We start from the raw sequence: 57,671 nt of genomic DNA on the forward strand, positions 1-57,671 counted from the left end.
AGCCGTGGGACCAGCAGCAGCTGACCCCGGCCGGTCCGCGGAAGTCGAAGAAGGGCCTGTTCATCGCCCTCGGCGCCGCGGTGGTCGTGATCGTCGTGGCGGTCGTGCTCGCCGTGGTCCTGCTCGGCAGCGACAAGCTCGACAACAAGGCCGTGCAGGACGGCGTCCAGAAGGTCCTCAAGGATTCCTACGGCATCGACGACGTCCAGGACGTCAGCTGCCCCTCCGGCCAGAAGGTCGAGGTCGGTAAGACCTTCGACTGCTCGCTGAAGGTCGGCGGCGAGGCCAAGAAGGTCACCGTCAAAATCACCAAGGACGACGGCACCTACGAGGTGGGCCGCCCGAACTGAGCTCGCACCGCCGAACGCCGCGCCCCGCTCGTGCGCCGGCCGTTCGGCGGACGCGCCGCGCCTGCCGCGAATCGCCCCGCGCCTCGGACCATCTCGCCCGGGCGGGGGTGAAGCAGGCGGTACCTCATTCGAGAAACGAACCCCGCACTCGCCGAGACGATTCAGCGCGCTGAACGAATCGCCCTCAGCGCTCGTCCATTTCGCTCAGCACGTCCCGAGCATCGCGATTTCCCGCCGCGGCGAGCCGCCGCAGCTCGGCGAGGTCCTCGCGTTCGGTCGCGAGCTCGACGAGCAGATCGCTCGCGTCGGAGTTGCCTTGGTCGGCGAGTCGTCGGAGCTCGTCGACGTCACCGCGTTCGATGGCGAGCTCGACGAGATGGTCGCTCGCGTCGGGGTTGCCTTGGTCGGCGAGTCGTCGGAGCTCGTCGACGTCACCGCGTTCGATGGCGAGCTCGACGAGATGGTCGCTCGCGTCGGGGTTGCCCTGGTCGGCGAGTCGTTGGAGTTCGTCGGTGTTGCCGCGTTCGGCGGCGAGTTGGACGAGGTGGTCGGTCGCGTCGGCGTTGCCTGTGGCTGCCAGTCGGCGGAGCTCGTCGGCATCTCCGCGCTCAGTAGCGAGCTCGGCGAGTAGATCTGTCGCGTCGGAATTTCCCTCGGCGGCGAGTTGGCGAAGCTCGTCGGCGTCCTCGCGTTCGGCGGCGAGTTCGGCGAGGTGGTCCGGCGCGTGGGGATCGGCCATCGGGCAGACCTTTCCGTGCGGGTCAGGGGGTGCGGGCGGACATGGCGGTGACGAGGCGCTTGACGGGGCTTTCGGCGTTGTAGGTGGTGGCGAGGGTGTGCAGGCGGTCGGGGTGGGCGGGGGTGGTGGGGAGCGGATCGGGGCCGGAGAAAACGATGGGGGCGTCGCGGACAACCTGGACGACGGGGGCGGCGGCCTTCAGGTAGTCGTCGGCGGCGGCGAGTTTGGCGCGGACGCCGCGGGCCAGATCGGAATCGGGATCGTGCACGGCGGCGATCAGGGCGTCGAGACTGCCGAAGCGGGAGATGAGGGTGGCGGCGGATTTGTCGCCGATGCCGGGCACACCGGGCAGGCCGTCGGAGGCGTCACCGCGCAGGGTGGCCATATCGGCATAGGCGGGGCCGGCATTGCGTTGCGGGACACCGTATTTCGCGGCCACCTCGGCGGGGCCGTAGAGTTCGGCCTTGGCCAAGCCGCGGCCGACATAGAACACCCGGACCGGCGGGGCGGGTTCGTCGCGCACCAGTTGCAGCAGATCGCGGTCGCCGCTGACCACGATCACCTCGTCGGTGCGCTCGCGGGTGGCCAGCGTGCCGATGACATCGTCGGCCTCCAAACCCTCGGAACCGGCCGTGGCGATCCCGGCCGCCTCGAGCACCTCCAGAATCATGTCCACCTGCGGGGTGAGGGTATCGGGCACGACCTCCGCGCCGGGCTCGGCGCCGGCGGCCTCGTCGAGCCGGTGCGCCTTGTACGACGGCACCAGCTCCACCCGGAACCGCGGCCGCCAGTCCAGATCCAGGCACACCACCAATCGGCTCGGCGCATGCCGCGTGATCAGCGCCGCCACCATGTCGGTGAAGCCGCGCAGCGCGTTCACGGGCCGCCCGTCCGGCGCGGTGATCTTCTCCGGGATCGCGTGGAAGGCCCGGAACCACAGGCTGGCCCCGTCGAGCAGCAGCAGCGGTCCGGCGGCAGGTGTGCTCATGGGTCCAGACGCTACAGGGTAGGGGTGACAGGGCCGCCCCGCCCGCCGCGCAGGAATCGGGACGAGCGGTCTCCGGCGGGCTAGTAACGTCGGGGCCATGAGTGCGCATACGGAGTCACGGTTCCCGGCGGAGGTCTACGGCAAGCGGTTGGAACGGGCGGCGGAGTTGACCCGCGCCGCCCACCTCGACGCGTTGCTGGTGACGCCGGGACCGGATCTGCGGTACCTGATCGGTTCGCGCGCCCAGTCTTTCGAGCGGCTGACCTGCCTGGTGATCCCGGCGAGCGGGCAGACGCCGTCGGTGGTGATCCCGAAGCTGGAGCTGGCCTCGCTGGCCGGCTCGGCGGCCGGGGAACTGGGCCTGCAGATTCTGGACTGGACCGACGGCGTCGATCCGTACCGAGTGGTGAAATCGGCCCTGAACGCGGGCGCGCGCGTGGCGGTCGACGACGCCATGCCCGCGCTGCATCTGCTGCCGGTCGCCGAGGCGCTCACGACGCTGCCGGTCTCGGCCACCACGGTGCTGCGGCAGCTGCGAATGAGTAAGGACGCCACCGAGATCGACGCGCTGCGCCGGGCGGGTGCGGCCATCGACAGGGTGCACGCCCGGGTGGGCGAATGGCTGCGCCCCGGCCGCACCGAGGCCGAGGTAGCCGCCGATATCGCCGCCGCGATCGTCGAGGAGGGCCATACCGAGGCGTCCTTCGTCATCGTCGGCAGCGGTCCCAACGGCGCCGATCCGCACCACGAGGTGTCCGAACGCCGCATCGAGGCCGGGGATGTGGTGGTGGTCGATATCGGCGGCCCGGTCGAACCCGGCTACTACTCCGACTCCACCCGGACCTACGCGGTCGGCGAGCCGGACGCCGAGATCGCCGCGCGCTTCGCCGAACTCGAGCGCGCCCAGGCCGCCGCGGTCGCCGCGGTGCGCCCCGGCGTCACCGCGGAAGCGGTCGACGCGGCGGCCCGAAACATGCTGCGCGAGGCGGGTTTGGGCGAGTACTTCATCCACCGCACCGGCCACGGCATCGGCCTGTCGGTGCACGAGGAGCCCTATATCGTCGAGGGCAACGACATCGTCCTGGAACCGGGTATGGCCTTCAGCATCGAGCCCGGCATCTACTTCCGCGGTGAATGGGGCGCCCGCATCGAGGACATCGTGGTGGTGACCGAAGACGGCTGCGAGTCGATGAACCGCCGCCCACACGGGTTGACGGTGGTCTGAGGGTCGGTGCCGCCCGCTATCCGGTTCGATCGACGGTGATGCGGTCGATACGCAGCACCGTCTCACCGTCTCGCTCACCTGTCCACAGCTGCCGCGCGGCCGACATCCGCAAGTGGTCCACCTGCTGCGCCCCGGGGGCCGCCACGATCCGCTGAATGCGCAGTTCGCCCTCCGGCGCGCCGTGCACCGAGCGAATCGCCGCCTCGATCGCGGCGGGCGCGATCCCGTGTTGCGGTGGGTAGGGGGTGGTCCACAGATCCGCACCCGACAGGGCTGGCAACGGCGTCTCGTACCAGCCCTGTCGGTGGACCCAGCGGGGTCGCTCGAAGAGCAGACCCGTCCACGGGGAGCGGCCACCGCTGTCGAGATCGGTTGTGGCCGAGACATTCTCGGTTTCGGTGTGCCGCACGGGCGCCAGCTCGGGCGGATCGGTCAGATATCGCAGCCGCGCGGAGCCGACGCGCGCGCCGCGGTCGGTTTCCACGCGCACCGTGACCACCCAGGCGTCGTCGGTCCGGGCGCCGGTCGCGTGGGTGGTGAACCGGGTCTGGCGGCCCGGTTCGAGGATCAGCTCGGACAAGTCGACGACGATGTCGCGTATATCGGCCAGATGCTGCGGTGGCCATCCCTCCGGCACGACCCAGTCGGCGACCGAGCACATCTGTTCCAACAGCACCGAGACCGGCAGCGCCGGGCGCTCCGCCACGCGGAACTCGGCGAGGCAGGGATGGTGTCCGGCCCGATATCCGACCACGCTGCGAATCTGGCGGAACGGCTCGAAGTCGACGACGCGACCGAGAAAGAACGCCAGCGCATGCAGCCTCGGCAGATCCGGATGCCCGGTGAACAACCAGAATCCACGCAGCTGGCTGGGAACCAGCGCGGTGCCGACCTGGCCGATGAACATCACTTCCCGTGTCGTGCCCGCGCGAATCTCGGCTATCCACCGGCGCACGCCGTCCGCCGGGTCGACCGTCGACACATATCGGACCGCGGCGTCGTAGTTGGCGATGACGCCGAGCCGCTCCCATGTCGGCCAGCAGATCGTCTGCACCGGCAGACCGTGAGTGTTGCGCGCCCACGACCCGAGCCGCGCGAGCGCCTCGTTACCCGCGGCGTAGTCGAGCTGTCCGATCATTCCGCTCATCCGGCCGGCGAGCGAGCCGACGTTGCAGAACACGCGCAGCGTCGCACGGCGATCGGGATGGGCCAAGACCGCACGAACGAGGTTCGCGAATCCGGCCGCCTTGACGTGGACGGTGTGCACGACCTCGCCCGGGTCCTTGTGATCCAGCCGTTTCGGCTTGTCGACGCCCGCATTGTGCACGATCACCGTCGGCGCGGGCAGCCGAGCGAAGAGTGCGGCCACCTGGTCGGGGTCGGCGACATCGCACGGTATGTAGTCGATGCGAAGTCCCGCCGCGGCCGCGGTTTCCAGATTCGCGTGCACCATGCGTAGCTCGACCTCGCGGCGCTCGGCGGCACGCGCGTCGCGCAGCTCGGTCGGCGTTCGGCAGGCGGCGATGCGTCGGCGGCATCGGCGCCGATGGTCGTCCTCGTCCGTCGACAGCCACGGCTCGTCCACGGGCAGTCTGCTGCGTCCGGTCACCACGACCCGGCAGCCGGTGGTCTCGGCCAGGCCGCGAGCGAGCGCGAAGCCGACCCCGCGCGCACCTCCCGAGATCAGGACGAGATCGTCGCCGGTCAGATCGAACCGCGGTGGCCCGACCTCCCGCCGACGAGCCGTCAGCGCATATCGGACGCCGTCGCGATAGCCGATCTCGTATAGATCCCACGACGTCGTCTCCTCGATCACCCAGGCGCCGAGCACATCCGGATCGGACCGGTCCACGTCGAGCACCTTGACCGCGACGTTCGGCAGCTCCCGAGGCAGCGACTTGGCAAGCCCCGCCCAGATGCCGCCGAGTGGTTGCGGCGGTGCGGAATCGTCGTATGCCATCCGGCCGCCGAGTTCGGTGACGACCAGATACCAGCAGTGGTCGGCCCTGGTGTCGATGCTCCAGTCGGGATAGCGGTGCTGCAGCATCCGGGTCGTGCGCGCCAGGGCGGCCTGCCAGGGGACACCCTCCAACCGGTAGGGCACGCCCGTCACGTTCAGGTCGACGATGCCGTCCCAGTTCGTGCGAGCGGGTCGAGTATCCGGTGAGCACTCGTCGACGTCGGCTCCGGTCGCCCGCAGCACCCGCGCCAGGCCCGCCACCAGTTCGCTGTTCTCGCCGAGGACCAGCAGATTTCGCCGCGGCCAGGTGGTGCGGTCACCCGGTGCACGCGGGGCCGGGACCGGTTCCCATTCGAACCGCAGGAGAGGGCGGACGAACGAATCGGTATCGAAGGCGGTGCGATGCGGGCGGACCGCACCGCACTCGCCGCCGCGGTTTCGCTCGCCCGGACCACCGCTGCCGCTCACACCCGTTCCTCCAGAACGACCCGCAGGCCGTCCCGCGGGAAAAGCGTGATGTAGGTGCCGAAACGGAATTGCCCGCCGCCGACCAACCGGAGCCGGAAGCGCTGAGCGACCATGGCGATCGTCGTGATCGCGGTCGCCATCGCCAACGATTTGCCGATGCACAGCCGCCGGCCACCACCGAACGGGAAGTACGCGAACCGGTGCCGCCCGGCGTCGCACCCGTCGCGAAAACGACTGGGGTCGAACGCCTCCGGGTCGCGCCAGTGCTCGGGTGAGCGGTGCGTGCCGTACATGCTGAGCAGCACGGTCGTATTCGGCGGCAACCGGTAGCCCGCCAGTTCGTCCTCGTCCACGCTGTCGCGCGGGATCTGCCACACCGGCGGGTACAGGCGCAGCGCCTCCTCGACCACCGACCGGGTGAGGACGAGGTCGTCGAGCTGGTCGGGCCTCGGCGGGCGGCCGGTGAGAACACGGTCGACCTCCTCCTCCACCTCCCGCCGCACCTGCGGGTGGCGGGCCAATTCGTAGAGGGTCCAGCACAGCGCCTGTCCGGTCGTATCGGTACCTGCCAGCAGCAGCGTCCGCAGATTCGCGATGATGGATTCGTCGGACAGGTCGGACCGCAGCAGCAGCGTGGCGACGTCGTTACCGAGTTCCCCGGTGCGGCGCCGGTCCAGCACCCGCTCGACGATGCCGCGCAAAACCCGCTCCGACCGGTTCTTCTCCTGGTTGTACCTGGTCGGAATCCGGGTCGGGATCATCTCGTTCACACCGTGGATGGTCGCCGTGTACATCACCTTCGATGCGATCGCCGCCGCTTCCGAGTAGCCGAGACCCGGTTCGGACAGGTCCCGGCTCACCAGCGCCTCACCGACCACCCGTGCCGTAATGTTCATCAGGTCGGGTGCCACGTCCACCGGGCGGCCGTCGTGGGCCAACCGCTCCCACCGGCGCAACATGTCCTGATTCGCTGGCACCGCCTCGGCGGCGTGTTCGTGCACGCGCGCCGGTGCGAAACCGGGCTGCACCACCTTGCGGTGCGGGCGCCACTGCTGATCGTCGAGGGTGAGCAGGCCGGTACCCATGGGACCGAAGAACCCTTTGTAGAGCACTCCGCGGCGGTAGTTGTCGGGATTGGTCCGCAGCACGTGCTCGATGGCCGACGGCTCGGTGACCTGAACGAACGGAACCGGCATCGGCACCGGGACGAGGGGGCCGTAGGTCTGCTGGGTGTCGAGGGTGAATCCGAGCTGGTTTTTCAGGTAGCGGGGGGCGACACCGATCAGCGGTAATCCCTTCGGGCCCTTCGGCAGTGGACAGGCCGCGGTCTCGGCCCCGGTCACCGGGCAGGAACCGGCGTTCTTCCTGAGGTGGGTGGCCATTGGACTCTCCTATGTTCTGTTCTCCGAGGCGTATTCGCGATCGAAGCGCCGACGATCGATGTACCCGCCGGTCGCCCGGTCGACATAGCCGACGATGGTGCCCAGGATGTCTTTGACCTGCAGCAGCACGGCGCCGTCGGCGGCGACGGCAAGCGCGCGATTGTCCGGCGGATCGTCCTCCAGATTCAGGTCGACCGGCGTTACGTACAGCTGCACCGGGCGCGCGGATTCGGCGAGCGAGAGGTCTGTATGCCGTCCGTAGATATCGATGCGCCGGATGTACCGGGGCACCGCCACCGGTATCCACCGCCCGGACACCTTCTCCAGCACCCCGACCCGGACCAGCCCGTCCAGGAGCACCGACGGCACGAGCAGGTCGGGAAACCAGCGGCGCACCGCCTCGGCGTCGAGGTTCAGCCGTCCTCGCCGGCCGACCGGATGCAGCCTGGTGTCGGTGGTCGATTCGAATACCTCGCGCAACAGGACCGGCGAATCCGGCACATGATAGGGATCGAGTATGGGCTCACTCCCGTTCTCGTCCCAGTGGTCCCAGCGCGGTGACGGGGTCGGGGTGTCGCGCAGCCGTACCCGCACCGAGAAATGCAGTTTGTCCTCGACCAGAACGGTGCCCCCGGGCGATACGACGTCGCCGAAGACCCGGACCGCCACGACCGACTCGACCTCGTCGTGGCGGCACAGTTCGGCGTGCATCCGCTTGGATTGCGGGCGTTGCGGGCCGTACACGCGCAGGAACGATTCGAGCCGCAGATCTTCGAACACGACTGGTATGCGGTCGGGCACCAGCGTGACGGCGGCCTCGGCGGCGAGTTCGGGAACGAACGTCCCCGGCAGGGTCGGATAGCCGTCGACCAGATGCATCGCCAGATAGCCGTCGCGCGCGAGATCGAAGCTGCGGGTGACGATGAGCTCGGTCGGGGACAGCCGCCGCACGGCATCGACATACGGCAGTGACGGCGCCGGCGGTCCGTCGTCACCGTTCTCGCAGAACGGCAGGTATCCGGGTATCGCGGCGGTGATGGCGGCGCGTTCCCTGTCACCGAACAACACCGTCGCCGGGGCGGGCTCCGCCGCCTCGAGTTCCGCCAGGAAATGGGCGATGCCCTCGGCGGTGGGCATGGCGGTGAACTGACCGCGCTTCTCCAGGAAGTCACGCATGATCGGCGTCGAGCCGAGCCCGATGTCACGCCACAGGGTCCAACCGATGGTGAACTCGTCACCGTCCGCGCTTTCGGCGGCGGTGTAGAGAAAGTCGTTCGCCGACGCGTAGTCGGTTTCGCCGATCTGGCCGGTGAATCCGACGAACGAGCCGAAGTTGCACCAGCGCCGCGGCGGCTCGGCCCCGAAGGCGTCGCGGAGATTGAGGTAGGTGTGCACCTTCAGGTCGCGCACGGTGCGGAAGTCCGCCCTCGTCTTGGTCGCGATGGCGGCGGCGCGGTTGGTGCCGGCGATGTTGAGCAGCAGGTCGACCCGTCCGTGGTCGGCGAGTACGGACGCGACGACGGTGCGCACGTCGTCGGGGTCGCGCAGGTCGCACCGCCGGTATTCGACCCGGCCCGGGCCGCACCGGCTCTCCAATGCCGACAGGGTGCCCTGAATCGCGCGCGCGTCCTGCAGCCGGTCGAATCGCGCGCTGGCCTCCGCGACCGACACCCGATCCGGACCGCCGGTCACCCTCCGGATGAACTGCGCACGATCCTCCTCGGGTGCGTTGTCCCCCAATGCGGTTCGGCCGAGAACGACGATCCGGCACCGATACCGCTGCGCCAGCGCGTCGAGTAGCGGCGCTCCGATCCCTCGCGCGCCACCGGCCGCCAGCACGACCGAGTTCGAGGTCAGCCTCGGCCCACCGGGCGTGGCGGCGCGACGTCGCGCCCGCGGTGTCGTGCGACGGCCGCGTTCGTAGTAGACGACTGGCAGCAACTGCTCGGCGGCCAGTTCACGCGCGCCGAGGTCGAGGGCGGCGGCGACCGCCGCGTCGTCGTGCACGGTGGCGATGATCGGAACCGAAGCCATCTCCAGCGCAAGGCTTTTCACGAATCCGGTGAACAGTCCGGTGAAGGGGCGGCCGATTCCGTCCAGCACGGTGACCAGCAGCGAGCAATCGCCGGGCCCGGCGTCGAACCATTCGCTGGCGGCGCGAGCCGCGAGAAAGGTGAACTCGTGCAGCCGCAACAATGCCCGGACGGGCTCGGACCAGTGCGCGGTGTGCAGCCGACCGTCGGTGCACTCGACGATCACCCGGATATGCCGCGGGCGCCGCGCGCGGATCTCCGCCAACGCGGAGTCGAAGTCCGCATCGTCGGCGCCCGTCACGACCGCGAGCGCGGACGGCGGCATGGGGAGGGCGGCCAGTGCCGCCGTGGAGTTCGTCAACACGAGCGCGTCGGCCGGGATCGGTTGTGCGGCAGGCCCGGTCGGGTGCAGCGGGCGTTCGGCACGCACGAGAACATGGCGGTCCAGCAGCCGCTGCTCCGGTACCGTCGTTTCGGCATGCTCCTGGTCGGAATCCGCCCGGGTCGGGCGGCGCAGACGAAGCGTGCGGGCGGCGATGGCGGCGTCGGCCCGCAATTCGATGGCGAGTTCCTTCGCCGGGCCGGTCAGCCAGGCGATGAGTTCGCGTCCGCCGTCCGCGCCGAGAAATGTGGTCATCGGATCTGCTCCAGTTCCGCGAGGATCGGCAGGTTCTCCCGCTCGGCGGTGTGGCGATCGGTGACCGCGAACAGGAAAGCGCCCTCGCCGATGTCCGCGTCGGCGTGGGGGAGCCGGTCGGAGAGCAGCCGTCGCAAGCATTCGAGGCTGTTGCCGTTGACCCCGGCGACCAGTGCCAGTTCGATGTCGCCGAACTCGAGATATCGCGCGGCGACGTCGAAAGCGTCCGCGAGAGAGGCATTTCCGCCGTCGACCGTAATGCTCAGGCCGCACAGGTCGAAGTAGTTGCACAGGCGGGCGGCGATGACGTTGGGCATCTCTCCGGGGAAGGAGTCCTCGGTGGGCGCCGCGATCCGCTCGTTCACATCCTCCCGCACCTGTTTCACCAACGCGACCAGCGCCTCGGGGTCCGTGCTCGAGGCCGCCGCGCGCATCAGTTCGTCGCCGTAGGCACGCAGCGCGTACAGGACCGCGTTACGGGTCGGACCGGTATGCCCCACCACGACTCCGACCGATTCGCGGTGGCGACGACAGTAGTCGTGGATGCGCGGGTCCAGGCGCCGCATGCATTCGACGATCATCAACTGGGTGCGGTCGGTGGCGCGGACGGTCGCGGGCGGTATCCGCAGGTGTGGGAACGGCGGGCTCGGATAGTGCGGCCCGAAGGTGTGGCGACCGCCGCGGGGCCGGGCGGCCCACTCTGCGATGCCGTCGGGCTCGACGCCGCCGACCTGTGCCGACCGGCCGACCACCACCAGCGGCGCGCGGTGGGGCGCACCGCCGTATCCGCAGCGCGGGGACAGGTCCGGGCGGTGCTCCTGTACGAGCAGGTGGGCGTTGGTGCCGCCGAATCCGAATCCGGACACCGCGACGGTGCGCGGGCGGTCGTCGCGCCGCGGAAACGGCATCGGTGCGGTCGGGATCGTCAGGTTCGTCGAGGCGAGTCGGAAGCGGTCCGGGGCCGCGGTGAACCGGTACTGGGCCGGGATGAGGTCGTGCCGCAGCGCCAGCAGGGCATGGATCACCGACACCACCCCGGCCGCCCACCCGGTGTGGCCGATCAGCGATTTGTTGGAGGTCACCGGCACCGTATCCGAACCGCCGTACATGGTGCGCAGACCGTCGAACTCCACCTCGTCACCGGCCGGGGTTCCGGTCGCGTGGGCGATCACCCAATCCACTTCGGCGGCGCCCACCCCGGATTTGCGCAGCGCCCGGGAGGTGGCGAGTTCCTGTCCGGCCCGGGCCGGTGCGTAGATCGCCCGGCCCTTCCCATCGGCGGACAGGCCGACCCCGGCGATGAGCCCGAGCACCCGATCACCATCCGCCCGCGCACGCGAGAGTCGTTTCAGCACAACGGCTCCGGCGCCATCGGAGAACAGGACGCCGTCGGCGTCGCGATCCAGCGCGCGCAGCTCCCCGGTGCGCGAGAGTCCGCCCAGTTTGGAGAACAGCACCGAACCGCTCGGCGCGAGCGCGAAGGCGCCGCCGCAGACGGCGATGTCGGCACGGTCGGCCAACAGATCGCGCAGGCCCAGATCGATCGAGTAGAGCGACGACGAGCACGCCGTATCGACCATGAACAGCCGGGTGTCCTCGGGTAGCACGCCGGCGATGGCGCGCCTGCCGATCGCGTACGGCAAGGGGCTTTCGCCGTCGACGCGGCCGTGCGGCAGGGCGCCGTCGAGCAGATTCGCTACCTCGTCGCTCAGATGGCTCATCCGGCCGGTCGAGGCGAGCATCGCTGCGAGTTCGGCGCGGACGAGGGTCTCCTCCAGGTGCTGGCTGCCGTCCGGCGTGTACCCGAAGCAGGCGGTGACCCTGTCTCCGGGCGTTCGCACGACACCGTCGAGTGCCTGAAATATGCTGTGCCGCAACCATAGTTCGGTGAAATCGGATCGCTCGTCGACACCCTCGGCGGCGAGTGCCGGATGTGGCCGCAATGCGGTGAGGAATCCCGAGCGCCGCTGGTAGTTCTTGTCCGCGGCGGTCGGGTCGGGATCATGGAAGCTGTCGACGGGCCAGCGGTCGGCGGGGACCTCGACGAACAGTTCCGCACCGTCGGTCAGCAACGACCAGAACTCGGCGGGATCGGAGGCCCCCGGCACCGCGAGGCCCATACCGACCACCGCGATCGGATCGGAATCATCTGCCCCGCGTGGTATTTCGACCGGATCGGAGACCGTCGCCGCGGGCCGCGCGGTGGTCGGCGCCATCACGCTGCGCTGCAGTGACAGTCCGCCGTCGGCCAGCAGCGTCTGTCCGGTGATCCAGCCGGCGGCGGGTGAGGCGAGCAGCATCACCACATTGGCGAGGTCGTCGGGGACGGCGAGGCGGCCGAGCGGAGTCGCCGCCCGGGTATTCGCACCCATCGATTCGAAGTCGGGGAACATCCGGCCGACGGGGTTGTCGATCAGTCCGGCCGACGCGGTATTGACGCGGATGCCGTCGGCGGCGAACTCGGCCGCCAGATATCTGGTCAGCGCCTCGAGCCCGGCCTTGGAGACACCCACCCCCACGTAGTTCGCGGGTGCGGTGCCGGCCCCGATCGAGGACACGTTGACGATGCAGCCGACCTCGGATCGGGCCAGCAGTGGACGAGCGGCTCGCGCACACCAGAGTGCGCCCTTGACGTTGGTCGCGAACGCCTGGTCGAGATGCTGTTCGGTCAGTTCGTCCCAGCCCGCGAACACGCCGGTCGCGGCGTTGTTCACCAGCACGTCGAGCCGGCCGTAGTCGTCCTCGAGCTGGTGGAACATGCGCTCGACCTGGTTCTGTTTGGCGACCGAGGCACGCAGCACCCCACAGCGGTGACCGTCTCGAACCAGTTCCGCGGCAAGGGCTTTCGCCGCGTCGTAAGAGTGGAAGCAGTTGATGATGACGGTGGCGCCGGCGGCGGCGAGTCTGCGAACGATCCGCTGACCGACGCTGCCGGCGCCTCCGGTGACCAGGGCGACTCGGTCCCGGAAGTCGTCTGCCGCGTTCATCTCGAGGCCAATGACTTGCCGACGAAGTCGACGACGTTGCCGAAGGTGCGGTAGTCCACCACCCGCAGATCGTCCGGCGGCGGGCCGAGCTCGAACAGATCGCCGACCCGGCGCATCATCTCGGTCTGTTTGACCGAATCGATGCCCAGGTCGGCCTCGAGTTCGGCGTCGTCGTCGAAGACCTCCTCGGGGTACTCCAACGTCTGCGCGTAGAGCGTGCGAACGCGCGCGGTGATATCCGCCCGGGTCAAGCCGTTCGCCGCCGCCGCCGCCGGCGTCGGCGTCGGCGGCGGTGCGGCGGGTCCGGGCGGGGCGGGCCGGCTGCCGTTGCTCGAGGGCGTCTCCGCGCGCTCGACCCGATCCGATGTCGACGGCGACCGCGGCGTCGCCTCGTGGTCTCCACGCAGATAGTCCGCCGCTTCCGTGATGGCGGTGCGGGAACGCGTCAGCGGAGTGAGCGCCTTGATCTCCGGATACCTCGTGCGCACGAGGGTGGTCAGGACGGCGCCGGCACCGAGCTCGATCCAGATTCGCGCGCCCGACCGGTACAGCCGATCGACCGCCGGGCCGAACTGGACCGGCAGCACCAGATGTGACGCCAGCAGCTCGCCGGGATCGTCGGTGCCGCGGTAGTACCGACCGAGGATCGGTGAGAACACCGGGGTGTGCGGTCCGCGCAGGCGATAGCCGCCGAGGCGTTCGGCGAGCGCCTGCCGTGCCGCGTGCAGCAGCGGACTGTGGAACGGATGCGGCGAGCGCAGCGTGGTCGCCGGCACGCCGACGGCGTCGGCGACCTGTTCCACCCGTCGCAGCGCCTCGGCCGACCCCGACAATGTGGTCTGCGCCGAACCGTTGTCGGCCGCGATGGTGATGCCGGAGGCGGGCAGCAGGCCCACAATCTGCTCGGCGCGGTCTCGCGCGCAGGACAGCGCCAGCATCCGGCCGCCGCTCGTATCCTGCTCGCGCAGCACCATGATCCGATGACAGAGGATCTGCGCACCCTCGGTGACGTCGAGCGCGCCCGAGCACACCAGGGCCGCGATCTCGCCGAGGCTGTGACCGAGCAGGACGGTCGGTCGAAAACCTTGCCGGGCAAGCGAATCGAAGACGGCGACCGAGGCCGCGAAGACCGCCACCTGCAGCATGTCCGGAGCCTCGTCGAGCAGGGCCTCGGCCGTCGGCGCGGGTTGGCGGGTCACGGTCGCAAGCAGACTGCGGCCGAGCATACGTGTGGTGACGTCCTCGACGGCCGCAATCGCCGCCGCGCCGCCGGGGTCGGTTCGCAGATCGTCGAGGCAGCCGCCGAAATACGCGCCTTGCCCGGGACACAGTCCGACCGTTGTTTCCAGATCGCCCAGCGGGTCACCAGTCGACACGGATCACTCCTCGTATCGCACCTGAGGAGTTGCGGCCGTACGTCGGCCGGATGGCACCAACATGCCTATCCCGCACCCCCGCGGCCGTTGCCGCTCCTCTTCTCGTCGATGTTGTCTATCAGTGCGATAGTTGTGCGGAAACCCCTCATAACCCCCGACCGGCGGTGGGCAACCCCTGGTTGGAGCGATCGGTGCGAAATCGTCGCGTGTAGAACGGCCGAACCGCCGCGACCCCCGTCTCCCGTCGGCTCGCCGCGCCCCGAGTATTCGGGTGTATACGAGTTATCTCATCGTGATCCGGACAGTTCCGGGTGGAAGCGCAACCCTCAGGCGCGCAGGGTGCTGCTGGAGAGCAGGCGAGTCGGGCGGACGGCGATGACCACGCGGTGGGGGTTCTCGCGAGGCGTGCGGTAGCGCTGAGCGTAGCGGCGCTCGGCCTCGGCGACCTCCGCCGCGTCGGTGAGGACCTCCGCCGGGCCCTCGAGGGTGAGCCAGCGACGTCCGTCGACCTGGCTGATGGCGGCGTAGCCGCGGCGGAGCACATTGCGGACCTTCACCATGTGAGCCGAGGTGATCACACGGGCCGTGCGAGCCTCGGCGTCCCAGGTGAAACCCACGGCGACCACATGCGGTGTGCCGTCGGACCGCAGCGTCGTCAGCGTCGCCAGATGCCGCTCGGCGACGAACTCGAGGGCCGCGGGGGAGAGTTCGAAACCGGTGTCGGTGCTCGTCATTCCAGTGACGGTAGCAATGGGCCGGGAATGGCAGACTGTGGGCCATGCGAGGACGCGAGGTGGACGAGGGTGCGATCCTGCTGCTGGGCGGGCGCAGTGAAATGGGTCTGGAGATCGCGCAGCGGTTGGCCCCGGGGCGGGAGGTGATCCTGGCCGCGCGACGCAGTTCGGACCTGGCCGAGGAGCAGGCGCGCCTGGAGCGCGCCGGCGCCACCGCCGTGCACCCGGTGGAATTCGACGCCGACGATCTGGCGAGCCACCAGCCGCTGCTGGAGAAGCTGGTCGCCGACCACGGCCGGATCGGGGTGGTGGTCCTGGCCTTCGGAGTGCTCGGGGATCAGGCGCGCGCCGAACGCGACCCCGCCGCCGCGGTGGCCGTGCTGCACACCGATTTCGTGGCCCAGGCCTCCGTCCTGACCGTGTTGGCGAATCTGTTGCGCGCCCAGGGCAGCGGCCAGATCGCGGTGTTCAGCTCGGTGGCGGGAGTACGGGTGCGCCGCGCGAACTATGTGTACGGTTCGGCGAAGGCGGGTCTCGACGGTTTCGCGAGCGGCCTGTCGGATGCCTTGCACGGCACCGGCGTTCACCTCCTCCTGGTCCGCCCCGGTTTCGTCATCGGCCACATGACCCAGGGCATGGACCCCGCTCCGTTCTCGGTCACTCCGGACCGGGTCGCCACCGCCGTCGTCACCGGCCTGCGCCGCCGCTCCACCCGCATCTGGGTCCCGGGCATCCTGCGCCCGCTCTACACGATCGCCCGCTTCGTCCCGCAAGCGATCTGGCGACGGCTGCCCCGATGAGGAATATCGTTGTGCCACAAGATGGCCTGCGGACGATACCGGCGGCGCTCGGATGGTGCGGCCCCACTGCGACCGGAAAACCATTGCCGCCCCGCGATTCCGGCCAAGAACCCGCCGGAACCATGGAAGTGGTGGCTTGGGAGGCCGGAATGACGATGGTGGCGAACCACTTCGACCTGTGGCGATTTCTCCCTGGCCGTCAGGGGAGGCGGATCGGAGGGCCGAGTTGACGGGCCCGCTGGGGATCGAGTGGCCGCGGGCCCGGCCGATTGCTGTCGTCGGGATCGGGGCCGACGGGTGGGATGGGCTGGGTGGGGCGGCTCGGCGAGCGGTTGCCGAGTCGGAGGTGTTGTTCGGGTCGCGGCGGCAGCTCGGGCTGGTGCCGGGGGATGTGGCGCGGGGTGAGCGAGTGGTGTGGCCGTCACCGTTGGTGCCCGCCTTGCCGGGGCTGCTCGAGGCGCACCGAGGTTCGCGGGTCGGGGTGTTGGCGAGTGGGGATCCGATGTTCTATGGGATCGGGGTGACGTTGGCGAACTTGGTCGGCGCGCGGGCATTGCGGGTGTTCCCGCAGCCGTCGTCGGCGTCGCTGGCCTGTGCGCGACTCGGGTGGGGGTTGGCGGATACGCCCGTGGTGAGTGCGGTGGGGCGGCCGCTCGAGACGGTGCTGCCGGAACTGGGCGACCGGCGGCGGGTGCTGGTGCTGTCGGCGGATGAGAAGACTCCCGCTCAGCTGGCGGTGCTGTTGTCGCACAATGGTTTCGGTTCCTCCGCGCTGACCGTCCTGGAACAGTTGGGTGGTCCGGCCGAACGGCTGGTGACAGGGCGGGCGGACACGTGGTCCGAGCCGACCGGCGATCGGCTGAACATCGTCGCGGTCGACTGTGTGGCCGAGCCGAGCGCGCCGCGGCTGACCCGCCTGCCCGGCCTGCCGGATACGGTCTACACCGGCGACGGCCAGCTCACCAAGGCGGAGGTGCGTGCCCTCTCGATCGCGGCCCTGGCCCCCGCCCCCGGCGAACTGCTGTGGGATATCGGCGGGGGATCGGGCACCATCGCCATCGAATGGTGCCGCACCGATCCGTCCTGCCGGGCGATCACCTTCGAGCGATCCGAACCACGCCGCGACCAGATCGCCGCCAACGCAACGGCATTGGGTGTGCCGGGCGTCAGCGTCCGAGGCGAGGTCCCCAACGCCCTGGCCGACGACCTGCCGTCACCCGATGCGATCTTCCTCGGCGGCGGGCTCACCCAGCCGGGCCTCATCGAAATCTGTTGGGCTCGATTGCGTCCCGGCGGACGACTGGTCGCGAATGCGGTGACAGCCGAATCGGAAGCCCTGCTGATCTCCTGGACCGCCGCCCACGGCGGGGAATTGCGCAAGTTCCAGATCTACCGGGGAGAACCGCTCGGCGGCTTCACCGCGTGGCGTCCGCACCTGCCGGTCACTCAATGGTCCGTTGTCAAACCCGTCATGATTTCGAATGAAATTATTTCGAATGGAATCGACGAAAAAACCTGCGGCAGATGATGAATGCCAATTGGCCACCGGGTAATGTCGCAACCCGTAATCCGATCGTGATCGGAGCGCACTGCTCGATAGGGAGATAGATGAGATTCAGCAAGTTCGCCGCGACCGCCCTGATCGCCACCGCGGCGACCGGCATCACCGCCGCCACCGCCACCGCGGCCCCCGGCGTAGCCGAGCCGGGCACCGATCAGGTGCAGGCCCAGGCCGCGCCGGCGGTGCACGGTGCGGACCAGGGCGTCGGTTACACCACTCGGATCGACGACGCCGGAAAGTCCATCGTCACCACGGTGACCGGCGGCAGGTTCGCCCTCGACACCGGCGCCAACGCGGTGACCCTGATCAACGACGCCGGTCAGGTGGTGATGAACTACCCGCTGACGGTGCAGAACGCCGGGAAGACGGCCGAGATCGCCGCCGCGGTCGACGCGGACGGTAGCCGGCTGACCCTCACCCCGAAGGGTGAGGCGGTGGCCTCGGTGAAGGACATCTCGGCGCAGCAGTGGTTCTTCGACGAGTTGCAGCGAGCCTCGCTCGGCGCCGCGGTCGGTGCCGTCATCGGCGGCCTGATCGGCCTCTTCTTCATCGGCATCGGCGCGATCCCCGGCGCGCTGCTGGGTGCGGTCATCGGCCTGCTGGTGGCCGGCGGCCCGTCGCTGCTGGCCGCGGGCCAGGCATACTTCAGCGGGCAGCCCTGAGAATTCTGATCCTCGGTGGCACCCGGGAGGCCCGGGAGCTGGCCGAGAAAGCCACCGGCGAGCGAGGATTCGAGATCGTGTCCTCGCTCGCCGGTCGTGTTCGCGAGCCCGTCCTCCCGGCGGGCGAGGTGCGCGTCGGCGGCTTCGGTGGGGTCGTGGGGCTTCGGGACTGGCTGGTGGACAATGGAATCGGTGCGGTGATCGATGCCACCCACCCGTTCGCCGCCACCATGTCGGCGCATGCGGCCGAGGCCGCGTCCGACCTCGGGCTACCGGTGATTCAGCTGCGTCGGCCCGGTTATCGCGAGCAGCCGGGGGATCGCTGGGTGCGGGTCGCGGATCTGACCGCGGCCGCCGAAACCGTTGCGACGCTCGGCGAACGGATCTTCCTGAGCATCGGACGCCAGGGCGTCGGGGCGTTCGCGGGTCTGAGCCGTCCGTGGTTCCTGATCCGCGCGATCGATCCGCCGACCGGCCCGCTGCCCCCGAACCACGAAATCCTGCTGGCCCGTGGCCCGTTCGCCGTCCACGACGAACGGCGGCTGCTGGCCGAGCGGGAGATCGACGTGCTCGTCACCAAGGACAGCGGCGGCGCGGCCACCACCGCCAAACTGGACGCCGCCCGGTCGCTGCGGCTACCGGTCGTGATGATCGACCGGCCGCCGGTTCCGGCGGGCATGTCGCAGGTGGAGTCCGTTGCCGCGGTGTGGGATTGGCTGCGCGCGCTGAGCTGATGCCGCCGCTCAGGCGTGATCGGCGACCTGACGCCCGAGCAGGGCGGGCAACCGGTCGAACCACTCCAGCACCGCGCGTTCGTAGCGGATGCCGAAATCCAGCGTGGTCCGCTCATAGCGGGATTCGGGCGCGGGCTCCTCGGCCAGATAGCGGGACAGTCGCTGCTGATGGACCTCGCGGTTGGCGGCAATGATGCGGTCGAGCCGATCCGGATCGACGAACTGGCCGAACGACAGCGTCAGCAACAGCGGCACCCGGATGGTCTCCGCGCCCGGATCGCGAGCGATCCACTCCGCGAACGCCTCCCGGCCCGCCTCGGTGAGGTGGTACGGCGTCCGGTCGCGCGCGCCGGTCACGCCCTTGGCGACCAAACCGGCCTTGTCCATGGTCGCCAGTTCGCGGTAGACCTGGCTCTGCGTGATCGTCCAGAAGTCGCCGATCCGCTCCTGGGCGAGATTCACCAGATCCCAGCCCGACATCGGGCCCTCGTGCAGAAAACCCAGCAGCGAGGCCGCTGTCGAATTCAGCCCCCGCTTGGCGACACCGTCGGTCACCGACACCACCCCTTCCCAGTCAACGCCCCACAGTGGGATGTTACAGGTGGTTCGCTGTTCAACTACGCAGGGGTGGTGGCGGGTCCGCGGGCCGGTAGCGGCGGGAGGTGAATACTCTTGTACCGCCGGAGGTTTCGAAGGCGGCGGTGGTCGACGCGCCGATGATGACGAGCGTGCGCATGTCGACCACGGCCGGATCGAGCTCGGCGAGGGTCAGTACCCGCACCGATTCGGTCGGCCCCCCGACATCGCGGCCGAGTACGACGGGCGTATCGGGTTTGCGATGTTCGAGCAGCAGATCCCGCATGGCCGCGACCTGCCAGGTGCGCTGCGAGGACGCCGGGTTGTAGAGCGCGATGGCCATATCCGCGGCGGCCACCGCCGACAACCGCCGCACGACCGCGTCCCAGGGCTTGAGCCGATCCGACAGCGAGATCATCGCGAAGTCGTGCCCCAGCGGCGCGCCGACGCGCGCGGCCACGGCACTGGCCGCGGTCACCCCGGGCAGCACCCGCACCGGAACATCGGCCCACCGCGGATCCGCCGATTCCTCCACCACGGCCGCGGCCATGGCGAATACGCCCGGATCTCCGGACGAGACGACCGCCACCCGCGCCCCGCGCTTGGCCAGATCCAATGCCATGGCGGCTCGTTCGGCCTCCACCCGATTGTCGCTGGCGTGCCGCCGCTGTCCGGGCCGGACGGGCACCCGGTTCACATAGGTGGCGTAGCCGACGATATCGGTCGCCTCGGCCAGTGCCCGGGACACCTCGGGGGTGGTCCAGCCGGGCGCGCCGGGGCCCAGCCCGACCACGACGACTTCGCCGCCGTCCGCCGCCGTTGTCGCCGTGGTCGATTCGACCCGTACGGCCGGTTCGGCCCGGTCGGACAGCGGAATCGGTGTGGTCGGCCGCGGGCCGGGCACCAGCGTGATCGAGAAGTACGGCACCTCCGCGTCGTCGACGTCGGCCGCGCGCAGCACCCGCTGGCGGGTGGTGCTGGCGCGTTCGACGTAGTAGGCGTCGTCCAGGCGGCCCGCCTCGGAAAGGGCCTGTCGCACACCCGGATACGTGCGGCCGAGTTTCATCACGGCGGCGGCGTCGGTGGCGGCGAGGCGGGCGGCGAGTTCGTCGGCGGGCATGGTGCCGGGCAGGATGGTCAGCACCTGATCGCCCTCGACCAGCGGGGTGCCCAGCGCGGCCGCGGCGGCGCTGACCGAGGTGATGCCGGGGATGATCTCCGCCTCGAATCGGTCGGCCAGGCGGCGGTGCATATGCATGTAGGAGCTGTAGAACAGCGGATCGCCCGCGGCCAGCAGCGCCACCGAGCGCCCGGCCTCGAGATGGACGGCCAGCCGCGCCGCCGCGCGCTCGTAGAACTCCTCGATCGCGCCCTGATAGCCGCCGGGATGATCGGTGGTCTCGGTGGTCACCGGATAGATCAGATGCTCCTCGAGCTGCCCGGGCCGCATATAGGGTGCGGCGATACCGCGCGAAATGCTGCGGCCGTGGCGGGCGCTGTGGAAGGCGATGACATCGGCCGCGCCGATGATGCGGGCCGCCTTGACCGTGACCAGCTCCGGATCACCCGGGCCCAGGCCGATTCCCCAGAGTTTGCCGCTCATTCCTGTTCGCTCGCAATCGCATTGAGCGCGGCCGCGGTGATGGCGCTGCCGCCGCGGCGTCCGCGCACGGTCAGGTACTCGATCCCGCCGTATTGCGCCAGGGCGTCCTTGGATTCGGCGGCACCGACGAAACCGACCGGAATGCCCAGCACCGCGGCGGGCCGGGGCGCGCCCGCGTCGAGCATGTCGAGCAGGTGGAACAGCGCCGTGGGCGCATTGCCGATCGCCACCACGGCACCGGCCAGCCGGTCGCGCCAGAGTTCCAGCGCCGCGGCGGATCTGGTGTTGTTCAGGGTGCGGGCCAGCTCGGGCACGCGCGGATCGGCGAGCAGGCAGCGGACCTCGTTGTTCGCGGGCAGCCGTTTGCGGGTGACGCCCGCGGCGACCATGTTCGCATCGCACAGGATCGGCGCGCCCGCGCGCAGCGCCGCCCGCGCCCGCGCCACGACATCGGCGCTGAAATCCACCTCGGCCGCGAGATCGACCTGCCCGCAAGCATGAATCATGCGCACCACGACCTGCGCGACATCGGCGGGGAAGCGGTCCAGATCGGCCTCGGCACGAATCGTCGCGAACGAGCGCCGGTAGATCTCGGCCCCGTCGGTGAGGTAGCTGGTGCGCACGTCGGACATGGCGTCCACCCTAGAAGTGCGCCCGGCGGGCGATTTCGACGGGCCTGCGATCAGGTTCGCGGTCGTTCCAGCAGGCGGGACATGACGATGCTGCTGCGGGTGCGGCCGACGCGCGCGTTCTCCCGGATTCGCTCGACGGTCGACTCGATCTCGGCCATATCGGTGGCCATCACATGCACCAGCGCGTCGGCCTCGCCCGCGATGGTCCACACGCCGACCACCTGCGGAATCGGTTCGAGGCCGCGCCGCAGTTCGGCGGGGGAGATGTTGTCGCGGTAGTAGACCTCGACATAGGCCTCGGTGCGCCAGCCCAGGGCGGCCGGATTCACCTGGGCGGTGAAGCCGGTGATCTGCCCGCCCGCCACCATCTTGTCGACCCGGCGCTTGACCGCGGGCGCGGACAGCCCGACCGCCGCACCGATCTCCTGGAACGACGCCCGGGCCTGGCGCAGGAGATGGGCGAGAATCCGCCGATCGAGATCGTCCATGTAGCGCTCCTCACACGCCGCGATGAATTTATCGTGAACGGCGCAACGATTCGACGCTTGCAAGGTCATCTGCGCAACGAATTGTTGTTCCTGGCGCAACACTACGGCATTTACCTTCGTGTCTAGTCCTGTAGCGCCGAACCTGGGAGCCTCGTTGACCTCCGTAGCCACGCTGCCCGCGCCCGAACCGGCCGGTATTCGCCAGCCCACGCCGCGTCGTTTCCTGATGTGCCGTCCCGACCACTTCGACGTCTATTACGCGATCAATCCCTGGATGGATGTGACCACCCCGGTCGATCGCGAGCGCGCGCTGGCGCAGTGGGAGAACCTGCGCGCCACCTTCGAACGCCACGGCCACACCGTGGAGGTGATCGCCGGTGAGCCCGGTCTGCCGGATATGGTCTTCGCCGCCAACGGCGGCCTGGTGATCGGGGATCGGGCGCTGTCGGCCCGCTTCGCCAATGCCGAGCGCGTCGCCGAGGGTCCGGCGTATCACCGCTGGCTGGCCGGACAGGGCTTCGCCGAGGTGGCCGCCGCGGCCGAAATCAACGAGGGCGAGGGTGATTTCGCGATCGTGGGTGAGCGGATCCTGGCGGGCACCGGATTCCGCAGCTCGCCCGCGGCGCATCGGGAGGTCGAACGGTTCTTCGGGCTGCCGGTGATCACGCTCGAGCTGGTCGATCCCCGCTTCTACCACCTCGACACCGCGGTCATGGTGCTCGGCGACACGATCGCCTACTACCCGGCGGCCTTCAGCAGCGCGAGTGCCGCCCTGCTGACCCAGCTGTATCCCGACGCGATCATCGCCAGCGAGGAGGACGCGGTGGTGCTGGGTCTCAACGGTGTGTGCGACGGCAAGCACGTCTTCCTCAGCGATCGCGCCACCCATCTGTCGGATCGGCTGCGCGAGCGCGACTACGAACCGATCGGTATCGATCTGTCCGAACTGCTGAAGGCCGGTGGCAGCGTGAAGTGCTGCACGCTGGAACTGCACCCCACTCGGGTCAGAACGGCAGTCGCGCCCGCCATGGGCTGACCGACCGATCGTGCAGCGGATGTGCCAGCACGGCGAACCGGAACAGCATCAGCGCCCCGCTGAGCTGTAGGACCGCCAGCGGCACCTCCGCGAGCAGGGCGGTGCCGACCGAGATCCAGACATCCCCGGAGTCGGCGGTCACGATGTCGAACCAGGCGTCGACGAGCAGCAGTAGTCCGGTCCCGAACGCGGGCAGGAGCAACAGCAGTCGTCGGCGCCAGCCCAGATAGGCCGTGGCCGCCATCATCAACACCAGCACGATGTCGAAGCCGATCCAGGCCAGCGACCAGTTCCGGGCGTGATACTCGGCGGGCAGCGTCAGCCCCAGATAGACCAGCCACGGAATCATGGCGAGGGTCCCGCCGACCATGAGCGTCAGCCGCAGCCGCCGATGCAACCGCACCACCTCCGGCGGCGGCAGCAACGGCTCGATCGGCTCCCGCAACCGCCGGATCAGATCCCGGCGCTGAAACTCCGACAGGGCCGCGATCTCGGCATCACTGAGGACCCCGGTCGTCGCGGCCCATGGCGACCGGTCCTCCTCGGCGGGACGAACCATGGGTTCATCCTGCCGCACCGGATTCAGCCGCGGCGCAGCCGTTCGTCGATGGCGCGGAATCCCGCGGCGAAGACGTCCGCGCTGATCGACGCGGCGACCGGAGCCAGGGCCACGCCCTCGGTGGTGAAGTCGGCCCACCATTGGGCGAAGGTCTTGCCGGAGTCGGTGACCGGGATCAGCCGCACCCCCGCGATGTAGTCGCGCACCGGCATCGTGGTCTCGATGATCGCGTATTCGAATTCGAATTCGCCCGGCTCGAACTTCAGCAGTCGCTCGCGCACGAATCCGTCCGTCAGTGTCAGATACCGCATCGCGCCGACCGTGCGCGCGTCCGGGCCCGCCTCGAGGCGGCTTTCGCGGATCGCCGGATGGAATGCGTCCAGTCCGTCGAAGTCGTCGAAGAATGCCCAGACCCGTTCGATCGGCGCATCGAGGACCGAGCTGGCGAATGCGGTGTGCTGCATGGGATGTCCTTCTTCGCGTCACGAACGCGTTCGGTTGCCGGGCATTGCGGCCAAGCTACCAAAAGATTGTGCGGGTCAACCATATTCGCGTCTCGAGACAGCGCCGGTCAGGCGCCCCGCGGCGGCTCCACCCGATAGCCGGTGGGCGTGGCGACGATGTCGGTGACCGGACCGCGCGGACGTCCGCACCGGCGATCGCAGCCGGACCAGTGCTGACGGCCCGTCGCGACGATCCGCTCGGCCGGGAGTTCGGCGCCGGGGGCCGGGGTGGTGCTGGTGGGATAGGCCGCATTGCCGTTGGTTTCGCTGGGGAGGACGGGGCCGTCGTCGTGCACGCGGCCCGAGGCGACGGCCGTCGCCGCATCGACGCGAACATCGGTGTGGGACTTGGCGCAGCCGGGTTTGCCCGCGCAGGCGGTGACCAGCAGCCAGGGGGATTCGGCGTCGAAGATCAGACCCATGGGGGCCAGCACCCGCACCACCTGTTCGGCGGCCCACTCGTCGAGATCGGGCACGATCAGGCTGCGCCAGGGCGTGATCAGGATCGGGCGGTCCACGGCCGTGAGGAATTCCGCCGTCCGGGCGGGCAGACTCCCCAGGGGCACGCCGGCGCCCAGCGCCACCCGGTCGTCGGCCTGGGTGAACCACCCGACCGGAATATCATGGCGCACAGGAAGTTCCACCGGCTCGGCGGTCGGCGCGAGGCCCAGTGCCGCCACGATTCGCGCCGCGCCGTGCGGGATCTCGTGCAGCCGCCAGTGATCTCCGCGTAGGTCCTGGAACACGTGCGCGGCGGCCACCAACACCGGTAGCACTTCCGCGCGCCCGAGCCGGATACCGCTGTCGCGCCCACCCAGCAGCAGTGCGTACGCCTCGGCGTCGGTGGCGTGGATGCCGAGGTCGCCGCCGAGTCCGCTGACATCGCCGCGCCCGTCGTCGAGGGTGAACAGCACGCGCCCCGGCAGCTCCGCCAGCCGCGGCGCGGCTCGCAACTGCGCGTCCAGCAGCGGCACCAGCTGCTGCACATCGGTCCGGCCACCGACCCGGCCGGACAGCGGCGAGGCGACGATATTGCGCACCCGCTCGTGGGTGGGACTCGGCAGCAGATCGGCCGCCGCGAGTCGCGCGGCCAGGGCGTCCGCATCGCGCATCCGGCGCAGCTGCACATTGCCGCGCGAGGTCAGTTCGATCGCGCCGTCGCCCAGCTCCCGGGCGGCCTCGGCCAGCGCCCGCAGCTGATCCGGTCGAAGCAGCCCGCCGGGCAGGCGAATCCTGGCCAGCGGACCGTCGGCGGCCCGATGCAGCCGCAGGACGCCGGGGCAGGAATCGGGTTCGGAACGCGTCATGACCCTCCCAGCCTACGGGCCGGGCAGATCGGACCTACGGTCGCCGGTTCGGGGGTACGGCCTCGGTGGGGCGTCGCGGCGGGTGACGAAGGGCGGGGTCCGCTGCCAGGAATCGACGAGCAGATTGGGCGTGGCGTGGTGCTCGACGTGATCGCGATGGACCGTCGTGGCGATGAGCACGACGGCCAGGACGAACGCGCCCGCACAGATGCCGCCGCACAGCACCGCCCAGCGGGTGTTGCTCGTCCCGGCCGCGGTCAGCGCGATGGCCAGCGTCGCGAATCCGATCAGCACGCAGAAGTACCCGGCCCAGGCCACGAAGCGGTTGCGGCGAACCCAGCGCGGGGTCGCCGACATCTAGGACCATCCCCTTTCCGGCCGCTCGTCCGCCGGGTCGTGGCCCTTCCAGGGCGGCTCCGGGACATAGCTGTCCGACAGCAGATGCGGCGTCTCGTGGTGATCGACCCGGTCGCGCCGAGCGGTCGATTCGAATACCAGCAGGCCCGTGATCGCCACGGCCGCACACAGTCCGGCGGCGGCGATGGCCAGCCCGCTGCGGTGGCCCGCGGCCGCCGCGAGTGCCATGGCCAGCAATGCCACGGCAATCATCATGCAGACAATTCCTGACCAGGCAGCGAAACGGTTGCGCCTGGCCCACCCGGGTGAGTTCGGCATATTCACAGCGTACGCTCCGACCGGTCGGTCTGATAGCACCGGACGGCCCGCGACACCCGGAAGCCTTTGTGTTCGACACGCCGCTAGAAGCGGACATAAGGCGCGGGTTTGCGCATAAGGGGTGCGGCTGTCCGTTTCGGCGTTGCGTCGATTTCAGCCCGCGGGCACTGTGGGCGATGCGGGCGGTGGCCGAAGGCCGTAGCCCACCCGGGGGCGATGTAGCATCCGGGGGCTCGTCGAAAAGAGGAAACCGGTGCAATTCCGGTGCGGTCGCGCCACTGTGACAGTCAGACCCTCTCGGCGAGCGCGACATCCGTGCTGGGCGCGTCACCCGAGGAAGGCCGAACCGTGATTCTGCTGCTGTCCACCTCCGACACCGATCTGCTGTCCGCGCGCGCCAGCGGCGCGGACTACCGGCTCGCCAATCCGTCCCGATTGCTGCTCGACGACCTGCCCGCGCTGCTGGACGGCGTGAATCTGGCCGTCGTGCGCATCCTCGGTGGCCGCCGGGCCTGGGAGGAGGGCCTTGAAGCGTTGCGCGCCAGTGGGATTCCGGTGGTGGCGGTCGGCGGCGAGATGGCCCCCGACGCCGAGTTGATGGAATGTTCCACCGTCCCCGGCGGTGTCGCCGCGGATGCGCACAACTACCTTGCCGCGGGCGGTGCGGGCAATCTGCGCCAGCTGCACAACTTCCTGTCCGATACGGTGCTGCTCACCGGTCACGGCTTCGAGCCGCCGGTGCAGCTGCCGAACTGGGGCGAATTGGAGCGCACCGCGCGGAGTTTCGACGAGTCGGTTGCGACCATCGCCGTCCTGTACTACCGCGCCCAGCACCTGGCCGGGAACACCGCCTATATCGACGCGCTGTGCACGGCCATCGAGAATGCCGGGGCCCGTCCGCTGCCGCTGTACTGTGCCTCGCTGCGCACCGCCGAGCCGGAGTTGATCCAGACCCTGCGCGGAGCCGACGCGCTGGTGGTCACGGTCCTGGCGGCAGGCGGCAGCAAGCCCGCGGCGGCCGCGGCCGGTGGCGACGACGCCGCCTGGGACATCGGCGAACTCGCGGATCTGGACGTCCCGATCCTGCAGGCGCTGTGCCTGACCAGTGGCCGCGTCCAGTGGGAGGACAACGACGACGGCCTGTCCCCCCTGGATGTGGCCACCCAGGTGGCGGTGCCCGAATTCGACGGGCGCATCATCACGGTTCCGTTCTCGTTCAAGGAGTTCGACGCCGACGGCCTGTCGACCTATGTGCCCGATCCGGAGCGCGCGGCGCGAGTGGCGGGTATCGCGGTGCGCCATGCCCGGTTGCGGCACATTCCGGCCGAGCGGCGGCGGGTCGCGATCGTGTGGTCGGCCTATCCGACCAAGCATGCCCGCATCGGCAATGCCGTGGGTCTGGACACTCCGGCCAGTGCGATCCGGCTGCTCACCGAGATGCGTTCGGCCGGTTACGACCTCGGCGCGCCGGGCGAGGTGCCCGGACTCGAGGAGCGTGACGGCGATGCCCTGATCCACGCGATCATCGCCGCGGGCGGGCAGGATCCGGACTGGCTCACCGCCGAACAGTTGGAGGGCAATCCGATCCGCATCGGCGCGCGCCGCTATGCCGCCTGGTTCGAGACCTTGCCGGAGCAGTTGCGCGCGGCCGTGATCGAGGCGTGGGGACCGCCGCCGGGCGAGCTGTACGTCGACCGCTCGGCCGATCCGGAGGGCGAGATCGTCATCGCCGCACTGCGTTTCGGCAATATCGTGCTGATGGTGCAACCGCCGCGCGGATTCGGCGAGAATCCGGTGGCGATCTACCACGATCCGGATCTGCCGCCGAGCCACCACTATCTGGCCGCCTATCGCTGGATCTCCGATCCGGACGGATTCGGCGCGGATGCCATGGTGCACCTGGGCAAGCACGGCAATCTGGAATGGCTGCCCGGTAAGACCCTCGGCATGTCCGCGGCGTGCGCGACGGATGCGGCGCTGGGCGATCTGCCACTGATCTACCCGTTCCTGGTCAACGATCCGGGCGAGGGCACCCAGGCCAAGCGGCGCGCGCACGCCACCCTGGTCGACCACCTCATCCCGCCGATGGCCCGCGCCGAGACCTACGGCGACATCTCCCGGTTGGAACAGCTGCTCGACGAGCATGCCAACATCTCGGCCCTGGATCCGGCCAAGCTGCCCGCGATCCGCCAGCAGATCTGGACCCTGATGCGGGCGGCCAAGATGGACCACGACCTGGGTCTGACCGAGCGTCCGGACGAGGACTCCTTCGACGACATGCTGCTGCATGTCGACGGTTGGCTGTGCGAGATCAAGGATGTGCAGATCCGCGACGGCCTGCATGTGCTGGGCCAGGCGCCGGTGGGCGAGGGCGAACTGGATCTGGTGCTGGCCATGTTGCGCGCTCGTCAGTTGTGGGGCGGGGAGATCGCGGTGCCGGGCCTGCGGGAGGCGTTGGGACTCGACGAGTCCGGCGGCGAATCGCGGGATCGCGTCGATGCGGTGGAGTCGCGTGCCCGGGCGTTGCTGGGGGCGTTGCAGGCGGCCGACTGGTCGGTCGATGCCGTGGACGATGTGCTGGCGCGGCTGGTAGTGACCGCCGAGCAGAGCGAGGATGTGGCCGTCGCGCAGGTAGCTGCGCCTGCGGCGGACGCCGAGGGCGCGCTCGCGACGGTGACGGGCAGCGGCGCGGTGCCTACCCGGATCGCGGTCTCGGCGGAGCGGGTGGACACGCTGCGCGCCGTCCTGCGCTTCGCCGCCACCGAGGTGGTGCCGCGGCTGCGGCAGACCGGCGTGGAGATCGACCGGATTCTGCACGCCCTCGACGGCGGCTTCATTCCCGCCGGGCCGAGCGGATCGCCGCTGCGCGGGCTGATCAATGTGCTGCCGACCGGGCGCAACTTCTACTCGGTGGATCCGAAGGCCGTGCCGTCGCGGCTGGCCTGGGAAACCGGTCAGGCCATGGCGGATTCGCTGTTGCAGCGCTATCTCGCCGATCACGGGGAGTATCCGCGCTCGGTCGGACTGTCGGTGTGGGGTACCTCGGCCATGCGCACCTCCGGCGACGATATCGCCGAGGTGCTCGCGCTGCTGGGGGTGCGACCGGTGTGGGACGAGGCCAGCCGCCGCGTCACCACCATCGAGGCGATCCCGCTCGCCGAGCTGGAGCGCCCGCGCATCGATGTGACCGTGCGCATCTCCGGCTTCTTCCGCGATGCGTTCCCGCATGTAGTGACGCTGCTCGACGATGCGGTGCGGCTGGTGGCCGAGCTCGACGAGCCCGCCGAGTCGAATTACGTTCGCGCCCATGCCGAGTCGGATCTGGCCGCGCACGGTGATGCCCGCCGCGCGACCACCCGCATCTTCGGGTCCAAGCCGGGCACCTACGGAGCGGGCCTGCTGCAGCTGATCGATTCCAAGAGCTGGCGCACCGACGACGATCTGGCGCAGGTCTACACCGCCTGGGGCGGCTACGCCTACGGTCGCGATCTCGACGGCGCACCGGCGGCCGAGGATATGCGCAGCGCCTACCGTCGAATCGCGGTGGCGGCCAAGAACACCGACACTCGCGAGCACGACATCGCCGATTCCGACGACTACTTCCAGTACCACGGCGGCATGGTGGCGGCGGTGCGGGCGCTGACCGGGAAGAATCCGGAGGCTTATATCGGCGACAGCACCCGTCCCGACGCGGTGCGCACCCGAACGCTGTCGGAGGAGACCACCCGCGTGTTCCGGGCCCGCGTGGTGAATCCACGCTGGCTCGAGGCGATGCGCCGACACGGGTACAAGGGTGCGTTCGAAATGGCGGCCACCGTCGACTATCTGTTCGGCTACGATGCCACCACCAATGTCGTTGCCGATTGGATGTATGAAAAGCTTTCGGAGAGTTACGTTTTCGACGACGTGAATCGCAAGTTCATGGAGCAGTCGAATCCGTGGGCGTTGCACGGAATCGCCGAGCGCCTGCTCGAGGCCGCCGAGCGCGGGCTCTGGGAGCACCCGGAAGCCGCTACGCTGCAGCGGTTGCGGCAGGTGTATCTGGAAACCGAGGGCGAATTGGAATAATTCGCTCGCGCGTATGCCCCCCGAAACAGTGGCTTCAGCGCGTCGGCAATCAAGAGGAGCATGAGTAACATCCGGGCGGTGGTTTCGAAATGTCGCCCGGATGATGGAAGCCCTTCGGGGACAGGACAATTGGTTCCGTTTCCCGATTCGTCCTGCGGCCGGGCGCGGCGATGTTCGATCCGCTCACGCGGGCACGTTCGGGCGAATCGGCTCTTCGATTGCAGGTGACATAGATGAGAATCGCGAAAGTGGCCGCCGCGGCGGTACTCTCGACGACCGCGCTGGGCGTTGCCGCGGCCACGGCTCACGGTGAGGCGAACATCGCGACGGTGCCCGTGGTCAGCAGCGTCGACCAGGGTGTCGAGTACACCGCGGCGGTGGCCGCCGACCGCTCGAGCGCAACCGTCACCCTCGCGTCCGGCAAGTTCGTGACGACACCGGCGGGCGTCTCGGTGCAGGCGCCCGACGGCTCGGTCGTCGCAACGGTGCCGACGTCCATCCAGACGGTCGCCGGTCAGCAGGTCCAGGTGGCGCCCCAGATCGATGCCGCCGCAACCACGTTGACGTTGCACCCGGTCGGCGCGGCGGTGCCGGAACCGGGGGCGGCGCAGTTCATCGGTGATGCTGGCACGACCGTCGCCGGTGTTCTGATCGGCTGTGCGATCGGTGCGCTGATCGGACTCATCTTCCTGGTGGTGGGTCTGATTCCGGGTTGCGTCATCGGCGGCATCATCGGCGGGATCGTCGGCGCGAACCAGCCGTGAGATGAACCTGCGGCCGCCGCCCCGGCCGCGGGAACAGGGCCGCCGATCAGCAATAGCCGCTGATCGGCGGCCCGCCCCGTCAGCAGACGGGACCCGCCGCGCGTAGGAATCGTTGGGCGGTGCCGCGCGGATGCTCGGGCCGCGATCGAGTTCCTCGACTGGCTCGAAACCCTCGACACCCCGTTGAATGCCGTCTCCCAGCACCACAGGCCGTGCGCGAATACCGGTAATCCGCAACGGCCGGGACCCCAGGCCTGAGCTCGAAATCGTCCTCCACCAACGATTCTTCTGTCATGAGACGCAGTATGAGCCCACGGCCCAACACGATTCCGCCGCCCGATCCACGGATCGGTCGGACTTGACAACTCGGCGGCCCTCCCGCTTGCCCGCCTCGAAATACCTCCGTGGTCTTCCCCGCCAACCCGTGTCCGATTGCCTCGGCGGTCCTCCCTGTTACCCCGTGTCCGATTGCCTCGGCGGCTGTCCCTGTTACCCCGTGTCCGATTGCCTCGGCGGCTGTCCCTGTGACCCCGCCTCCGAACGCCCCCGGGGCGGGCGGAGGCGGGGTCAATCTGCCGTGATCTCGATCCCGATCGTGCCGTTTCGGCCGCGGCGGAGGAGGCTGCCGGTGACGGTCAGCCAGCCCTGGAGGTGGTATTTGCGTTTGATGAGGTGGCGGACTCGGTTGGTGGCGGTGGGGTCGAGGATGCGGGCGGTGCCGCGGATTACCTGGCCGCGGGGTTTGCCGGTGACCGAGCAGGGTTGGAGGGTGACGGTGGGGTTGTTGCGCAGGCGCTTGACCTTTCCGCTGTCGGTTACCGTCCAGGCGTAGAGTTTGTCGCCGTCCAGGACGGCCCAGACGGGGGTGCCGACTGGGCTGCCGTTCTTGCGAAACGTGGTGAGCAGCACGTAGTTCGCGGTGCCGACGTCGCCGAAGGGGTTGTCCACCCGGGCAGCCTAACCCGCGGACGGTGCGTCGTCGTCGGCCATCCGGTATTCGCCGGACTCGAGGCGTCGCACGAGTTGTTCGGTCCAGTGGGTGAATTCGCCGAAGACGCCGCTCCACAGCTCGAGCAGATCGGGGAAGTGCGGGGCCTCGGGGCGGGCGGGGAAGCCGGGCACCATCGCGAGCAGATCGTCGCGCACCTCTGCGCTGCGGCGGCGCTGATCGGTCAGCAATTCCATCACGCGGGCCCGGGGGAGCGCGTCCATGAAGGCCACGCCCGCGCCGAGTTCGCGCATATCGAGACTGCTCAGGGCGGATTCGAGGCGCTGGAGGAACTCCTGCTCGCCATCCGGGGTGAGTTCGAACAGGGTGCGGCCGGGGCCCTTGTCGCTGGCCTCGGTGCCGAGGGCGCGCAGTTTGTCCTCCGCGGTGAGCTGTTTGAGCGCGTGGTAGATCGAGCCCGGCTTGACATTGGTCCAGGTCTCGGCGTGCCAGGACAGCAACTCCTGCCGGACCGCGTACCCGTGAGTGGGCTGGCGCAGGCGGATCACGCCCAGCACCAGCAGCCGGACGGCGGACATGCGGGACTCCTCTCGGTCGCCCCACATACTAATCAAATTTGACTTCACCGAATCGCGGGCCTAGCTTGGGCTAGTCAAATTTGATTAGCGATACAGGAGGTCGCGGATGGGCGGCACTTCGATTCCGGTCCTGTGGAGTGGGGATCTCCCGGCCACGCTCGAGTTCTATCGGGCCCTCGGCTACCGGGTCGTCTCCGAGAAGACCCGGCCCTACAACTACGGGATCGTGACCCGTGACGGATACGAGGTGCACTTCGGCCCCTCGCCGAAGCCGATCGACGAGAAGTCGGTCGCCTATGTGGCATGTCTGGTCTACCTGGACGAGGTCGAGGATCTGCACCGGGAATTCACCACCGCCCTGCGCGCCCGGTACGGCCGGGTGCCCGTGCAGGGCGTCCCGCGCATCACCCGCTTCCGTCCGGGTCAGAGCCGATTCACGGTCGTGGACCCGGTGGGCAACTCCATCCTCTATATCCGCCGCGATGAATCCGATATCGAATACGGCGGTTCGAAATCGCTGACCGGCCTGCAGCGTGTCATCGACAACGCCCGCACCCTGCGCGACTTCAAGAACGACGACCGCGCCACCTCCCGCGCCCTCGAAAGCGGCCTGCGCCGCTTCGGCGCCCAGGCGACACCCGTCGACCGCGCGCGTGCCATGGCCATGCTGGCCGAAGTCGCGCTCGCCACAGGAGATTCCGCCCGGGCGGCGGAACTGCGCGGCCAGATCACCGATCTCGCCCTCACCGACGCCGACCAGGCCGTCGTGGCGGCCGAATTACGAGCGGTCACCGATCTGGCGGCGTGGTTGCGGGAGTGACGGTCAGGCGGCCAGCGTGAGAACCGTTGGGCCGTCTGCCGTGATGGCGATGGTGTGCTCGGAGTGGGCGGTTCGGGAGCCGTCGGCGGAGCGGAGGGTCCAGCCGTCGGGGTCGGTGACGATGCGGTCGGTGGTGGCGGCGAACCAAGGTTCGAGGGCGATGGTGAGGCCCGGGCGCAGGCGGTAGCCGCGCCCGGGAGCGCCGTCGTTGGGGACGTGCGGGTCCTCGTGCATGGTGCGGCCGAGTCCGTGGCCGCCGAACTCGGTGTTGACCGGATAGCCGTGGGCGCGGGCGACCGCGGCGATGGCGGCGGAGATGTCCCCGATTCGATTGCCGGGCTGGGCGGCGGCGATGGCGGCGTCGAGGGCCAGTTCGGTGGCGCGGACCAGGCGGCGGTCGGATTCGGCGGCGGTGCCGACGATGACGGTGGTCGCCGAATCGGCGACCCAACCGTCGATGCCGACGGCCAGGTCCATGCTCAGCACGTCGCCATCGCGCAGGGTGTAATCGAACGGAAGTCCGTGCAGCACGGCATCGTTCACCGACAGGCAGACGGTGTTGCGGAATGGTCCGCGGCCGAACGACGGGGCGTAATCCCAGTAGCAGGAGTTCGCGCCGCGCTCCCGGATCCGCTGGCGCACATGCTGTTCCAGCTCGAGCAGATTCACCCCCACCTGGGCCCGCGCGCGCAGCTCGCCCAGGATCTCGGCAACGAATTGCCCCGTCACCCGCATGCGCTCGATCTCGCGCGCCGTCTTCAGTTCGACCACAACCGCCTCCTGATTGGTATTTATATACCGAACAGTAGCGCTTGTGGTATTTGAATACCAGTCGTAGGGTGAACGGCATGGTCCGTCTTCCGCTCACGCCCGCCCAGATCGAGGCCGGTCGCAGGCTCGGCGCGTATCTGCGGGCCGCCCGCGCCGAGCGCGATCCGGGGGAGGTCGCGCGCGCGGCCGGAATCTCGCCGGAGACGTTGCGCAAGATCGAGACCGGCCGGTTGCCCAGTCCGGCGTTCGGAACGGTTGTCGGCCTGAGTCGTGCGCTGGACATCCCGCTGCAGGAGCTGGCCGAGGTGTGGCAGTCCGCCGTGCTGGCCGAATCGGCTTGATGACGTAGGCGCACAAGGCAATACGCGTCCGGTCCGGCGATCGCGCCCTAGGATCGAAGGATGCGAATCGCCGCGGCTCAGGCCCGGCCTGCGTGGCTGGACCCCACTGCCGGAACCAAGATCGTCGTCGACTGGCTGGCGCGCGCCGCCGAGGCGGGAGCCGAACTGGTCGCGTTTCCGGAGACGTTCCTGTCCGGATATCCGATCTGGTTGGCGCACACCGGGGGAGCGCGCTTCGATGATCCGGAGCAGAAGGCCGCCTACGCCTACTACCACGACGCGGCCGTGACCCTCGACGGTCCGCAGCTGGCCACCATCCGGCGGGCGGTCGCCGACCTGGGCGTGTTCTGTTATCTGGGGATCACCGAACGGGTGCGGGGCACGGTGTACTGCACGCTGGTCGCCATCGATCCGGTTCGCGGCGTGGTGAGCGCCCACCGCAAACTGATGCCGACCCACGAGGAGCGAATGGTCTGGGGCATCGGTGACGGGCACGGACTGCGGGCCCACGACGTCGGCCGCTTCCGGGTCGGCGGCCTGTCCTGCTGGGAGAACTGGATGCCGCAGGCCCGGCACGCGCTGTATGCCGACGGCGCGACACTGCACGTGTCCACCTGGCCCGGATCGGTGCGGAACACCCGCGACATCACGAGATTCATCGCGCTGGAGGGCCGGGTCTACTCCCTGGCGGTCGGTTCCGTCCTGGATTTCGACGACGTGCCGAGCGATTTCCCACTCCGGCAGGCGCTGGTCTCGCTCGGCGAATCCGCCGGATACGACGGCGGTTCCGCGATCGCCGGTCCGGATGGGAGCTGGCTGGTCGAGCCGGTGGCCGGTGGGGAGCGGCTGGTGCTCGCCGAAATCGATGCCGCCGAGATCGCCAGGGAGCGGCAAAATTTCGATCCGACGGGTCATTACGCGCGACCCGACGTCTTCGCGGTCACGGTGGATCGGCGGCGGCGCGGCGCGGTGGGTTTCGTCGAGGACTAGATGTGATGTCCGGGGAGGTTGGTCAGCCGTGTGATGGGTGGCTGGTTTCCGATTGCGCTGTGGACTCGATGGTGATTGTAGAGTGCAGCCAGGTCGGTAACGCCGAGCGGCGGTGGGTTTCTGACGGGTAGAAGCGGGCATAGGCCCAGCCGTCGGCCAGGGTGCGATGGAACCGCTCGATCTTGCCGTTGGTTTGTGGCCGGTAGGGCCGTGTGTGTTTCGGGGTGATCGCCAGCTCAGCGCAGGCATGACGCCATGCCGCCGAGCGGTAGGCCGCTCCATTGTCGGTCAGTACTCGTTCGACGATCACACCGCGGGCGGTGAACCAGGCTACCGCTCGCCGCAGCACGGCGATGGCGGTGAGGGCCTTCTCGTCGTCGCAGATCTCGACGTAGGCGACTCGCGAGTGGTCGTCGATGACGGTGTGCAAGAACGCTGTTCCGGTGCGGGCGTGGCGATCGGCGCTCCACCGGCCGGTGCGCCGCGAGGTCGCCGACTGGTTTTTCTTCCCTTGCGCGCGGCCAAGGTAACGCCAGCCGCCGCCGTCGGGAATGTTGCCGAACTTGGTGACATCGACATGGATCAGTGAGCCGGGATGGTCGTGTTCGTAGCGGCGCAACGGCTCGCCGGTCACTCGATCGATGCGCGAGAGCCGGTTGACCCGGCAGCGCACCAGCACCGCGTGCACGGTAGAGGCCGCCAGACCGAGCCGTCCGGCGATCTGGACCGGGCCCAGCCGGTGCCGCCACCGCAGCCGGATCACTTGCCGCACAACCTGCTCCGGTGTGCGGGTCGGGCTGCGGTGCGGCCGCGAACTGCGATCGGCCATCCCGGCCACACCCTCGGCGCGGTAACGATCGGCCCATTTACCGGCCGTGCGCGGCGCGACCATGAACATCTTGGCCGCCGCCGCACAGGTCCATCCTTGCTCGACGATCAATCGCGCCAGTCTCAGACGTGCGCGCGGGGTCAAAGCAGCGCTAGCGTGGACCACGAAGGCCTCCAGTGTGGTGAAGCGGTTACTCGACATCTCCACTTCACAACCGGAGGCCTTCACCCATCAACCACCAAGCCGTCTCGTCACGAACCCGGAACAACCTCCCCGGACATCACAACTAGAGCTCGCCGGTGAGTTCGGTGGGGATGGCGACGACGTCGACCATCGCGCCGTTGCGCAGCACGGTGATCGGCAGGGGGCGGCCGATGGCCTCGGCGAAGAGGTGGCGTTGAATGCCCTGGGCGTCACGGATTTCGGTGCGGTCCACGCTGAGGAGCAGATCGCCGCGGCGGAGTCCGGCACGCTCGGCGGGACCGTCGCGCACGACCTGCACGATGCGGAGCGCGGCCCGCTGTCCGGTGCGGGTGGCCACGGCATCCGGCAGCGGTGCGGGCACGCCCACGATGCCGAGATAGCCGCGGCGGACCCGGCCCTCGGTGCGCAGTGTGGTGATGATCCGGCGGGTGGTGGCATTGATCGGAATGGCCAGGCCCAGGCCGATTCCGGCGACCGCGGTATTGATGCCGACCACGCGGCCGGACGAATCCGCCAGTGCGCCGCCGGAATTGCCGGGGTTGAGCGCGGCGTCGGTCTGGATGACGTCCTCGATGACGCGAGTGGTGCGGCGGGCGCCGACCGGCACGGACCGGCCGAGCGCGCTGACCACACCCGCGGTGACCGATCCGGCCAGGCCCAGCGGGCTGCCGACCGCGACGACGAGCTGGCCGACGACCAGGCTGTCGGCGTCGCCGAGCGGGACGGGCCCGGGCGCCGGGCCGCGGGCGCGGAGCACGGCCAGATCGGAGAGCGGATCGACGCCGACCACGTCGAAGCGGCCCTCGGTTCCGTCGGCGAAGACGACCGTTCCGGTGGTGGCCGAGCCGACCACGTGTGCGTTGGTGAGCAGGAACCCGTCGTCGGTGCAGGTCACCGCCGAACCGCCGCCGCGGCGGGTGTGCACACTGGCGACGTGCGGTGTCACCGCGCGGGCGACCGCGACGATGGTGCGCGAGTACGCGTCCAGCGCCGCGGTGTCGGGTTGGCCGCCCGACAGTCCGCCGCCGAGGGAATCGTCCTGTCCGGCAGCGTCGTTCGCGGGGCCCGGGATCGCGTCGTCAGGCACGGGCGGTCACCACCTCGATTACAGAATTACAGTGTTGCTGTCTCCAGGATCCGCCGAATGCCGCCGCGCGCCAGCGGGTTCGCCGTGGGCGCAATCGCGGACGGTTTCGGTAGGGTGGGTGACGACGAGGTGAGGGGAGTCATGGTGGCGATTGCCAAGCTCGGGGCCATCGCGTTGGATGCCCGGGATCCGGCCGGGCTCGCGCGCTTCTATGCCCGGCTGCTGGATCAGCGGATCGTGCACGAATCCGAGGATGTCGTGGCGGTGGGCGGTAAGGGCGTCGTGCTGACGGTCGAGCGGGTGGCGGATCATCGGCCGCCGGACTGGCCGGGCAATGGGATTCCGAAGCAGATGCATCTGGATCTGTTCGTCGAGGATCTCGATATCGCGGAGCGGCAGGCGGTGGCGCTGGGGGCGGTGAAGGCGGAGTTTCAGCCCGCGCCGGAGCGGTGGCGGGTCCTGCTGGATCCGGCGGGGCATCCGTTCTGTCTGGTGGTTCCGGAGCGGTCGGGGTCCTAAATCCCCCGTCTCGAGAGATTTGAATCGGGTATCGCGCGCACTACGTCGTTTCGTCGGCGAGGCGCCGCAGGTAGACGGCGAATTGGCGGCGGTCGTGTTCGTTCCAGGTCGCGGTGAGCTGATCGAAACACCGGTGTTGCCAGTCGCGCGCTGCGGCCAGCAGGTCGTGTCCGCTGCTGGTGAGTTGCACGACGACTCGGCGACGGTCGTGCGCGGAGTCGCCGCGGGCGAGGTACCCGGCCGCGAGGGCGTCACGCACCATGCGGCTGGCGCCGGAGTGGTCGAGGCCGAGCTGTTCGGCGATGTCGGTGACGGCGGCCTCGCCACCCGTCCGTAGTGCGGCGGCGACGGCTTCCACGACCTGAATGTGCGCCACGCGCCGCAGCTCTCCGTCCGATTCCCGGGTGACTCGCGTGAGCGCCTGACTGCTCCAGCGGCGCGACCAGAAGCGGACCAGTCGAAACAGTGCCGGGCCGCCGTCGACCGCAGGGCCGGAGCGGGCTGCGTTGGGAGCGGTCGCGGTTGGGGTGTTTCGAGTGTCACGTGTGCCCACGGTCGACATTGTATGCGATACGCACGTATATTTGCGTGCGTATCGCATACGAGTGGCCTTCGGGTCCGCTGCGCGGGAGGCGGCAATGTCCATCGTTCTCAATCACACGATCGTTCCGGCGACCGACAAGTATTCGGCGGCAACGTTTTTCGCCCAGCTCATGGGGTTGGCGGTATCCGCTCCGAGCGGGGCTTTCGTGCCGGTGCGAATCAACGACGATCTGACGTTCGACTTCGACGACCGCGGACGGGTCGAGCCCGGTCACTACGCCTTCCTCGTCGATGACGACACCTTCGACGCCGTGCTGGGACGGCTGACACAGTGGCCCGGGGTCGAGTATGGTTCCGGCCCTGAAAACGGGTGGGACCGGCGGGTCAACCACCTGGCAGGCGGGCGCGGGGTCTATGTTCGCGACCCCGACGGTCACAGCTATGAGCTGCTCACCGCCGTTCCCTGAACCACATTACGATCCCGTCGCTGCGGCAGCATCGGCTGATCGCCGAGTCGGATAAGTCTGTCTGGACCGACGCTGTTCAGGTCCGACCGTCGGCGGGCTCGGGGGTGGATGGGGCCGGTGCGCCGGGGTTGGGGTAATCCCCGGTGTCTTCCAGGTATTCGCGGTATTCGGTTGAGGCGTGGTCCAGGAGGCGGGTGAGGGCGGCCTGGAGGGCGAGGGGTTCGGCGGGGCGGACGGTGCGGGTGCGGGTGCCGGTTTCCAGGTAGCGGCCGTCGTCTTCGATGTCGTACCAGCGCATGGTGCCGACCTTGCGTGGTCGTTTGTTGCCGAGGTGGCGGGGGCCGCGGAAGACGGTGATCACGCCCGCGCCGGTGGCGGGGCGGCGGACCAGGCGGCGATAGCGTTGCAGGGGCGTTGTTTCGCCGGTGTAGTGCAGGGTCGGGTGATTGTCGGGATGCAGGTCCGCGGCGGCGAAGGTTTGGGTGGGGCGGGTCCCCGGGGGTACGGGTGGGAGCAGGGCGAGTAGCCGCGCGGGGAGTTGTTCGGCGGTCGTGATGGTGAGCTCGATGCGGGTTTCCCGGGTGAACTGGAGGGCTTGGGCGGCGTGGCGGTCGTGCCGGGCCGCGGCCACGCGGATGGGGCCGGATTCGTCGGAGACGCCGTGGATTTCGGCCCACACCTCCGGTGCGGTCAGGACGGTGAAGGCCCGGCGCAACAGATCGGCCTCGTTCCAACTCAGGCGGCCGTGCTCGGAATATTCGCGACGGACGGCGGCCCAGTGACGGTCGCGCTCGTTGACATGGCTGAACCTGGACAGATAGTCGAGCGGATAGAGCATGCGGTCGTTGGCCGGGCCGTACCAGAGGGCCGCGAATTCCTCCATATCGAACGACCAGGTCGCCATCGCTATTCGCCGATCGTGGGCTGGACGTTCTGGTCCCTACCCGATTCCGATGATTCCCGGCGCACCTCGTACTTCCTACCCCGGCGATCTCGATCGCCGAGGAATCGCAACAACCGCATCCGGGGAGCGCGCTGGTCGTTGAGGGCAGGATTGCCGTCGTCGGCGGCGTACGCGGCCGCGGCGCCGATGACCGCCGCTGCCGCGGGTCCCGCCTCGGATATGATGTCGGGCGGTGGAACCGGTTGTTCCGCTGGGGAATTGGAGGCGGCCGGTAGCTGGGGAGGGTGCGGCGCGGGTGGGACCGATGGAATGCCCGGGCCTGGCTTGGGGATCGGGGGTTGCGGCGGAGCCGCGGGGGCTCCCGGTTGCGGCGGGTTCGGTGCCGAGCCATGGGGTGCGCCCGGGGCCGAAGGCGGTGGGGGCGCAGGTGGATTCGGCGCCGGAGGCGAATGGGCCGGCGGGGCGGGAGGATTCGGGGTAGCTGGTGCCGGGGGTCCGCCCATTGCGGATCCCGGTGCGCCGACCGCCGGTGGATTCGGGGTCACCGAGCCCAGCGGGGGCACGGGATGTCCGATTCCGGAGGTCGGTGGGATCGGCGGCGCGATAGCGGTGTTGGAATGCAGACTGGGGCCGGGGGCGGCGGGTGCCGATGCCGAAGCTCCCGGCGCGATCGGTTGTGGGCGGTTCGCGTCTACGTCGGGACTCGGAGTAGATACGCCGGGCGGTGCGGTCGGCGAGCTGGGCGATGCGGCGGGTGCGTGGGGTGGCGTCGTCGAGACACCGGGGGACGCGGTTGATGGGGTGGGCGGTGCGGTGGGCGTGCTGGGCGGTGTAGTTGGTGCGGTGGGCGTGCTGGGTGCGGTTGATGTGGTGGGTGCGTGGGATGTGGTGGGCGCGTTGGGTGCGGTCGGAGGGTTGGGGGGTGTCGTTGGGGCGCTTGGAGTTGCGGGCGACGCACCGGGTGGCGTGGCCGGTGGGCTGGAGGGTGTAGTAGGCGCGCCGACCGGTGCATGCGGCGGGGTGGTCGGGGTGCCGGATGTGGTCGGCGTCGGTGCCTGCGACGCGGGCAGGTCGGGGGGTGACGTGCTGAATGGTGGTGTGGGGGCCGGTATTCCGCTCGGATTCGGCGTGGTGCCGAGGAGTGCGGGGGCGGATGGCGGGGTGCCGATGGTCGGTGTGCTGGGTGCCGGGGCGGTGGGGGTGGGTGGAGTGGAGAGGTTCGTGCCGGGTGTGGGTAGTGGGGAGGGTGTGGTCGGCGTGGGGGCCGACGGGCTGGGGAGTGGGGAGTTCGGTGGGGCGACGGGGATGTTCGCGCTCGATGCCGGGGCCGCGGGAGACGGCGAGATCGGCGGGTGGGAGGTTGCCGGTGCCGATTGGGTTCCCGTGGGCGGGGCAGAGCCGGGCGAGAGGTCTGGGCCGGGAGTGAGGGGCGGCGTGCTCGGAAGCTGGAGTGCGGGCGGGGTGAGGACCGGGGCGGATGCCGAGGTCGGCGTGGTGGAGGTCGGGGCCGTGCCCACAGGTGCGGAGGGGGAATCGTGGTGCGGGAAAAGGTTTGTACCGGTGAGCTTTTCCGACAGGGTCGGGGCATCGGTCGTCGGGGCGTGGGGCGACGTGGATGAACCGGCAGGGATGCTGTCGTGGGCGGGGACGGGGATGTCCGCGCGTGTCGGTGACGTGGGTCCGTCCGAGCCGAGGAGTTTGTCGCTTCCCGGTGCGGTCGCCTGCTCGGGGCGCGTTGCCGAGCCGGTGGAATCGGCCTGTGTCGCTTGCCCGGGTGTCGAGACCGAATCCGTTCCGCCATGCCGACCCGGCGGGGTACCGCTCGGATCTGCGTCGTGACCCGTTGTAGCGCCGATGATCTGATCGCCTTGGCGCCCAAGCAAGCTGCTGGTCGCAGATTCGTCTTCGCGTCCCGGCGCGGTGCCGAGGGACGGTTCGGTCTCGCGTGGCGGTAGGTCGGTGGTGGCGGTTCGGTCGGGGGATTGGTTGAGAAGTGTGTCGGCGGTCGGGGCGCTGGTTTGGCTGGACTGCGGGGTGGTTTCCGCTTCCGTCGCGAAACTGGTTGTGGGGCTGGCGGGTTGGTCGGCGCGGGGCGCGGTGGGGTCGCCGTGGGGGCCGAACAGGCTGCTGGTGGCGGGGTCGGGTTCGCGTTCAGGTGCGGTGGTGAGGGATGGTTCGCTTCCGGGTAGTGGCTGGCCTGTTGTTGTGCCGCTTGAAGCTGTTGTGGTCGCTGCGATTCCGTTGCCCGGTGGGGTGAGAAGCGTGCTGGGCTGTTCGCCCTCGTGGCTCGGGGCGTTGAGGGTGGGGTTGGGCAGGGCGCGGGAGGCCGGTTCGGGTTCGACACCCGGCGCGGTGGTTTGGCTGGGGGAGGGGGATTCGGTGGTGGGGGAGAGGGGTGGGGGGTAGGTGGGGAGTTTGGTGGATTGGTCGGTGAGGGGGAGGACGTAGCGCTGGTGCATTATTTGGCGCGCTTCGTCTTGGGACTGCTGGGCGGTTCGGGACTGGGTGTCGTAGGCGGTGGGGTCTTGTTTGGGGTCGGCGGTCAGGGGCGGGGGGTCGGGGAGGTAGGACTTGGTGGTGAGGGCTGCTTGGGCGGTGGTGGTGATGGCCTGGGCGGTTTGCTCGAACAGGTCGGCCAGGTGGGTGGCGTGGGTGGTGTAGGTGGTGAGGGAGGTGGTGGCGGCGTCGGCGGCGGCACCGGTCCAGTTGCCGTCCACCGCGGTTCGGACGGCGCGCAGCATTTCGTCGGTGGAGTCGCGCCAGCGGGTCTGGGCCTGATGCCAGGCGGTGACGACCTCGGCGGTGTTGTCGGTGACGGTTTGGAAGGCGTCGTAGATCTGGCGGTGGGTGAGGGCGTCGACGTTTTCCGGGTTGGTGACGGCGGGCGCGTCGTAGTCGGTCATGCCGTGCCTCCGGTCGGCGGGGTGGGCTGGAGCGCGCGCAGGCGGGCGGCGAAATCGCTGTCGGTCTGTTCCAGGCGCTCGCGAATGGTGCGGAACAGGGTCTGCAGCTCGTCGGCCACCTGCCAATGGCTCTGCAGGGTCCGCTCCGCGCTGCCGGGACCGCCCGCCGCCTTCTCGCGGAAGGCTTGCACCATCGCGCGGGCGGAGGTGAGGACGGTGGACTGTTCGCCCAGCCCCCAGGGTTCGTGCTGGGACACCGAGCGGGTGAGCTGCTGGATGGCCTCGATATCGCTCTTGCGCTTGCGCATTGCCTGATCCAGGGCCAGGAAGGCCTGCGGGTCGACCTTCAGGGAAACCGCCCCGGCCCGGGCCTGTTCGATCAGTGGACCGAATCCGCCGCTCTGTTCCATGCTGTCCCCGCCTCGACTGTGTGTCCGTGTGATCGCTTGGACGCGCCCGTGGGCCACGCGGTTCCCGTCGATATCGAAACCCTTGTGCGCCAGGGACTCACGCCCGATATCCAGGGGGATCGGCGGCGCGGACGGCGTCGTGATCGAACCGGTGGGGCGATTCTGCCACAGGGGCGGCGGCCGCGACAGCCGATGGGCGCGCCGCGGCCTGATCACCGCTCGTCGGTGCGGGAGTTCCGCAGCCACTTCTCGATCTTGTCGAGGCTCCCGCTGCACACCACCGTGCCCTCGGGGTCGAACAGGTTCCAGCCGTAGGGCGGTTGCGGTTCGCGATCGACGAAATATCCGGGCCCGGCCTCGGCCTCGATGGCCCACAACCAGTCCCGGATCGACTCGAGCTCGCGGGAGTGATCCGGTCGTGACGGCGGTTGCGGAGTCACCGCAGGCCCGTCCGGAAGTCGCGGGCCTGACCCACGGTCGGGCGCACTTCAAAATCTTATCCTCGCCGACCGCTACACCGAGTCGTTTGGCCCGGATGCGCCGTCGGATCGCCGGTGGGCGCGGCAGCCGGCCGCCCGGATCAGGTCGCCTGGCTGACCGAGGACATGTGGAAGTCGGGGATGCGCAACGGCGGCATGGCCGTCCGGGTGAACCAATCCTTCCACTCCCGCGGCAGCGTCACCTCGGTGGCCCCGGCCTCGGCGACCCGGCGCAGCAGATCCAGCGGGCTCTCGTTGAAACGGAAGTTGTTCACCGCGGCGCGCACCTCGCCGTCCTCGACCAGATACACCCCGTCCCGGGTCAGACCCGTGAGCAGCAGCGTGGCCGGATCGACCTCGCGGATGTACCACAGGCAGGTCAGCAGCAGACCGCGTTCGGTGCGGGCGACCAGGTCGTCGAGCGAGGCCGCCGAACCGCCCGTCATCAGCAGATTGTCACCCGGAACCGTCACCGGCGCATCGAATTCCGCGGCCGTGGCGCGGGGATATACCAGCGCGGAGATCACGCCCTCGTGAATCCAGTCGACCCGCTGGGCGGACAGGCCGTTGTCGAAGATCGACAGCTGTTCGGAGGAGGCCGAGGTCGCGACGAAGGGCCGGTATTCCAGCCCGGGCGCGGCCGGGTCGGAATACAGCGTGAGGGGAATGTCGGTCAGCCGCTCGCCGACGCGCGTGCCACCCGGGCGGGAGAACGCGTTGTGCCCCTCCCGCGCGCCGCGCCCCTCCATCTCCCAGGCGAGGTAGATCATCAGATCGGCCACCGCCGAGGGCGGCAGCAGCGTCTCGTAGCGGCCCGCGGGCAACTCCACGCGGCGCTTGCACCAGTCCAGCCGCCGATTCAGCTCGCCGAGCAGTCCCGGCACGTCGACATCGGTGAAATCGACCGTGCCCGCCCCGACCCAGGCGCTGGCCGCCGAGCCGGAATCACCGCGCTTGCCATTGATTTCGATGGATCCGGTGGGCTGGGTCCAGCGCCGGCGCAGGCCGGTCGAGGTGCCCAGCCAGGTGGTGTGCAGCTGGTGGTGGGCGAAGCCGTAGAGCCGGTCGGCGGCATCGAAGCCGGGGGCCAGATCGCGGGCGATATCGGTGAAGACCTCGATGCTCGTCGCCGCGGGCGCGGCCGACCAGTCCGGGGCCGCGCCCTCGGACTCCAGCAGCGGCATCGCGTCCTGCGCCGGTTCGGCTCCGTCGGCGGCCTGCTCGCTGGCCCGCACCACGGCCTCGATATCGCCGGATGCCACGCTGGTCGAGCTGACGCTGCCCACCCGCGCCCGGTTCGGGCCCTCGCGGAAGATCGAGATGACCGCCCAATCCCGCGACACCGAGGAACCGTTGGTGGTCATGGAATTTCCGGCCCAGCGCAGCGACGCCTCGTGCGCGTCGGTGACGATCACGATCGCCTCGTCCGCGCGGGAGGCGGCCAGCGCCCGCTCCACGACCTCGCCGCCGTGCAGCACCGTCACCGCCCCGCCTCCGTCCGAGTGTTGAGAATGTTGACCCCGCGCACCAGCACCGACGGGCAGCCGTGGCTGACCGCGGCGACCTGACCCGGTTGCGCCTTACCGCAGTTGAACGCGCCGCCCAGCACCCAGGTCGACGGGCCGCCCACGGCCTCCATCGAACCCCAGAAGTCGGTGGTGGTGGCCTGGTAGGCGACATCACGCAGCTGCCCGGCCAGCTCGCCGTGGCGGATGCGGAAGAAGCGCTGGCCGGTGAACTGGAAGTTGTAGCGCTGCATATCGATCGACCAGGATTTGTCGCCGACGATGTAGATGCCGTCCTCGACACGCGAGATGAGCTCGGCGGTGCTGGTGTCGCGCCGCGGATCCGGCCGCAGCGACACATTCGCCATGCGCTGGATGGGTACGTGATGGGCCGAGTCGGCATAGGAGCAGCCGTTGGAGCGGTCCAGGCCCAGCCGCGGGGCGAAGACGCGGTCGAGCTGATAGCCGACCAGGATACCGTCGCGGATCAGATCCCAGCGCTGCCCGGCCACCCCCTCGTCGTCGTATCCCACGGTGGCCAGGCCGAATTCCTCGGTGCGATCGCCGGTGACGTGCATGATCGGGGTGCCGTAGCGCAGCGTGCCCAATTTGTCGGGCGTGGCGAAGGAGGTTCCGGCGTAGGCGGATTCGTAGCCGATGGCGCGGTCGTATTCGGTGGCGTGGCCGATGGATTCGTGAATGGTCAGCCACAGGTTGGTCGGATCGATGACCAGATCGGTGGGTCCCGCGGTGACCGTGGGCGCCTTGACCTTCTCGGCCAGCCAATCCGGGATGTGCGCCAGTTCGTCGGACCAGTCCCAGACGCCGTCGGCGCCGGTGACGTACTCCCAGCCACGTCCGGCCGGGGCGGCCAGGGTGCGCATGGTCTCGAAGACGCCCGCCGACGGATCGACGGTGATCGCCTCGAGTTGCGGGTGCAGTCGCACGCGCTGCTGGGTGATCGAGGATCCGGCGGTGTCGGCGTAGAAGACCTGCTCCTTGACCTGCAGCACCGAGGCGGTGACGTGGTCGACGCCGTCGGCGGCCGCCAGGCGCTCCGAATAGTCCTGCAGCAGCGCCACTTTCTCCGGAGTCGGCACGGCGAACGGATCGATCGCATACGACGACACCCACCGCGCGTTGTCGTAGATCGGCTCGTCGGCCAGCTCCACGCGCTCGCGGTTGAGCGCGCGCAAGGTGGTCGCGACGGTCACCGCCCGGCGCGCCACCTCGGCCGCGGTGGCGGGGGACAGATCGGCGTGGGAGGCGAAACCCCAGGTGCCGTCGACGATTACGCGCACCGCGAGGCCGAGATCGGTGGCGTCGCGGACGGCTTCGACGCGGCCGTCGCGCAGCCGGATCGACTGGGTGACCAGCCGGTGCACGCGCAGATCGGCGTGTTCGGCACCGGCGGCGCGCGCCGCGGTGAGCGCGGCGTCGGCCAGCTCGGCCAGCGGTAGCGCGCGGAACTGCTCGTCCACGTCCCGGGTTGCGATGCTCACTCCGAATACGCTAATTGCCCGCTGAGGCTTCGTTCAACTGGCTGCCCCGGAGGTGGCGACACGCCGTGCAAACTGGCATCGAGTGCAAACATGCACGAAATGCGGGTCGGCACGGGGTGAAACGCGCGCGCGACACGCAGCCTGCCGCGTGTTGCCCGATCAATGCCGTACTGTCTGCCCGCGTGCCGCCATCCGCACTCCGTGACCGCAAGCGAGAACGTACCCGCCGCGCAATCCTCGAGGCCGCCGTCGAATTGTTCGAATCCCGTGGCTATGAGGCGACCACCGTCGCCGACATCGCCGCGGCGGCCGAGGTGGGCACCCGGACGTTCTTCAACTACTTCGAGAGCAAAGAGGAGTTGCTCTTCCCCGAGCCCGACGATCGGGTCCAGGCCGCGGTGCACGCCATCGCGACCCGCCGCCCGGACGAGCGTCCCGTCGAGGTGTTGCTGCGCGCGCTGCGCGCCGCGGGCGACAACCCCGGCGATCACATCGGCGACGATCTGGCCGCCCGGATCGCGGTGCTGCGCGCGCAGGTCTCGCGCACGGTGCCCGCGGTGAGCGGGCGCGCGGCGCATGCGCAGCTGGCCGCGCAGCAGGAGATCGCGCGCCAGCTCCGGGTCGCCTTTCCCGACGAACTGGACGAGGTGGGTGCGGCCGCGCTGGTCGGCGCGGTCGTCGGCGCGGTCTCGGGCGCGCTGACCGTGCTGTTCTCCGGCCGCCACGCCCTCGAGGACGGCGATCGGTTGCACCACAAGATCCGCGAGACCACCTCGCGGGTGCTGGCGCCCTGGCTCTCGTCCGGACGGCATATGACCGCCGAGGTCCGGCGCTGAGTCAGCCGAACTGCTGCCAGCCCAGCCGAATCACCATCGCCACCACCACGACCAGCAGTACCGCGCGCACGAAACCGGCGCCGCGGGCCAGTGCCATGCGCGAGCCGAAGATCGCGCCGACGATATTTCCCGCCGCCATGGCCAGGCCCAGCGCCCACAGCACATGGCCGGTGGCGCCGAGGAAGATCAGCGAGCCGAGATTGGATCCGCAGTTGATCACCTTGGCCATCGCGGCCGCGCGCACGAATTCGGTGCCCAGCAGGGTCGCGAAGCCGATGATGAGGAAGGTGCCGGTGCCGGGGCCGAGCAGACCGTCGTAGCAGCCGATGAGTCCGGCCGCCAGCGCGACGACCAGGATCGTCTTGCGCCGGGTCGGGGGATGGGTGGCCATCGTGACGCCGATCGAGGGCCGCAGCGTCACGAAGATCGCCACGCCGACCAGCACCACCATCACGATCGGAACGAACAGGCGGCGATCGATCAGCCCGACCGCGGCCGACCCGGCGGCCGAGGTGAGCGCGGCGATGACCCCGCCCGGCAACAGCAGTCGCCAGCGCATCGGCACCCGGCGCGCGAAGGTCACGGTCGCGGCGCTGGTCCCGCAGAACGCGGCGATCTTGTTGGTGCCCAAGGCAGTCTGCGGGGCGATGGTCGGCGCCACCAGGAACAGCGTGGGCAGCACGATCAGCCCGCCGCCGCCGACCACGGCATCGACCCAGCCCGCCGCGGTCGCCGCCGATACCAGCGCCGCCCAATCCGCGAAATCCACCAGCCGAGACAACCAGACCCCGGATGAATCCGGCAAATCGCCGGATACCGCGGTGCGGTGGCCCCGGCGCATAGGCTGGTCGGGTGCGTCGATTCAGTCTCTGGCTCCGCGGCAAACCCGTGGTCGCCGATTCGATCCTGGCGTTCGTACTGCTGGTGGTCGACGTGCTGTCGGTGCTCAACAGCGACCATCTGATCCCGGATCTGCTGATGAGCATGGCGATTCCGGTGCCGCTGGTGTTCCGGCGGGTGTATCCGCGGGCCGCGGCGGGGGCGCTGCTGGCGCTGTCGTTCACCGCGACGGTCGTCGGCTCCGCGCTGGGCAACGAGCCGGAGTATCCCGCGCTGCTGGCGCTGGGCATCATGCTCTACACCCTGGTCGCCTATCTGGGCCGCCGGGAGGGACTGATCTATCTGGCGGGCCTGGTCGGCGATGCGCTGCTGTCGGTGCTGCTGACCGGTCAGCAGCTCGCCTCGACGGCGGCGTTCCTGGCGCTGTACTACGCGCTGTGCTGGACGCTGGCCGAATTCCTCGGCGCCCGCCACGCCTACGACCAGGAGGTCGCGGCCCGGCTCGCCGTCGCCGACTACGACCGCGAACGCGGTGCGCACGAGGCGGTTTCGGCCGAGCGGACGCGTATCGCGCGCGAGCTGCACGATGTGATCGCGCATGCGGTCAGCGTGATCATCGTGCAGGCCGACGGGGCCAAATACGCGCTGCGCCGCGATCCCGACACCGCCGAGCAGGCCCTCGCCACCATCGCGAGCACCGGCCGCGAGGCGCTGCGCGAACTGCGCCGCACGGTCGCGCTGCTGCGCACCGAGCACGCCCCCGAACAGCTGCCCCAGCACGGCACGGCCGGTCTGGCCAAGGTGGTGGAGATGATGCGCAATGCCGGCCTGGTCGTGGAATTGGAGCTGACCGGTGAGCTCGACGATGTCGCGCCGGAGGTCAGTCTCGGCGTGCACCGGATCGTGCAGGAGTCGCTGACCAATACCTTCCGGCACGCCGGTTCGGATCCGAAGGCCTGGGTGCGGGTGCGCCGCCGCGCGGACGATGTGCTGGTGGAGGTGGTGGACTCCGGACCGCCGGGGGGTGCGGAAACCGCGACCACCCGGGGCGGAATCACCGGCAGCGGACTCGGATTGGTCGGCATGCGGGAGCGGGTCGCGGTGCTCGGCGGCACGCTGGAGGCGGGTCGGCGGCCCGAGGGTGGATGGCGGGTGCGGGCCACCATCCCGCTGGCGCGCGAGGGTGCCGAGTGAACCCGGGGCGCGCGTTCGGTCCGGACCGCCCGATAGATTGATGACGTGCCGATCACCGTTCTCGTCGTCGACGACCAGGAATTGATGCGGGCCGGGCTGAAGATGGTGCTGGGCGCCCACCCCGATCTGGAGGTGGTCGGCGAGGCCGATACCGGGGCGGCCGCGGTGGCACGGGCGCGCGAGCTGACCCCCGACGTGGTCCTGATGGATGTGCGCATGCCCGTGGTCGACGGCGTGACCGCGACCGCGCAGATCCTCGAATCCGGCTGCGGCAGCCGGGTTCTGGTGATGACCACCTTCGACCTGGACGAGCACGCGCTGGGCGCGCTGCGGGCGGGGGCGAGCGGATTTCTGCTCAAGGACACCCCGCCGGAGGACCTGATCTCGGCCATCCGCAGTGTGGCGGCCGGGGATGCGGTGGTCTCACCGAAGGTGACCAAGCGGCTGCTGGACCGCCTCATCGCCGACGATCCGGGCGGGATGCGCGATCCGTCGGTGCTCGACGTGCTGACCGCGCGCGAGCGCGAGGTACTCGAGCAGATCGCCGCGGGCCGGTCCAATGCCGAGATCGCCGCGCAACTGTATCTGTCCGAGGCCACGGTGAAGACCCACGTGGGCCGGGTGCTGACCAAGCTGGGCCTGCGCGACCGAGTGCAGGCGGTGGTGCTGGCCTACGAGACCGGGCTGGTGCGGCCGGGGGCGTGATTGTCGGCCGGGTCGGGAGAAAAATCGGACACCCGGGCGTTGAACGGGTAGAGAGTCGCCGAAAGGACCGTCATGCCCGCCCTGTTGTTCGTCCTCTACCTGGTCGCCGAGGTCGCCACGCTGGTCGTGGTCGGCCATCTGCTGGGTGTCGTGCCGACGATTCTGCTGCTCATCGCCGGTTCCGTGCTGGGGCTGGCGCTGGTGCGCTCGCAGGGCCGCCGGGTGTTCGAGCAATTTCGGCGGGCGAGCCGCGGCGAGATCGCGCCCGGCACCGCCGTGGCCGACGGGGCGCTGGTGGCGGTGGGCGCGGTGCTGATGTTCGTGCCCGGCCTGCTGACCTCGCTGCTGGGCCTGCTGTTCCTGCTGCCCACCCGGGCCCTGCTGCGTCCGGTGCTGACCGCCTTCGCCGCCCGTCGCGTCGGCCGGTTGGCCACGGCCACCCGCTACCACGGCGTGGTGGTCGATCCGAGCGGGGACGTGGTCGACGGGGTGGTGGTGCACCAGTACTACGACGACGGGCAGGGCAGCGCGCGGCGCGGCATCGATCAGGGCTGAGTCCCCGAGAGGCCTATATATAAGGAATAGGCCGCGCGGACCGGCGCTGCGGGCGTGGCAGACTCAGGGGTCGTGAGTACCCAGTTGCTGGTCGGCGGTCGCATCTACAGTTCCAGTTCTCCCGACGCCACGGCGATGGCCGTGACCGATGGAATGGTGGTGTGGGTCGGCGCCGATCGGCCGGGGCGGGCGCTGTATCCCGACGCCGAGATCATCGAGCTCGACGGGGCGTTCGTGGCGCCCGGATTCGTGGATCCGCATGTGCATGTGACCGGGCTGGGCCTGCAGTTGATCGGGATGGATCTGACCCGGGCGCGGTCACTGGCTCAGTGCCTGGAGCTGATTCGCGCCTACGCGGCGGCGCACGACGACGCGGTGCTGACCGGACAGGGGTGGGACGAGACGGGGTGGCCCGAGCGGCGGCCGCCGACGATCGCGGAGATCGATGCCGCGGTCGGGCCGGGCCGGTTGGCGTATCTGACGCGGGTGGACGCACATTCGGCGGTGGTATCGACGGCGATGCTGGCGGCCGTGCCGCAGGCACGGGACGCGAACGGGTACACCGCGGGCGAGCCGCTGCGGGCCACGGCCCATCATCTGGTGCGCCAAGCGATGATCGAACGGCTCGATCGCGCCCAGCGCGATCGGGCGCGCCGGGCCGCGCTCGACCACGCCGCCGCGCACGGGGTGGTGGCGGTGCACGAATGCGCCGGGCCGGAGATCTCGGGGCGGACCGATGTGGCCGAGCTGCTGGAGTTCGAGCACGGCGTGCAGGTGCGCGTCTACTGGGGCGAGGCCGTGCGCGATGCCGACGAGGCCCGCGCCCTGGTGCGGGAACTGGGGGTGCACGGCCTGGCCGGAGATCTGTTCGTCGACGGCTCGCTCGGCTCGCATACCGCCTGGCTGCGCGAGCCGTATGCCGATCGGGACACCACCGGCGTGCGCTATCTCGATGCCGACGCCATCGCCGCGCACGTGCGGGCCTGTACCGATGCGGGGGTGCAGGCCGGATTCCACGCCATCGGTGACGGCGCGATCGAGGCCGTGGTGCAGGGTTTTTCGCGGGTCGCGGCCGAGGTGGGCGCGCCCGCGCTGGCCGCGCGCGGCCACCGCATCGAACACGCCGAACTGCTCGACGCGAGTCAGATCGCCGCACTCGCCGAGTACGGCGTCATCGCCAGCGTGCAGCCCGGCTTCGACGCCGCCTGGGGTGGATCCGACGGAATGTACGCCCAGCGCCTGGGCGCGCGGCGGGCCGCGGCGCTGAATCCGTTCGCCGCCATGGCCGCCGCGGGGGTGGCGCTGGCCATCGGCTCCGATGCGCCGGTCACCGCGCTGAGCCCGTGGGAGGCCGTGCGTGCCGCGGCCAACCATCGCACCCCCGGCCACCGGATCTCCCCGCGCGCCGCCTTCGCCGCCGCCACCCGGGGCGCGTGGCGAGCGGGTGGGATCCGCGACGGCGTCGCGGGCACACTGGTCCCCGGAGCGCCCGCCTCCTATGCCGTCTGGGACGCAACCGAATTGGTGGTCGCCGCGGCGGCCGATTCGGTGCAGCGCTGGTCCACCGATCCGCGCTCGCGGGTTCCGGGTCTGCCGCGGCTGGATCCGGGCGCACCCGTGCCGACCTGCCTGCGCACCGTCCACAACGGCACGGTGATCCATCGGGTCTGACCGCCGCGGCGACGAATCCGCCGGTGCGCCATAGGATGTGCGGCCGTGCGGAATTTCTTCGAATCGTCCCATTTCGACTGGCCGCTGCTGCGCGACTCGCTGCACGTCTACGTACTGCCGGACGAGCGGTTCTCGGCCACCGTGCAGCCGGTCGTCGGCGCGATCGCCGCCTTCGACGGCTGCGCTGCCGTCGCTCCGCCGTGGCAGCACGCGACCGTCACCCGAATCCCGTGGTGGCGCGGCGAGGTCGACGCCGCGGCGGTGGACCGGTTCGCCGCGGCGCTCACGGCCATTGCCGCCGACACCGCTCGATTCGCGCTCGAGATGCAGGGTCCGTTGCTGCACGACCTCGGTGTCGGAGTCCTCGCCGCCGAGGGACCGGAATGGAAACAGCTGCACACCGCCGTCCGCAATGCCGCCGTCGAGGTCTTCGGCGCCGAGCGGCCGCTGCCGCCGCCCCCGCCGATGCCGCACGTCTCCCTCGGCTACGGCATCGCCGAACGGGACTCGGGGCCGCTGGAGCGCTCGCTGTCGGATATCCGGACCCCGGCCGTGGTGACCGTGGACGCCCTGCACTTCCTGTCCGTCCACGCCGACCCCGAGGCGGGCACGTTCACCTGGGATCCGATCTCCTCGCACCCGCTGCGCTGAGCCCGGCCCCCGGTGGGACGGTGGTACCAGCAGTCCGTAGCATCTAGCTGTGCTTGGGTCGACGCCGCTGGCGGGAGCGGAACGGGGATGACGGAGCGGCGGGCCGACTCGGCAGGCGTCGGATCCGTGGATTCGGCCGAGTCGCAGGGTGATCCGGATGCCTCGGCGGGCGGCCGGATGGGAGCGTCGCGGAAGTGGTATCCGGTGCTCGGGCGGGCCGCGGCCGCGGTGGTGGCCGGACTGCTGATATTCGCCAGTTTCCCGCCACGCACCTGCTGGTATCTCGCGCCGCTGGGGATCGCGCTGCTGGTGCTCGTCGTGCGCGGTCCGGGGCGGGCGCGCGGGGGATTCGGCTACGGGATGCTGGCGGGGCTGGGGTTCTTCGTGCCGCTGCTGCCGTGGACCGGGATCTATGTCGGTCCGGTGCCGTGGCTGGGGTTGTCGGCGGCGTGTGCGGTGTATGTCGGGTTGTTCGGGCTGCTGGCCCGGGTGGTGAGTGCGCTGCCGGGGTGGCCGCTGTGGGTGGCGACGGTGTGGACGCTGACCGAGTGGGGGCGGTCGAGCTTCCCATTCGGCGGATTTCCGTGGGGCAGGCTGGCATTCGGGCAGGCGGACGGGTGGTTTCTGCCGTTGGCGATGCTGGGTGGCGCGCCGGGGGTGAGCTTCGCGGTCGCGCTCACCGGAACGCTGTTGGCGGCCTTGGTTATTCGGATGCGCGATGGGGGTGCGCCCGGGCGTTGGCGCGTAATTTCCACTCTCGCAACACTTGTGGCTATCATCCTGGGTACCGGAGTGATCCTCCGGGCCGCGCTGCCCGCCCCGGACGCCGGTGACCGGACGATCACGGTCGCGGCCATCCAGGGCAGCGTGCCGCGTCTGGGACTGGACTTCAACGCACAACGTCGCGCCGTACTCGACAACCATGTGCGGCGCACCGAGGAGTTGGCCCGCGCGGTCGACGCCGGGCAGGCCCCGCGGCCGGATGTGGTGATCTGGCCGGAGAACTCCTCCGATATCGATCCGCTGCGCAACGCCGACGCCGCCGCGGAGATCACCGCCGCGTCCCGGGCCATCCACGCGCCCATCCTCGTGGGTGCGGTCCTGATCAACGCCGACGACACCACGACCAACTCGGTGCTGGTGTGGGACGGCGACCGGGTGGGCGAGCGCCACGACAAGAAGATCATCCAACCATTCGGTGAATATCTGCCCTATCGCGGATTTTTCCGACATTTCTCTCAATACGCCGACCGGGCAGGTTATTTCGTCCCGGGCCACGGCGACGGGGTGGTGCACGTGCGGCCCGCCGGGGGCGGGGCCCCGGTGGCGATCGGCGTGGCCACCTGTTACGAGGTCGCCTTCGACCGCGCGTTCGAGGATTCGCTGCGCGCGGGCGCCCAGCTGCTGACCGTGCCCACCAACAACGCCACCTTCGGCCGCAGCGAGATGACCTATCAGCAGCTGGCCATGTCCCGCGTGCGCGCCGTCGAACACGGGCGGGCGCTGGTGGTTTCGGCGACAACCGGTGTCAGCGCGATCATCGCCGCCGATGGCTCCGTCGCGGAGCGGACTGGGCAGTTCGTTCCCGCCGCGCTGGTGGCGGCGCTGCCGCTGCGCGACACGACGACACTCGCCACGCGAATCGGGCCCCTGCCGGAAAGGCTGTTGTGTATGGTGGCCGCGATCGTTGTTGTGATTGCGGCTATTCGGCGGCGAACCTCGCTGCCGGCCCACCCGGCGAGTGAGGGCGCCATCGGCGGCCGGGTGCGTACGTAGCCGCACGCCAAAATTCCCCGGCAAGTAGGCATTTCGGACACCCTGGGCTCGATGCTGCGCGCGCGTATGAATCGTTGTCGTTCTGTGCTGTTCGCCACAACATAGCTGAATCTCCGGTACTGTTCTGTAAGACTCCCTGCCGTAGCTCGTTTCTCTGCTAGTTCAGGCACGACATCCACGTTTGCGGTGAGATAGCGGTTCAAAATCTCTCTCCGCCAACGTCGTTCGAAATGAAACAACTCGAGCACGTTACCGATCCGGTCGTGTCGATGCTCCGAATCATAGGGCGTGAATCACGGCCTGCGGCCGACGCGTACGCGCCGGCCGTGGCGGAGCTCGGGGAGTTGCGGCAACAGCGGCAGAACGGAGTGATTGATGAGTTCATTGGCCACCGACCGGGTCGACCAATGTTCCTCCGGCGAATTTTCGGCACAACCCTTCGCTCTGTCACCCGCACAGACCGCGCTCTGGTATGCCCAGCGGATCCGGCCCGATGTTCCGCTCACCATTGCCCAGTACGTGGAGATCCACGGCGATCTCGATGTGGGGCGGCTGCTGTACGCGATCGAGCGGTTCGGTGCGGAATCGCAGGTGGGCCAGGTGCGCCTGCTCGAGATCGACGGCATCCCGCATCAGGTGGTCGATCCCGCGCGCCGCCCCGGCTGGGCGCGCATCGATCTGCGGCACGAGGCCGATCCGCGCGCGGCCGCGCTGCGCTGGATGAACGAGCACGCCAGCAGCCCGCTCGATCTGGAACGCGATCCGCTCACGGCCAATGTCGTGCTGCGCGTCGGCGATCGCGACTACATCTGGTATTCGCGGGCCCATCACATCGTCATCGATGGTTACGGGGCGATGAACGCCTCGCTGCGCACGGCCGAAATCTATACGGCGCTGGAGAATCGCACCGAGCCGGTCGCCTCGCGCGCCACGCCGCTGGCCGAGATCTACGCCGAGGAATCGCGCTACCGCGACACCAGCCGCTTCCGCGCCGACCGCGAATACTGGCTCGAGCAGCTGGCGGGGGTCGGGGCGCCGATGAGCCTGTCCGGTTCCGGGGTCGCCGCCTCGGTGCCCGATGCGGGCCGCCGCCTGGCCGCGGCCGTGCTGGACCCGGCGGTGGCGTCCGAATTGGACGCCGCGGCAGCGGCGTTCGGCACCCAGAATCCGGCGCTGATCGTGGCCGCGCTGGCCTGCTATGTGCGCGCGGCCACCGGCAATCCGGACGTGGTGCTGAGCCTGCCGGTGTCCGCGCGCACCACCGTGGCGCTGCGGCGCTCGGCGGGCGTGGTGTCGAATGTGGTGCCGATCCGGGTGCGCTTCGACGAGTCCACCACCCTGCGCGAGGTGGTGCGGGCGGCCGAACTGCAGATCACCGGAGCGCTGCGGCATCAGCGCTACCGCCACGACGACATCAGACGCGACTGCGGCTATTCCCGCGACTCCCGCGGCTTCTTCGGGCCGATGGTCAACATCATGCTGTTCCACAGTGAGCTGAAGTTCGGCAGCCTGATCGGCTCGCTCAATGTGCTGTCCACCGGTCCGGTGGAGGATCTGTCGATCAACCTCTACAACGGCGCGGGCGGGCGCATCCACGTCGACTTCGAGGCCAATCCGCAGCTCTACGGTGCGGCCGAGGTGGCCGCCCACCACGGGCGTTTCCTGGACTTCCTGGCCCGGATCCTGGCCGCGGATCCGGATACCGCGGTGGTGTCGATTCCGGTCATCACCGACGACGAGCGCGATCTGGTGCTGCGGCACTGGAATTCGACGGCGGTCCCGCGCCAGGACGGCACCCTGGCCGGGCTGTTCGCCGAGCGCGCGGCGGCCTGCCCGGACGCGATCGCGGTGGAATTCGGCGACGAGGCGCTCACCTACGCCGAGCTGAGCGCGCGCGCCAACCGGCTGGCCCGGGCGCTGATCGCGCGCGGCGCGGGTCCGGATACCGTGGTGGGCCTGGCGATTCGACGCAGCCTGGAGCTGCTGGTCGGCATGTACGCCATCGACCAGGCGGGTGCGGCGTATCTGCCCATCGATCCGGACCATCCGGCCGAGCGCATCGGCCACATCCTCGACGCCGCGCGGCCGCTGTGCGTGCTGACCGCGGCGCGCGACGGATTCGGCCTGCCTGCGGCGGTCGAGCGGCTCGACGTCGACACCGTCGACGTGTCCGGCTTCGCCGCCGACCCGATCACCGACCGCGAGCGGCGCGCACCGTTGCGGCCGGATCATCTGGCGTACGTGATCTTCACCTCCGGCTCGACCGGAAAGCCGAAGGGCGTGGGCGTCTCCCACGCCGCGATCGTCAACCGGCTGCGCTGGATGCAGCACGAATATCCGCTCGACGGCACCGATGTGGTGCTGCAGAAGACCCCGGCCACCTTCGACGTGTCGGTGTGGGAGTTCTTCTGGCCGCTGCAGATCGGCGCGAAACTGGTGGTGGCCGCCCCCGACGGGCATCGCGATCCGGCCTATCTGGCCGGGCTGATCGCCGAGCGGGGCGTCACCACGGCCCATTTCGTGCCGTCCATGCTGTCGGTCTTCGTCACCGACACCGATATCCGCGGCTGCGCCTGCCTGCGCCGGGTGTTCTGCAGCGGCGAGGCCCTGCCCGCCGCGACCGTCCGCGACTTCCATGCCGCCCTCGGCGATTCGGCGGTGCAGCTGCACAACCTCTACGGTCCGACCGAGGCCGCGGTCGACGTCACCTACTGGGCGTGCACCCCGGACGAGGACAGCGTTCCGATCGGCGCGCCGGTGTGGAACACCCAGGTCTACGTGCTCGACGAGCGGCT

At 69.7% G+C, this 57,671-nt stretch carries 51 protein-coding genes, 1 pseudogene and 1 riboswitch (2 of these 53 running past the window's edge); of the genes and pseudogenes, 23 read left to right on the forward strand and 29 right to left on the reverse strand.

Translation table 11 applies throughout. The features are described 5' to 3' along the window. Positions 1-350 carry the 3' portion of a DUF4333 domain-containing protein gene (locus NDR87_RS15680; protein WP_251913717.1) on the forward strand. 328 nt of this gene lie to the left of the window's left edge, so 350 of the gene's 678 nt are visible here — the last part of the coding sequence; the start codon falls outside the window, past its left edge; it ends in the stop codon at positions 348-350. Between the two features lie 184 nt (positions 351-534). Here NDR87_RS15680 and NDR87_RS15685 read toward each other — a convergent pair whose 3' ends face one another. Together NDR87_RS15685 and NDR87_RS15690 are read right to left on the reverse strand one after the other, a co-directional pair. Further along, complete coding sequence (locus NDR87_RS15685) at positions 535-1,089, reverse strand: hypothetical protein (RefSeq protein WP_251913716.1); 555 nt, start codon at positions 1,087-1,089, stop codon at positions 535-537. 22 nt (positions 1,090-1,111) lie between these two features. Next, positions 1,112-2,077 (reverse strand): 5'-3' exonuclease, encoded by a 966-nt coding sequence (locus tag NDR87_RS15690; RefSeq protein ID WP_251913715.1) that lies wholly within the window; start codon positions 2,075-2,077, stop codon positions 1,112-1,114. A gap of 97 nt (positions 2,078-2,174) precedes the next feature. On the opposite strand from NDR87_RS15690, the gene NDR87_RS15695 reads away from it, so the two are divergent. Further along, positions 2,175-3,302: a Xaa-Pro peptidase family protein gene (locus NDR87_RS15695; protein WP_251913714.1), complete on the forward strand. Its 1,128-nt coding sequence runs from the start codon at positions 2,175-2,177 to the stop codon at positions 3,300-3,302. Positions 3,303-3,318: 16 nt separating this feature from the next. On the opposite strand, the gene NDR87_RS15700 is transcribed toward NDR87_RS15695, so the two are convergent. From NDR87_RS15700 to NDR87_RS15725, 6 genes are all read right to left on the reverse strand, one after another. Further along, the gene (locus NDR87_RS15700) at positions 3,319-5,730 is read right to left on the reverse strand and encodes an SDR family NAD(P)-dependent oxidoreductase (RefSeq protein WP_251913713.1); all 2,412 of its coding nucleotides are present in this window, start codon (positions 5,728-5,730) and stop codon (positions 3,319-3,321) included. Next, positions 5,727-7,112, reverse strand: coding sequence for a cytochrome P450 (locus NDR87_RS15705; RefSeq protein ID WP_251913712.1), 1,386 nt, complete (start codon positions 7,110-7,112; stop codon positions 5,727-5,729). Before NDR87_RS15705 ends, NDR87_RS15700 begins: the two co-directional genes overlap by 4 nt. A gap of 9 nt (positions 7,113-7,121) precedes the next feature. Next, complete coding sequence (locus tag NDR87_RS15710) at positions 7,122-9,782, reverse strand: SDR family NAD(P)-dependent oxidoreductase (RefSeq protein WP_251913711.1); 2,661 nt, start codon at positions 9,780-9,782, stop codon at positions 7,122-7,124. Continuing rightward, the gene (locus NDR87_RS15715) at positions 9,779-12,769 is read right to left on the reverse strand and encodes an SDR family oxidoreductase (RefSeq protein WP_251913710.1); all 2,991 of its coding nucleotides are present in this window, start codon (positions 12,767-12,769) and stop codon (positions 9,779-9,781) included. The genes NDR87_RS15710 and NDR87_RS15715 overlap by 4 nt, the downstream gene beginning before the upstream one ends. Continuing rightward, positions 12,766-14,145, reverse strand: coding sequence for an acyltransferase domain-containing protein (locus NDR87_RS15720; RefSeq protein WP_251913709.1), 1,380 nt, complete (start codon positions 14,143-14,145; stop codon positions 12,766-12,768). Before NDR87_RS15720 ends, NDR87_RS15715 begins: the two co-directional genes overlap by 4 nt. Before the next feature lie 326 nt (positions 14,146-14,471). Further along, the gene (locus tag NDR87_RS15725) at positions 14,472-14,879 is read right to left on the reverse strand and encodes a PPOX class F420-dependent oxidoreductase (protein WP_251913708.1); all 408 of its coding nucleotides are present in this window, start codon (positions 14,877-14,879) and stop codon (positions 14,472-14,474) included. Between the two features lie 44 nt (positions 14,880-14,923). On the opposite strand from NDR87_RS15725, the gene NDR87_RS15730 reads away from it, so the two are divergent. From NDR87_RS15730 to NDR87_RS15745, 4 genes are all read left to right on the forward strand, one after another. Continuing rightward, the gene (locus NDR87_RS15730) at positions 14,924-15,679 is read left to right on the forward strand and encodes an SDR family NAD(P)-dependent oxidoreductase (RefSeq protein WP_251913707.1); all 756 of its coding nucleotides are present in this window, start codon (positions 14,924-14,926) and stop codon (positions 15,677-15,679) included. 226 nt (positions 15,680-15,905) lie between these two features. Continuing rightward, positions 15,906-17,207, forward strand: coding sequence for a precorrin-6y C5,15-methyltransferase (decarboxylating) subunit CbiE (cbiE, locus tag NDR87_RS15735; protein ID WP_251913706.1), 1,302 nt, complete (start codon positions 15,906-15,908; stop codon positions 17,205-17,207). A gap of 80 nt (positions 17,208-17,287) precedes the next feature. After that, positions 17,288-17,902: a DUF456 domain-containing protein gene (locus NDR87_RS15740; RefSeq protein ID WP_251913705.1), complete on the forward strand. Its 615-nt coding sequence runs from the start codon at positions 17,288-17,290 to the stop codon at positions 17,900-17,902. Continuing rightward, a complete protein-coding gene (locus tag NDR87_RS15745; RefSeq protein WP_372494196.1) occupies positions 17,881-18,636 on the forward strand; it encodes a cobalt-precorrin-6A reductase in 756 nt (251 codons plus the stop codon). The genes NDR87_RS15740 and NDR87_RS15745 overlap by 22 nt, the downstream gene beginning before the upstream one ends. A 9-nt stretch (positions 18,637-18,645) precedes the next feature. Here NDR87_RS15745 and NDR87_RS15750 read toward each other — a convergent pair whose 3' ends face one another. The 4 genes from NDR87_RS15750 to NDR87_RS15765 all read right to left on the reverse strand — a co-directional run bounded on the left by NDR87_RS15750 (position 18,646) and on the right by NDR87_RS15765 (position 21,935). Continuing rightward, a complete protein-coding gene (locus NDR87_RS15750) occupies positions 18,646-19,116 on the reverse strand; it encodes a PadR family transcriptional regulator (RefSeq protein ID WP_372494195.1) in 471 nt (156 codons plus the stop codon). A gap of 133 nt (positions 19,117-19,249) precedes the next feature. After that, positions 19,250-20,815: a precorrin-2 C(20)-methyltransferase gene (locus tag NDR87_RS15755; RefSeq protein ID WP_251913703.1), complete on the reverse strand. Its 1,566-nt coding sequence runs from the start codon at positions 20,813-20,815 to the stop codon at positions 19,250-19,252. After that, the gene (locus NDR87_RS15760) at positions 20,812-21,447 is read right to left on the reverse strand and encodes a precorrin-8X methylmutase (protein ID WP_251913702.1); all 636 of its coding nucleotides are present in this window, start codon (positions 21,445-21,447) and stop codon (positions 20,812-20,814) included. Before NDR87_RS15760 ends, NDR87_RS15755 begins: the two co-directional genes overlap by 4 nt. 50 nt (positions 21,448-21,497) lie before the next feature. Then, positions 21,498-21,935 carry an Lrp/AsnC family transcriptional regulator gene (locus NDR87_RS15765; RefSeq protein ID WP_251913701.1) on the reverse strand — a complete coding sequence of 146 codons (438 nt, stop codon included), beginning with the start codon at positions 21,933-21,935 and terminating at the stop codon, positions 21,498-21,500. Positions 21,936-22,089: 154 nt separating this feature from the next. Here NDR87_RS15765 and ddaH point away from each other — a divergent pair, with 154 nt between their 5' ends. After that, positions 22,090-22,971: a dimethylargininase gene (gene ddaH, locus NDR87_RS15770; protein ID WP_251913700.1), complete on the forward strand. Its 882-nt coding sequence runs from the start codon at positions 22,090-22,092 to the stop codon at positions 22,969-22,971. Here the strand turns inward: ddaH and NDR87_RS15775 are convergent. From NDR87_RS15775 to NDR87_RS15795, 5 genes are all read right to left on the reverse strand, one after another. After that, positions 22,940-23,530, reverse strand: coding sequence for a hypothetical protein (locus NDR87_RS15775; protein WP_251913699.1), 591 nt, complete (start codon positions 23,528-23,530; stop codon positions 22,940-22,942). The genes ddaH and NDR87_RS15775 overlap by 32 nt on opposite strands. Before the next feature lie 23 nt (positions 23,531-23,553). Next, the gene (locus NDR87_RS15780) at positions 23,554-23,994 is read right to left on the reverse strand and encodes an SRPBCC family protein (RefSeq protein ID WP_251913698.1); all 441 of its coding nucleotides are present in this window, start codon (positions 23,992-23,994) and stop codon (positions 23,554-23,556) included. A 107-nt stretch (positions 23,995-24,101) separates the two neighbouring features. Then, the gene (gene cobG, locus NDR87_RS15785; RefSeq protein ID WP_251913697.1) at positions 24,102-25,340 is read right to left on the reverse strand and encodes a precorrin-3B synthase; all 1,239 of its coding nucleotides are present in this window, start codon (positions 25,338-25,340) and stop codon (positions 24,102-24,104) included. Positions 25,341-25,352: 12 nt separating this feature from the next. After that, positions 25,353-25,697, reverse strand: coding sequence for a hypothetical protein (locus tag NDR87_RS15790; protein ID WP_251913696.1), 345 nt, complete (start codon positions 25,695-25,697; stop codon positions 25,353-25,355). Then, complete coding sequence (locus NDR87_RS15795; RefSeq protein WP_251913695.1) at positions 25,698-25,952, reverse strand: hypothetical protein; 255 nt, start codon at positions 25,950-25,952, stop codon at positions 25,698-25,700. A gap of 255 nt (positions 25,953-26,207) precedes the next feature. Continuing rightward, positions 26,208-26,331, forward strand: a riboswitch (cobalamin riboswitch). A 32-nt stretch (positions 26,332-26,363) separates the two neighbouring features. On the opposite strand from NDR87_RS15795, the gene cobN reads away from it, so the two are divergent. Both cobN and NDR87_RS15805 read left to right on the forward strand, forming a co-directional pair. After that, the gene (cobN, locus tag NDR87_RS15800) at positions 26,364-30,083 is read left to right on the forward strand and encodes a cobaltochelatase subunit CobN (RefSeq protein WP_251913694.1); all 3,720 of its coding nucleotides are present in this window, start codon (positions 26,364-26,366) and stop codon (positions 30,081-30,083) included. Between the two features lie 233 nt (positions 30,084-30,316). Further along, positions 30,317-30,847 (forward strand): hypothetical protein, encoded by a 531-nt coding sequence (locus NDR87_RS15805; RefSeq protein ID WP_251913693.1) that lies wholly within the window; start codon positions 30,317-30,319, stop codon positions 30,845-30,847. Between the two features lie 567 nt (positions 30,848-31,414). On the opposite strand, the gene NDR87_RS15810 is transcribed toward NDR87_RS15805, so the two are convergent. Further along, on the reverse strand, positions 31,415-31,795 hold the full coding sequence (locus NDR87_RS15810; protein WP_251913692.1) for a PPOX class F420-dependent oxidoreductase: 381 nt from the start codon (positions 31,793-31,795) through the stop codon (positions 31,415-31,417). Positions 31,796-31,804: 9 nt separating this feature from the next. Further along, positions 31,805-32,374 (reverse strand): PadR family transcriptional regulator, encoded by a 570-nt coding sequence (locus tag NDR87_RS15815; RefSeq protein WP_251913691.1) that lies wholly within the window; start codon positions 32,372-32,374, stop codon positions 31,805-31,807. A gap of 106 nt (positions 32,375-32,480) precedes the next feature. Between NDR87_RS15815 and NDR87_RS15820 the strand changes: the two genes are divergently transcribed. Continuing rightward, positions 32,481-33,194, forward strand: coding sequence for a glyoxalase (locus tag NDR87_RS15820; RefSeq protein WP_251913690.1), 714 nt, complete (start codon positions 32,481-32,483; stop codon positions 33,192-33,194). A gap of 3 nt (positions 33,195-33,197) precedes the next feature. On the opposite strand, the gene map is transcribed toward NDR87_RS15820, so the two are convergent. After that, on the reverse strand, positions 33,198-33,965 hold the full coding sequence (gene map / locus NDR87_RS15825; protein WP_251913689.1) for a type I methionyl aminopeptidase: 768 nt from the start codon (positions 33,963-33,965) through the stop codon (positions 33,198-33,200). A gap of 77 nt (positions 33,966-34,042) precedes the next feature. Here map and NDR87_RS15830 point away from each other — a divergent pair, with 77 nt between their 5' ends. Both NDR87_RS15830 and NDR87_RS15835 read left to right on the forward strand, forming a co-directional pair. Continuing rightward, on the forward strand, positions 34,043-34,306 hold the full coding sequence (locus NDR87_RS15830; protein ID WP_251913688.1) for a helix-turn-helix transcriptional regulator: 264 nt from the start codon (positions 34,043-34,045) through the stop codon (positions 34,304-34,306). A gap of 60 nt (positions 34,307-34,366) precedes the next feature. Then, positions 34,367-35,296, forward strand: coding sequence for a carbon-nitrogen hydrolase family protein (locus NDR87_RS15835; RefSeq protein ID WP_251913687.1), 930 nt, complete (start codon positions 34,367-34,369; stop codon positions 35,294-35,296). On the opposite strand, the pseudogene NDR87_RS15840 reads toward NDR87_RS15835, so the two are convergent. Both NDR87_RS15840 and NDR87_RS15845 read right to left on the reverse strand, forming a co-directional pair. Then, positions 35,293-36,290, reverse strand: a pseudogene (locus NDR87_RS15840) (IS481 family transposase). The gene NDR87_RS15835 and the pseudogene NDR87_RS15840 sit on opposite strands and share 4 nt — an antisense overlap. Before the next feature lie 121 nt (positions 36,291-36,411). Further along, positions 36,412-37,347, reverse strand: coding sequence for a S1C family serine protease (locus tag NDR87_RS15845; protein ID WP_251913883.1), 936 nt, complete (start codon positions 37,345-37,347; stop codon positions 36,412-36,414). A gap of 210 nt (positions 37,348-37,557) precedes the next feature. On the opposite strand from NDR87_RS15845, the gene NDR87_RS15850 reads away from it, so the two are divergent. Beyond that, positions 37,558-37,935, forward strand: coding sequence for a VOC family protein (locus NDR87_RS15850; RefSeq protein ID WP_251913686.1), 378 nt, complete (start codon positions 37,558-37,560; stop codon positions 37,933-37,935). Positions 37,936-37,975: 40 nt separating this feature from the next. On the opposite strand, the gene NDR87_RS15855 is transcribed toward NDR87_RS15850, so the two are convergent. Next, a complete protein-coding gene (locus NDR87_RS15855) occupies positions 37,976-38,488 on the reverse strand; it encodes a MarR family transcriptional regulator (protein WP_251913685.1) in 513 nt (170 codons plus the stop codon). An 85-nt stretch (positions 38,489-38,573) separates the two neighbouring features. Between NDR87_RS15855 and NDR87_RS15860 the strand changes: the two genes are divergently transcribed. Then, positions 38,574-38,945 carry a VOC family protein gene (locus NDR87_RS15860; protein ID WP_251913684.1) on the forward strand — a complete coding sequence of 124 codons (372 nt, stop codon included), beginning with the start codon at positions 38,574-38,576 and terminating at the stop codon, positions 38,943-38,945. A gap of 76 nt (positions 38,946-39,021) precedes the next feature. Here NDR87_RS15860 and NDR87_RS15865 read toward each other — a convergent pair whose 3' ends face one another. Next, positions 39,022-39,849 carry an ESX secretion-associated protein EspG gene (locus NDR87_RS15865; protein WP_251913683.1) on the reverse strand — a complete coding sequence of 276 codons (828 nt, stop codon included), beginning with the start codon at positions 39,847-39,849 and terminating at the stop codon, positions 39,022-39,024. 609 nt (positions 39,850-40,458) lie between these two features. Here NDR87_RS15865 and NDR87_RS15870 point away from each other — a divergent pair. Next, positions 40,459-41,688, forward strand: a complete 1,230-nt coding sequence (locus NDR87_RS15870) for a hypothetical protein (protein WP_251913682.1) — start codon at positions 40,459-40,461, stop codon at positions 41,686-41,688. A 1,060-nt stretch (positions 41,689-42,748) separates the two neighbouring features. On the opposite strand, the gene NDR87_RS15875 is transcribed toward NDR87_RS15870, so the two are convergent. From NDR87_RS15875 to NDR87_RS15890, 4 genes are all read right to left on the reverse strand, one after another. Next, positions 42,749-43,162 carry a hypothetical protein gene (locus NDR87_RS15875; RefSeq protein WP_251913681.1) on the reverse strand — a complete coding sequence of 138 codons (414 nt, stop codon included), beginning with the start codon at positions 43,160-43,162 and terminating at the stop codon, positions 42,749-42,751. 212 nt (positions 43,163-43,374) lie between these two features. Then, positions 43,375-43,602 carry a hypothetical protein gene (locus NDR87_RS15880; protein WP_251913680.1) on the reverse strand — a complete coding sequence of 76 codons (228 nt, stop codon included), beginning with the start codon at positions 43,600-43,602 and terminating at the stop codon, positions 43,375-43,377. 140 nt (positions 43,603-43,742) lie between these two features. Beyond that, complete coding sequence (locus NDR87_RS15885; RefSeq protein WP_251913882.1) at positions 43,743-45,119, reverse strand: metallopeptidase TldD-related protein; 1,377 nt, start codon at positions 45,117-45,119, stop codon at positions 43,743-43,745. 2 nt (positions 45,120-45,121) lie between these two features. Beyond that, complete coding sequence (locus NDR87_RS15890) at positions 45,122-46,648, reverse strand: TldD/PmbA family protein (RefSeq protein WP_251913679.1); 1,527 nt, start codon at positions 46,646-46,648, stop codon at positions 45,122-45,124. A gap of 182 nt (positions 46,649-46,830) precedes the next feature. Between NDR87_RS15890 and NDR87_RS15895 the strand changes: the two genes are divergently transcribed. Further along, the gene (locus NDR87_RS15895; protein WP_251913678.1) at positions 46,831-47,484 is read left to right on the forward strand and encodes a TetR/AcrR family transcriptional regulator; all 654 of its coding nucleotides are present in this window, start codon (positions 46,831-46,833) and stop codon (positions 47,482-47,484) included. A gap of 1 nt (position 47,485) precedes the next feature. Here NDR87_RS15895 and NDR87_RS15900 read toward each other — a convergent pair whose 3' ends face one another. Further along, on the reverse strand, positions 47,486-48,253 hold the full coding sequence (locus NDR87_RS15900; protein WP_251913677.1) for a TSUP family transporter: 768 nt from the start codon (positions 48,251-48,253) through the stop codon (positions 47,486-47,488). Between the two features lie 83 nt (positions 48,254-48,336). Here NDR87_RS15900 and NDR87_RS15905 point away from each other — a divergent pair, with 83 nt between their 5' ends. The 7 genes from NDR87_RS15905 to NDR87_RS15935 form a co-directional block, all read left to right on the forward strand. After that, positions 48,337-49,518: a histidine kinase gene (locus tag NDR87_RS15905; protein WP_251913676.1), complete on the forward strand. Its 1,182-nt coding sequence runs from the start codon at positions 48,337-48,339 to the stop codon at positions 49,516-49,518. 45 nt (positions 49,519-49,563) lie between these two features. Beyond that, the gene (locus NDR87_RS15910) at positions 49,564-50,223 is read left to right on the forward strand and encodes a response regulator transcription factor (RefSeq protein WP_251913675.1); all 660 of its coding nucleotides are present in this window, start codon (positions 49,564-49,566) and stop codon (positions 50,221-50,223) included. Between the two features lie 72 nt (positions 50,224-50,295). After that, positions 50,296-50,778, forward strand: coding sequence for an FxsA family protein (locus tag NDR87_RS15915; RefSeq protein WP_251913674.1), 483 nt, complete (start codon positions 50,296-50,298; stop codon positions 50,776-50,778). Between the two features lie 72 nt (positions 50,779-50,850). After that, complete coding sequence (locus NDR87_RS15920; protein ID WP_251913673.1) at positions 50,851-52,449, forward strand: amidohydrolase; 1,599 nt, start codon at positions 50,851-50,853, stop codon at positions 52,447-52,449. Positions 52,450-52,494: 45 nt separating this feature from the next. Beyond that, positions 52,495-53,100, forward strand: coding sequence for a 2'-5' RNA ligase family protein (locus NDR87_RS15925; RefSeq protein WP_251913672.1), 606 nt, complete (start codon positions 52,495-52,497; stop codon positions 53,098-53,100). A gap of 177 nt (positions 53,101-53,277) precedes the next feature. Then, positions 53,278-54,876, forward strand: a complete 1,599-nt coding sequence (lnt, locus tag NDR87_RS15930; protein ID WP_251913881.1) for an apolipoprotein N-acyltransferase — start codon at positions 53,278-53,280, stop codon at positions 54,874-54,876. 375 nt (positions 54,877-55,251) lie between these two features. After that, a protein-coding gene (locus NDR87_RS15935) for a non-ribosomal peptide synthetase (protein ID WP_251913671.1) crosses the window boundary here: on the forward strand, positions 55,252-57,671 show its beginning. 11,209 nt of this gene lie beyond the right edge of the window; the window shows 2,420 of its 13,629 coding nt (coding positions 1-2,420); its start codon is at positions 55,252-55,254; its stop codon lies off the right edge, out of view.

The organism is Nocardia sp. CDC159, from assembly GCF_023740735.1.
GTDB classification, from domain to species: Bacteria; Actinomycetota; Actinomycetes; order Mycobacteriales; family Mycobacteriaceae; genus Nocardia; species Nocardia pulmonis.

Bases quoted from the DNA above. Each gene is read 5' to 3' on its own strand.
- NDR87_RS15695 (WP_251913714.1), top strand. From the start codon at position 2,175: ATGAGTGCGCATACGGAGTCACGGTTCCCGGCGGAGGTCTACGGCAAG.
- NDR87_RS15685 (WP_251913716.1), bottom strand. From the start codon at position 1,089: ATGGCCGATCCCCACGCGCCGGACCACCTCGCCGAACTCGCCGCCGAA.
- cobG (WP_251913697.1), bottom strand. From the start codon at position 25,340: ATGACGCGTTCCGAACCCGATTCCTGCCCCGGCGTCCTGCGGCTGCAT.
- NDR87_RS15830 (WP_251913688.1), top strand. From the start codon at position 34,043: ATGGTCCGTCTTCCGCTCACGCCCGCCCAGATCGAGGCCGGTCGCAGG.
- NDR87_RS15815 (WP_251913691.1), bottom strand. From the start codon at position 32,374: ATGTCCGCCGTCCGGCTGCTGGTGCTGGGCGTGATCCGCCTGCGCCAG.
- NDR87_RS15715 (WP_251913710.1), bottom strand. From the start codon at position 12,769: ATGAACGCGGCAGACGACTTCCGGGACCGAGTCGCCCTGGTCACCGGA.
- lnt (WP_251913881.1), top strand. From the start codon at position 53,278: ATGGGAGCGTCGCGGAAGTGGTATCCGGTGCTCGGGCGGGCCGCGGCC.
- NDR87_RS15805 (WP_251913693.1), top strand. From the start codon at position 30,317: ATGAGAATCGCGAAAGTGGCCGCCGCGGCGGTACTCTCGACGACCGCG.
- NDR87_RS15775 (WP_251913699.1), bottom strand. From the start codon at position 23,530: ATGGTTCGTCCCGCCGAGGAGGACCGGTCGCCATGGGCCGCGACGACC.
- NDR87_RS15865 (WP_251913683.1), bottom strand. From the start codon at position 39,849: ATGGCGACCTGGTCGTTCGATATGGAGGAATTCGCGGCCCTCTGGTAC.
- NDR87_RS15740 (WP_251913705.1), top strand. From the start codon at position 17,288: ATGAGATTCAGCAAGTTCGCCGCGACCGCCCTGATCGCCACCGCGGCG.
- NDR87_RS15750 (WP_372494195.1), bottom strand. From the start codon at position 19,116: ATGTCGGGCTGGGATCTGGTGAATCTCGCCCAGGAGCGGATCGGCGAC.
- NDR87_RS15850 (WP_251913686.1), top strand. From the start codon at position 37,558: ATGGTGGCGATTGCCAAGCTCGGGGCCATCGCGTTGGATGCCCGGGAT.
- NDR87_RS15780 (WP_251913698.1), bottom strand. From the start codon at position 23,994: ATGCAGCACACCGCATTCGCCAGCTCGGTCCTCGATGCGCCGATCGAA.
- NDR87_RS15725 (WP_251913708.1), bottom strand. From the start codon at position 14,879: ATGACGAGCACCGACACCGGTTTCGAACTCTCCCCCGCGGCCCTCGAG.
- NDR87_RS15915 (WP_251913674.1), top strand. From the start codon at position 50,296: ATGCCCGCCCTGTTGTTCGTCCTCTACCTGGTCGCCGAGGTCGCCACG.
- NDR87_RS15790 (WP_251913696.1), bottom strand. From the start codon at position 25,697: ATGTCGGCGACCCCGCGCTGGGTTCGCCGCAACCGCTTCGTGGCCTGG.
- NDR87_RS15730 (WP_251913707.1), top strand. From the start codon at position 14,924: ATGCGAGGACGCGAGGTGGACGAGGGTGCGATCCTGCTGCTGGGCGGG.
- NDR87_RS15820 (WP_251913690.1), top strand. From the start codon at position 32,481: ATGGGCGGCACTTCGATTCCGGTCCTGTGGAGTGGGGATCTCCCGGCC.
- NDR87_RS15760 (WP_251913702.1), bottom strand. From the start codon at position 21,447: ATGTCCGACGTGCGCACCAGCTACCTCACCGACGGGGCCGAGATCTAC.
- NDR87_RS15765 (WP_251913701.1), bottom strand. From the start codon at position 21,935: ATGGACGATCTCGATCGGCGGATTCTCGCCCATCTCCTGCGCCAGGCC.
- NDR87_RS15835 (WP_251913687.1), top strand. From the start codon at position 34,367: ATGCGAATCGCCGCGGCTCAGGCCCGGCCTGCGTGGCTGGACCCCACT.
- NDR87_RS15705 (WP_251913712.1), bottom strand. From the start codon at position 7,112: ATGGCCACCCACCTCAGGAAGAACGCCGGTTCCTGCCCGGTGACCGGG.
- NDR87_RS15710 (WP_251913711.1), bottom strand. From the start codon at position 9,782: ATGACCACATTTCTCGGCGCGGACGGCGGACGCGAACTCATCGCCTGG.
- NDR87_RS15875 (WP_251913681.1), bottom strand. From the start codon at position 43,162: ATGGAACAGAGCGGCGGATTCGGTCCACTGATCGAACAGGCCCGGGCC.
- NDR87_RS15860 (WP_251913684.1), top strand. From the start codon at position 38,574: ATGTCCATCGTTCTCAATCACACGATCGTTCCGGCGACCGACAAGTAT.
- NDR87_RS15795 (WP_251913695.1), bottom strand. From the start codon at position 25,952: ATGATGATTGCCGTGGCATTGCTGGCCATGGCACTCGCGGCGGCCGCG.
- NDR87_RS15690 (WP_251913715.1), bottom strand. From the start codon at position 2,077: ATGAGCACACCTGCCGCCGGACCGCTGCTGCTGCTCGACGGGGCCAGC.
- NDR87_RS15755 (WP_251913703.1), bottom strand. From the start codon at position 20,815: ATGAGCGGCAAACTCTGGGGAATCGGCCTGGGCCCGGGTGATCCGGAG.